Genomic DNA, 57,671 nt, shown 5'->3' on the forward strand with positions numbered 1-57,671 from the left:
GCGGGGCAGCTTGGCTTCTAATTTTTTATGATCGTAGCCATTCGGCAATACCACATAGGTATAATAATTTGAAGAAAGCCAGGAGTCGCTTTTTTGGTCGGGGTCCGTTATCATAGAACCGAATAAGTCGAAATGAAAATGGGAGTTGGCCGGAATTTTATCAAAAACACCGGTCACTGTAAAGGGCGGATTGTTTTTGTCTTTGCCGCGATTGATCAACTTACCCAGCGGATTTTCATTGCCGAAATATTTTTGCGCCATTGCTTTGGAAATGACTATAGAGTAGGGCAGTAGCAAGGCAGTATTAGGATCGCCCTGTATGAGGGGAATGGTGAATACATTAAAAAAATTCGAGTCTACAAAAACCATGGAAGCTTCTGTAAAAAGCTTACCGTTTACCAGTAAACGGGGATTTCCCAGCGTGCGTAATCGGGTCACTTCTTTTACTTCGGGATAATCGTTTTTTAAAGCGCTGGCAACCGGCGGCATTACATTACTCTCATTTATTTTTCCGCCATTAACGTTCGCTTTAAAAACTACCCGGTACATGTTGTTTGCCTTGACATTAAAGCGGTCATAGCTTAATTCATCCCGTACAAACAGCAGGATGATGAAACAAACAGCCATACCGATAGACAATCCCAGGATGTTGATAGCCGAAAATACTTTGTTCTTTAATAAACAACGTATAGCTATCTTAAAGTATGTTGTAAACATTTTCTTCCTCCTTTTACATTTCCATTAGCCCATAAGCACATTGACCCTATACCATTATATTTTCCAATACGGTTTGACCGTCGAGCATGCGAATGATGCGATGGCTGTACCGGGCATCGTGCTCGCTGTGTGTAACCATTATAATAGTGGTCCCCTGTTCATTCAGGTCGGTTAACAGGGTCATTACTTCATTGCCATTGCTTGAGTCGAGGTTACCCGTAGGCTCATCCGCTAATATCAACTTGGGATTGTTTACAACGGCCCTTGCCACCGCTACACGTTGTTGCTGACCACCGCTCAATTGTTGCGGATAGTGGTTGCGGCGGTGCATGATCTGCATTTTGTCCAACACGTCTTCCACGCGCTTTTTGCGATCGCCCGATTTTACGCCGGTATAGATCAGCGGCAATTCTACGTTCTCAAAAACCGTCAGTTCGTCAATCAGGTTAAAACTCTGAAAAACGAATCCAATATTGTGTTTGCGCAATTCAGCCCGTTTGCGCTCATTAAAACGGGCTACTTCAATATTGTTGAACAAAAAGCTGCCGTTATCGGGATCATCCAGCAAACCCAGGATGTTCAACAGAGTAGATTTGCCACAACCCGATGGGCCCATGATGGCTACAAATTCGCCTTCTTTAACATCTATTGATATTTTGTTCAATGCTACTGTTTCAACCTCTTCTGTGCGATAGATTTTTTCGAGATCCCGGATCTTTATCATTTGTTGTATGGTTTGTTAATTTTAAATCGTGAATGGTGAAAGCCATTTAATAAGTTATTAAGTTCATATGTTAGTAAGTTGACACCTGAATTCAATAACTTAATAACTCAATAACTCAATAACTCAATAACTCATGAACTTGTCAGCTTCTTACTCTTTTTTCAATACCAGCTCCTGCATATTGCCATAATTCTCATAGCTCGACGTAACGACCCTGTCGCCGGGTTTTAATCCTTCCAGAACTTCGTAATAATCGGGGTTCTGCCGGCCCAATTGAATATCGACTTTATAAGCTGTCTTTCCATCTTCACTTACCTTAAAGACCCAGTTGCCGCCGCTTGTTTGAAAGAACCCGCCTTTGGCTATCAGCACCGCCTGGGTTTCGTCGCTCAGCGCCAGTAGAACCTGCAACGTCTGGCCACGCCGAATGTTTTGCGGTACTTCGCCTACAAACTCCATGTCAACCTGAAAACGGCCGCTCACCACCTGGGTATAAACCTTTTTGATGCGGAGTTTATATTCTTTATTCACCAGTGTAAACTTAGCGGTTAACCCGGTAAAAACATTTGAAATATAATGTTCATCAATATCGGCCCTGATCTTAAATCCGCTCGTAGCGTCTATTTGTCCAAGCCGGGTACCGGCGCTGATGTTCTGACCGATCTCTGCGTCAAAGGAGGTCAACTGACCGCTGATAGGCGATTTCACCACCAGGTCGCCTACTTTTTTCTTCATCAGGTCAAGCGCTTTTTTCATATTCAGGTACGATTGCTCGTTCTGCTGCAACTGGATCTTGTTGGTAGAAGAATCCTGCCGCATAATATCTTCCGTTAGCTTTTTACGGCGCACCTGGTATTGGTAAGAATTTTCGGCCTGCTGGTATTCCTGCGACCCGATTACCTTTTGTGCGAACAATTTTTTATTCAGGAGATATAAGCGTTCTGCTTCTTTTAATGCGTTGTCAACTTCGGCCATCTGGTTTAACCGGGCTACAGTATTTTGCTGTGCGTTGTTGCGGGCGATCTGCATTTGCGTTAATACGTTGAACACGCTGGTTTCCTGGTTGGCCAGGCTCAGTTCCAGGTCGGGGTTCGATAAGCGAAGGATAGGTTGGCCTTCCTGCATCATGGCGCCGTCTTCAACAAATTTCTGTTCAACCCGTCCGCCTTCCTGTGCATCGAGGTAGATTGATGTTTGGGGTAACACGATCCCGTTAATTGGTATGGTTACCTGGAAGGGGCCTTTCTTCACTTCGCTGATAGTGATTCGTTCGGTATCTACGTTCAGGCGGCTTTTGCCCGATGTGAAGTAATAACTTGCCGATATCAATACGGTGATCGCTGTAATGCCCGCGAGGGTTAAGATCCGTTTAGAGGTCCATTTCTTTTTTGCTATAACTCTATCCACTGTAAAAATTTTTAATGTAATCCGAAAGTTGGAACGGGTGTTTGATCCATCGATCCCCACTTTCCTGTATTTCCTTCCAATAACAATATGCCAGAATATAAGAAGTATGAAAACCAGTGTATTAGACTACAAATAGCTACGAGGCTGTTCACAACTGGTACAACCGGTGTACGGTTTCGATACACTGGGGTAAAAGAGCTGTTCTTTCATAAAAAATTGTTTGCCATACCTTTGTAATTATGGTATAATTGTAGTTGAAGCATAACCATCAAACCATATAGTCATCAAACCATCACAAATTATTATGCTATGTTGTTAAAGAATGCCTCTATACTCGTAATAGATGATGACGTTGATGTGCTGACGGCTGTGCGCCTGCTGTTAAAAACAGAAGCGAAAGAAGTAGTAACAGAGAAGAACCCCGAGAATCTTCGATGGTTATTATCGAAGCAGTCATTTGATGTGATCTTGCTCGACATGAATTTCAACAGTTCTATCAATACAGGCAACGAGGGATTATTCTGGTTGAAGAAAGTGAAAGAGTTTAAATCGGAAGCGGCTGTTATCATGATCACAGCCTATGGTGATATTGATTTGGCGGTTCGTTCACTGAAAGAAGGCGCTGCTGATTTTGTAGTGAAACCCTGGCATAATGAAAAGCTCATCATAACCATAAAAGATGCTTTAAAAAGAAAAGAAAGTAAAACGGCATTACCATCTGTGCGGAGCAGCGATTCCATCATTGGAAAAGAATTGCTGGGCGAATCGGATGTAATGGCGGATATTTTTTATAAGATCGAAAAGATAGCGCCTACCGATGCCAATATTTTAATTCTTGGCGAAAATGGAACCGGTAAAGACCTGATCGCAAAAGCCATTCACCAGCAATCGTTGCGGGAAAAGAAGGCCTATGTAAAAGTAGATGTGGGTGCGCTGACTGAAACATTGTTTGAAAGCGAATTGTTTGGTCATAAGAAGGGCGCTTTTACCGATGCACGGGAAGACAGGGTGGGCAGGTTTGAAGCTGCTAACGGCGGAACACTTTTTCTTGATGAGATTGGCAATATTTCGCTGCATCAGCAAGCCAAATTACTAAGCGTTTTGCAAAACCGGCAGGTTATTCGTTTAGGAACCAATGATCCGGTGCCTGTTGATATTCGTTTAATATGCGCTACCAATGTGCCGTTGGCAGAACTGGCCAATGAAAGCCGTTTCCGTAAAGACCTTATCTATCGTATCAACACGGTTGAGATCATGGTGCCACCCTTACGAAAACGGGGAAACGATATAATTCTGCTGGCAAATTATTTTAGCCGGGTGTACAGCAATAAATACCTGAAACCGGTGATGGAATTTGATGATAAGGCGATTGAGAAATTGCTCACCTATCATTTCCCTGGTAATATCCGGGAATTGCAATATACCATTGAACGCGCGGTGATCATGTCAGACGGGCATGTGTTGCAGGCTACCGATCTTATCTTTTCGCCCATTGAATCGGGCACTACGCGGGAGAAAGAACCCGATGAACTGAACCTGAGTGCCGTGGAAAAGAATACTATCCTGCATGTTATTGAAAAGCACAATGGAAATATCACCCGCGCGGCGAAGGAGTTGGGGTTGACCAGGACGGCGTTGTATCGCAGGCTAAGTAAGTACGATATTTGAGCGTGAAACGGCAAAAATTCACCATTGACCATTGTGGGATAGAAAACAAAACCTAATTTTTAAACTTTCATTTTGTTCTATAAGCGATTTGAATGGCGGATCATTTTCCAGGTGTTATTCCTGTTTATAACACTGGTTATATCATCGTTCCTGCTGGTAAAAGGGTTATATGTTTATATGGTGATCATGGTGCCGCTGATCATTTATGCGGTTTTGGAACTATACCGTTTTCAACGAAAGGCGCATACCGAGCTCAACCAGTTTGTTGAGTCGGTCCATTATCGTGATTTCTCCCGCTATTTTGATGTAAAACATGCCCCGGTGGAGTTGCAGCCCCTGCGGAAAGGGTTCAATGAGATCAATTCTACGTTTAAGGTGATCAGTAAGGAAAAGGAAACGCAATTTCAATACCTGCAAAAAATACTGGAGCTGGTAGATACCGGCATTTTATCGTATCGCGAACATAACGGGGAAGTAGTTTGGATGAATGAATCGCTGAAGCGGATGCTGCAACTGCCTTATTTGAAAACCATTCATTCGCTGGCCCGCCGCGATAATGAATTGTACCGGCAGGTAACCTTGTTAAAGCCGGGCGAAACGATGATCGCTACGGCCCATACAGAAAAAACATCGTTTAAGTTATTGATGTCTGCCACTGCCTTTCAAACCGATGGCAATAAGTTCAAGCTGATCGCATTTCAGAATGTAAGCGAGGCGTTGGATGAAACGGAATCGAAGGCCTGGCAAAAGCTATTGAGTGTAATGACGCATGAGATCATGAATTCCATTGCGCCTATTTCATCCCTGGCTGAAACATTAAAATACCGGTTACAACAGTTTGCGGTACGGCCCGATATTGAATCCGGCTCCATGGACGACCTGGAACTGGGCATCGATACCATCAAAAGAAGGAGTGAGGGCTTGCTGAAATTCGCCGAAACGTATCGTAACCTGAATAAGATCACCACGCTGAACCTGAATAAGATCTATGTGCGTGATCTGTTCGAAAACCTGCATCACCTGATGCAGCCAACGCTGGATCAAAAGAATATTGAACTGGAAATTATATTGAAAGATCCCGATCTGCAACTGGATGCCGATACGAACCTGTTGGAACAGGTGCTGATCAACCTGGTGGTGAATGCCATGGAGGCGGTAAAAGAGCGTGAGGAGCCGCGCATTGTTTTATCGGCTTATTATGCCAGCAACCATAAGACGGTGATTAAAGTAGGCGATAATGGGATCGGCATGCCCGAAGAGGTCCTTGATAAAATATTCATTCCATTCTTCAGCACCAAAAAAAACGGCAGTGGCATTGGCTTAAGCCTTTGCAAACAAATTATGATGCTGCATAAAGGAAATATTCAGGTGCAATCTGTAGAAGGGCAGGGGACCGCGTTTATGATGCAATTTTGATCCTTTTCACCAACCAGCTTTCCTTCACCGGAATTAGCCATTTGTTCTCCAGCTCTTCTTTCGTTTGTACCAGGTTGTTAAAATAAATGGTATCGGGCGTAATAAAATTATTATCGATGGCGTATTGCAATTGGGCCATTGGCAGCATTTGCACTTTATCTTTTAATTTAAAGGCCAACGTGGTGCGATCGAACATATTTACATTGAAAAGCTGTTCAATTTGTTTTATCAATCGCACAGAACTATCGGTGCTGCAACCACTCACGCCGGTAGCCCGCTCATCTGCCATCAATACAATAAACTGACCGAACAACAAATTAGCATACCCTTTCACCGGCGCGCCATGCGACTGCCAGTTGGCGGTAAAATTGTTTAACAGGTCCTCAATGTGCAAGGCTTCGCTCATCATAAACAGCCGGCTGCTCTGATACACCCACACCCTCGAATCAGGCGCAAAATCGGCTGGTAATAATTCCCAGTAGTTATCTATCATATTACTAAGTTAACACAAAACCCGTCAGATGGTTTATACATTAAACCTAAAATGCATCACATCGCCGTCTTTTACAATATATTCCTTGCCTTCTATGCGCAGTTTACCGGCGTCGCGGCAGGCGGCTTCTGAACCTAAAGTAACAAAGTCGTTATAAGCTATTACTTCCGCCTTGATAAACCCTTTTTCAAAATCGGTGTGAATTACACTGGCGGCCTGCGGCGCTTTCCAACCTTCGTGGATCGTCCAGGCGCGAACTTCCTGCACCCCGGCGGTGAAATACGTTTGCAGGTTCAATAATTTATAGGTAGAATGGATCAACCGGTCCAGGGCGGGCTCCGTCATTTTGTATTCTTCCATGAACATCTGCTTGTCGGCCGGGTCTTCCATTTCGCTGATCTGCGCTTCAATAGAATTGTTCATGATGATCACCTGGGCTTTTTCGTTCTTAACGGCTTCCTGTAGAGCGGCCGAGAACTTGTTACCGGTATGCATGCTGGCTTCGTCAACATTGGCTACATACAGCACCGGTTTTTCGGTGAGCAGGAACAGGTCTGCAATGGCCGGGCGTTCTTCTTTTGTGAAGTCGAGTTCTCTAATACTTTTGCCTTTTTCAAGGTGCTCTTTACAACGTACCAGTACTTCGTATTCAACTTTCAGCTTGGGATCGAGCCGGGCCTGTTTTTCTATGCGGCTCAGCTTTTTTTCCACGCTTTCCAGGTCTTTCAATTGCAATTCAATATCAATGATCTCTTTATCGCCAACGGGGTTGATGGCGCCTTCATCGCGTAAAATGTTCTCATCCTCAAAACAACGGATCACGTGAATAATGGCATCCACTTCGCGAATGTTTCCCAGGAATTTATTACCCAACCCTTCTCCTTTGCTGGCGCCGCGCACCAGTCCGGCAATGTCTACAATCTCGATCTGTGTAGGAACAATGCGGTCGGGGTGAACCAGTTCGGCCAGTTTGTTCAGGCGGGCATCGGGCACATCAACCAGTCCAACATTCGGGTCAATGGTACAGAAACGATAATTGCTGGCTTGCGCTTTTGCACTGTTGCTCACTGCGTTAAATAAGGTTGATTTCCCAACGTTCGGTAATCCGACAATTCCTGCTTGTAAGGCCATTTTTTTAGTTTATTGTTTGTGGTTTATGGTTTTTGGTTATTTGCCTTTCGCCCTCGCGATCGGTTTCGTAACCTCCACACCTGTTTCCCTTCCTCCGAGAACTGTTTTCGGCGCGCAAAGATAGGATATTACGGGGTGATAAAATATGCCCGGATTCCTTTATCTTCAGCGCTTAATCTTATTCCCTTATGGCATTAAGTCGTATCTGGAGTGCCTTTATTGTTGTTTCCATTTTAGTTGCTGGTATTCAATTTCTCGCCGGTGGTCAAAAGCAGATCTTCAGCTCCATGGTGGTGGGTAAAAGAGGAGATTCGGTACAGGTGAAGCAAATGCCTGTTTCTGCGGCCGAACCTTCGCTGTTGGCGGCCTTGGATACCGTTGGCCGGGTAAAGCAGGGCGATCTGATCTACCGGAAAGAGGCAGATAAAGTGGTGGCTGTTAAGGTGCAGGCCGCCAACGGCATCATCGATACCTGTTGGGATGCGGTGGAATTATGCCTGAAATTAATTGGAGTAATGGCCCTGTTTATCGGGTTTATGAATATTGCTGAAAGAGCGGGCGGCATCAACCTGTTGTCGCGGATCATTGGACCCTTTTTTACAAAGCTGTTTCCTGAAGTGCCGAAAGGCCACCCGGCCATGGGACATATGATCATGAACTTTTCCGCCAATTTACTGGGGCTCGATAATGCGTCTACGCCGTTTGGTTTAAAAGCCATGCAAAGCCTGCAGGAGCTGAACCCCCAAAAGGAGGTAGCGTCCAATGCACAGATCATGTTCCTCTGTTTGCATGCGGCGGGTTTCAACCTTATTCCGGTAAGCGTTATTGCCATCAGGGCCACGCAACATGCCAGCGATCCTACCGATGTGTTCCTGCCCTGTATGATCGTGACGTTTGTGGGCACCATGACGGCCATGTTCATTGTTTCCTTACGGCAAAAGATAAATCTGCTGCAGCCTGTTATTATTACGTGGATTCTCGGTATTTCCGCTGTGGTTGCCTTGCTGGTATGGTATATTACCACGCTCGATGCCAATGCGGTGCAGTTCTTTTCAAGCGTACTGAGCAATGGGTTGATCCTGCTGGTATTTCTATTGATCGTATTGGGTGGTATTTATAAAAAAATTGACCTTTTCGATGCTTTTATCGATGGCGCCAAAAATGGTTTCGACACCGCCATCCGCATTATTCCTTACCTGGTGGGTATCATGGTTGCGGTAAGCATGCTTCGCATCAGCGGTACATTCGATGTGATCATGGAAGGAATAAGAAGTTTCTTTTCATTCCTGGGCGCCGACACCCGGTTTGTGGAAGGTTTGCCAACGGCCTTGATACGCCCGTTAAGCGGTGGCGCTGCCCGTGGTATGATGGTAAGCACCATGATCGCTAATGGTCCCGATTCATTCGCAAGCCGCCTTTCCGGTATTTTCCAGGGCGCAGCGGATACCACCTTCTATGTGGTGGCTGTGTATTTTGGCTCTGTTTCTATTAAAAATACCCGGTATTCCATTGGCACCATGCTGCTGGCCGACCTGGCGGGCATTATTACGGCGATCATCCTGGCGTATTTATTCTTTGGAGGAAGCGTGTAAGATTAATGTGATAATGCTTTTATGCGAGACTTCTGGTAATATTCCGGCACCCCATAACTGCGGGCAAAGGATTAATTGGGATTCGAACTCGAATTCGATTCTCCGTTTATGGCCGAGAACAAGGCTACGATGCCTTTATCGAGCTCAGCTATTTTATTATGTAATTGAATATGCGAATCGAGAAACTCGGCGCGCACATCATATAGTTTATCGGCCAGGCCGGTCATATCGCAAAAGGCGCCCCTGAAATTATCGAAGTCTTCGTCGAGGCTTGCAGAATCAATTTCCATGCGCGCATAGTCCCTGATAATAATATTGAAGTAATTATCATTGAACTCGTCAAACTGCTTTTCCAGTTTTTCCTGTTGTTGTTCTGTGCCGGCACACTCCGTCTCTGCAGCTCGTAAGCCATCGTAATACGCGTCGTAGGAGTGGTTGAAGTTATGCAACTGTGTCAACAACGGTTGTGTATCGTAACAAACGCGCTCGCTCTCATCAATGGATTCAATTTCATTTTCCGTTAATGGATCACCCTCCTGCAGGTAATGCAACATAGGCGTCAGCAACAGGTATTCGTTTTGCAGGTTGTCGAAAATGGCCTGTAACTGTTGCAAGGTTTTGCCGGTGGTTGAGTAATAGTTCAGCAACTTCGTCAACACCTGGTTGTATGCCTGACAGTTGTTATGCAGATCGATATATTTTTCAAGGGCTTCCTGCTCAAAGGCGCTTAAGGGCGCCTCGCTATTATACTCCAGTTTAATAATACGGAAAGGGTGATCAATGGTTGTTGGTTTCATAAGCACCATTTTGTATAAAGCTACCAATTATTAAGGCAATTTGTAATGCGTGGTTATAAATTGTTGATTTATTCAGGAAATTTATTTTTTAGTTATTGGTTGTGTAAAATTAGCCTCATTTTATTAAACAGATTAGCGCTTATGCCAGCCGTGATGAAAGAAGGGTTGTATGTGTTTTTTATACCAAAAGGCGTCCCGATATATCGGGACGCCTATATTCTCATAATCTTTAGTATCGTTGACCCTCGTACGAAATGACGGCCATCAACATTTTATTGCCAGCCCGGGTTTTGTTTTAGTTCAGCGCCATGATCAGCATATAATTTTATCTGATCGAGCGGTAACGGTGTAAGGTATACTTTGGGATCGTTGAAGATGCGTTGGGTTTCCGCTTTTGGCGCCGGTATAATATAGCCTTCTGCTGCATTGTTCTCAATGGTTACCTTGGCCGCCGGAAAATCAGATTTTTTTATCCAGGCGCCGCGGTTGATGTCGGGTTTTGCCTGTGTATCTACATATTCATATTTTTTCCATCTTCTCAGGTCGTTTGTTCTAAAGCCTTCCATCATTAATTCTATCCGGCGCTCACGGCGTATTTCCCAAATTAATGCAGGAACAGTTGGGTCGCGGTTGAGATCATCATACGCCACTCCGTTCACTGCCGGCAACCCGCCGATCACTTGTAAAGAAGGCATATTAATGCCAGTTCTTTTTCTCAGCTTATTGATGGTTTTATCCAGGTCGGCCTGGGTAAGTGTGCCCAATTCAGCGGCCGCTTCAACGTAATTCATCATCACTTCTCCCAATCGTATTACCGGCGCGTCTGTGGGGTTCTGGTTACTAAGGCCTTCGTTCGTTTCTTTTATTTCATCGTTCAAAAATTTAAGCACTGCATAGCCGCTCGACGAATAATTGGCGTTAATACCATTCAACCGCAATGTACTTACAAAGGTGGCGTACATCCGTGGGTCCCTGTCGGTCATTGTATTGGCGATGGTTTTATCGCCTTTATACAATGGTGAAATGGAAACAGGCAATCCATCTTTACACAGGTAGGCTTTAATGGTATTCTTTGAAACGCCTGTTTGTGCTTCTCTGTTTACATAACTGGCAAGGCTATGTGTAATACCGCCGGTACCACTTTCATATCGGCGGTACATAATGGTTTCGGTATTGGCGCCAAGATCGAGCGAGTTGAAGAGCTTCCTGTAATCCGGGGCCAGGGTATAGCCGCCGTTAGTGATCACTTCATTGGCTGCCCATTTTGCTGCTTCCAGGTATTCATTTGCTTTTTGCGTATTGCCGGCCTGGTATTTCTGCCACGTGCCTTCAAATAAAAATACCCGCGACATAAACGCCAGTACTACCCATTTATTCACCACCAATCCTTTCGGGCCGCTGAAATCGTCTGCAACGCGTACATGCCCGGCTGCATATTTAAAATCAACCAATACACTATCCATCACCAATGTACGTGGGTCGCGGGGTTTGTACAAGGCATCAACATCCTTTTCATCCAGCACGGTGCTGTACCAGGGGAAATCGCCGTAGGTCCTTACTTTGTTAAAAAATTCAAGTGCGCGGAAGAACCGGCCTACGCCTGTCCAGTGGCTGATGGCTTCATCGCTCATGGGCACTGTTGGCACCCTGCTGATGAACAGGTTGGCTTTTCTTACCCAGGTAAAAGACCAGGTAGTGCTTGTGGCAGGAACGTTTTTGGTAAACTGTGCCGGTACATTGGGCGCAAAATCATCATTGAGCGTTTCGCCCGAAAAATAGCCACCCCAACCCGGTTCAAACCCGGCACCATAGCCGGGGAAATAATTGACATAAAAACCCCATGCAAAGGTTTTTACATTGTTCTCGCTTGTCCAGTAACTCTGGTCGGTCATTTGATCGAGCGGGTGTTTGGTTAAGAAGTCATCCGTTTTTTTACACCCACCCAAAAACACAGTTACCAGTAAAACAATATATATGCTTGTTTTCATATAATTAGTGTTTTGAAATTAGAAGGTTACCTGCAATCCGGCAGAGAGGGTTGTGCGATAAGGGTACGACCTGCCGAAGCCAGCCCTGTCTCTGTCTATTTGATTTTGTGTAAAATCAATTTCAGGATCAATGGGGATATCGCCCAGTTTGTCGAAGGTGATGAGGTTTTCGGCACTCACATATACCCGTACCCGTTGAATGCCTGCTTTGGAAATTAATTTCTTTGGCAGGGCATATCCGAGCGACAGGTTTTTCACCCGCAGATAAGACAGGTTCAACAAATACCGGGTTTGCGGCAGGTAATTCCATCTGTCGATGGTTGCTGAATAGTCGGTTGGGCGGGGGTAGAATGCCCCGGTATTGGACGCAGTCCAGTAATCCATCTGGTGCGAATACCAGGCTTCAGAGGCGCGAAAACCGGGAAATACAATGGGACCGCTTGCCCACAGATCGCGTTTGGCTACGCCTTGTAAGTACAGGGCCAGGTCAAAGCCTTTCCAGTCTGCATCAATACGGAAACCATATTGATAGCGGGGAGTTGAGTTACCAATGATCTTTTTATCACCGGCATCACCAACCGTATTGGTGCCATGATAAATAACATTATCGCCATCGAGGTCTTTGTACTTCACATCACCGGGCCCGTAATAGAAGGCACCGCTTTCCAGTTTGGTTTGCGAAGGCACCTCGGCTTTATAGATCCATTTTCCATTGGCATCCTGTCCTGAGAAATCACTTTCCTGGAAAAGCCGGTCTGTTTCATATCCCCAGATCTCGCCAATGGTCATGCCTTCATAATAAGTTAAATTAAGCGCCGTAAGTGATGCGGGTAATGATTTTGTGGTGTTCGCAAACCGCGTGATCTTTTCTACCGCGTCAGACAAAGTTCCGGTAACGGTAAAGTGTAAGCCATTTGACAGGGTGTGTGTAAAGTCAACAGCCAGTTCCCAGCCTTTGCCTTGCAATTCGCCGAAATTTCTTACGGGCGCCGTAGTGCCATAGGAGCTGGGCAGGGTAGAACCGGTGCTTATCATATTGCTGGTGGTTCTCTGGAACCAGTCGAACGTTACCCCTAATTTATTATCAAAGAACCGGGCATCAACACCTACATCCGCAGTCTTCACCGTTTCCCAGGTGAGGTTGGGCGACAATGCACCGGGTGTACTCAATGTAGTGGTATTGCCACCGGGCAATAACCAGTTGGTAAGTGAGGGGTCCATGATAGAACGGAAGCGGTTATTACCTACTGCCTGGTTACCGATAGAACCATAGGATGCCCGCACTTTCAGGAACGATAAGTATGGCCTGACGGCGTTCATGAATGATTCTTCGGTTAACACATAACCGAGCGACATGGAAGGGAAGAAGCCCCATAAATTATTGGCCGGGAAACGGGAAGAACCATCGTACCGGCCATTTAATTCAAGGAGGTATTTATTTTGATAAGCATAGTTTATGCGGCCGAAAAAACCCAGGGTCGACCAATGGCCATTGGCGCCATCTACCAACGGCGTACCGGTGGTTAAAGAAAGTGAACCATAATCGGGGTCAACGAGGTTTGATTTTTCTGATGACTGCGAATTGTTTTTGAATAATTCTATATCGCCACCGGCAATCACTTTCAATGCATGATCGCCTATATTTTTTGAATAGGTGGCAAACACTTTACCGGTATTGATCTCACTCCAGTAAGAATACCATCTTGCTTTATTAAAGCTGGCTTGTTGATAATTGGTATAATTCATTTTACCATTTGAAAGCGCCCAGAAATCCCATGCCATTGTTCCACCCCCGGTCTGGTTCAGGTGCTCATTGGTGCTGGTGTAAGTATAATCAGCATCGATGGTCAATCCTTTGAATGGTTTTATTGTTCCGCCTACCGATATCCGGGCAAGGCCGGTTTTATTCTGGTCCATTTTGGCTTGTTCTACTTCGGTAACAGCACTTCTGAAAGGTTTGCCTTCATATGTACCATAGGGATAAATAGCTGGCCAGCGGTACAGGTAATACCAGGGGCCGTAATAGGCAGGACTGAAAATAAAAGGCGTTTGGTAGCGGGTGTTGGAATAAATGATCTTACCACGCACATCGAGCCAGTTGTTGGCGCTGGTATTTACGCCCAGGGTGAAATTATACCGGCTGAATTTATCGGGATTTACTTTTAATACGCCTTCCTGGCCCATGTAACCGAGGCCCAGGTTATACGTGGTTCTTTCACTGCCGCCCGATATGCCGATGTTATGTCGTTGCTGAAGGGTCCAGTCTTTTATATACATTTTACCAGGATTCCATGGGCGATAAAAAAATATTTTACCGTCCCTTATCTCAAAGTCGCGACCGTATTCCATTTCATTGCTCAATTCCTGGCCGCCATATTGTTCTTCCCAATCCCTGATCTTGGTAATGGCCAGTGAATCGATATACGTAGTTCCCACCATCATTATATCATTTCTATTGGGGTTGAACCGGCGTATTGCCAGTAAGGAAGCTTCGGCATTTGAGGCTGCTGGCGCCAGTTGTACGGTGTTGATGGCTTTTGACCACGCGAAGTTATTGCTATAAGTAACCCTGGCTGCGCTGCCTTTTTTACCAGATTTGGTAGTGATCAATACAACGCCGAAGGCGCCACGCGTACCGTAAATAGAAGCGGATGCTGCGTCTTTCAATACAGAAATGCTTTCAATATCATCAGGGTCTATCATCTGCAAACTGGGTATCTCCACGTTATCGACCAGGATTAAAGGCTTTGCACCGCCCGTTCCGGTGTTTATAGAACCAAAAAGCCCGCGCAGTCTTATTTTAGGATCATTGCCCAGCTCACCGCTGGCAGTGGTGATGGTTAAGCCAGGCACCACACCCTGCAAGCCTCTTGAAATATCAGTGACCGGGCGGGAGCCAAATGTTTTTTTAATATCCACGGAAGAAACAGCGCCGGTGAGATTGGCTTTTTTCTGCGTGCCATAACCTACCACCACTACCTGGTCGAGCGTGGATGCCTGCAGTTCAATTTTGTAAAAGGTAGCGGTTGTGAGAATGATTGTATAAGGTTGGTAGCCGGCATAGGATACTTCAATGGCTTTATCACCTTCGAGCTCGATGGTGAATTTGCCATCGGTGCTGGTGGTTGTACCGCGTCTGCTTTGCATTGTTATAACGGATGCGCCGGGGATGGGCTCCTGGGTTGCTTTGTCGAAGACCCCCCCACTGATCGTTTGCGCATATGCAGCAGAGAAGAAACTGCTACATAGAACAAGCAATGCTAGGAAATAGGTTTTTCTCATAAAGTGTATTATTTAGTTAGTAGGAAAGCGCCATCATGCCTGTTGGTTGCAGGCATGGTTCTTCACTGGGACCGGATCGTATATGTTAATCGGTTAGTTACAATACTTGTATACCGGCATCGATGTAGGGTTTCAAAACAGGCGCGTCGGGTGGCAACTCGGTGATCAGTATGTCGATGTCGGCTATGTTACAAATGTGAATGGGTTGCAGCGTGTTGATCTTTTCGGAAATGGTGCAGCACACTACTTTTTTCGATGAGTCGATCATTATTTTCTTTAACTGCGCTATTTCCCAATCGTTTTCAGTGGTTCCCCGTTTTATATCGATAGCGTTGATGCCCAGGAAGCACAGGTCGGCATTAATATTCCTGATCTTGGCTATGGCTTCGGCGCCGATGGTGATCTTGGCGTTTTTTGAAACGCGGTCGCCAATCATGATCACTTCAATATTGGGGTGTTGCATGTACTCGAGAATGGCGGGTATGCTGCCCGAAATAAAAGTGGCTCTCAGGGAAGGCGGCAGGGCCCGGGCCATTTCAATAATGGTAGTACCGCCACTGGTCAATACAAACATGCCGTTTTGAATAAGCGCGGCTGCTTTTTCTCCGATGATCCTTTTCTGGTCCTGCGAATACACACTTAACCCGGAGTAGGATACATCATTAAAGGAATGCGATAAGGCGCCGCCATGAACCTTTATGAGTTTGCCTTCTTCTGAAAGCTCCTGCAGATCGCGGCGGATGGTGTCTTCCGATACCCTGATCTCATGGCTCAGCAAGGAAGAAAGTACTTTGTTATGCAGGTTCACCTGGTGCAGGATATATGCCTGGCGTTCTTTTTTCAGCATAGTGTTAGTTGGGTTTCATTCAAATATAAAATGAAATGTAGCACAAAAGCGCATAAAATGGATAAAATGTGGATGAATATGGCATAAAATAGCCGGGAAATGACTGATAAATGCGGTTATTTGCAGTTATTTATTTTGTAGAACTTAAAAAATAATGAGAGGCAGAAAGAAGATGCAAGGCAGAATGTGCTAATATGATAATTTGCTAATGGTGAAATACGGCTGCAAGCTTCACGCTGCAAGCTGCAAGCAAAGGCAATAGGGGATCAATGGGCAATTTACAATAGGCAATATGATACTCCCGACTCATCGGGACAAGTTGTGCAATGGAATACAGGAAATACGGCTGCAAGCTTCACGCTGCAAGCTGCAAGCAAAGGCAATAGGGGAATCAATGGCAATTGGCGAATATAGCGAGTAGTGAGTGGCAAGTAGCGAGTGGGAAGGCAAAGGCAAATACAGCGAGTAGCGAAATAAACCCCCACTAGCCACTTACTACTAGCTACTAGCTCAATCGCCAGTTATTTCAATGCAAACCTGATCGTTAACGCAAACGCATCTGGTACAAAATTGATGTCGGGAAGAATGTCCAGTTCGGGTTTCCAGTCGAGCGAAAGATTAACCGGCGCATTGGAGAATTTGTAATCAAGCCCTACAATACCTGTTGGGCCCAGGTACGTATCGCTGTCCTGAAAACCTACATATACACCGCCGCCATAAAACCAGCTTAAACCCGGTGTGTTGAATTTATTATGTATTTCCAGCAAGGCGCCAATGCCGAAGCGGTTGCCCCAGGCCACAATACCTTCAATGGCTGTTTTATCTGTTGCAAAGTATTTGGCCGAAATAGCGCTGCTTAAAGTAGGAGAGGAGGTACTGAGCCGTACACCTGCTGCAAACCGGTAATCCTGGGCGGCAGCACGTTGGCACCAGATCATGCAGAACAATATAACGGGCAGGGTTATGGAGATTCTTTTCATGAAAAGCATTTTTGATTTTCAATGATTAAATAAAATCTCTACATGCAGCTATCGATGGAATGTTTTTTCCCATCCTGCACGGCCTAACCGTTATTAGCTGGTGTATTGATTAATTGGTTGTTTGCTGAAAACGAAAATAATGCCAAAGGTATTGACTAACTGACTGTTAAAGTAGTGCTATGGTTTTTTAACTAATAATTAGTCAGATTCATCCGCTTGCTCCCTGTTTTTAAGAAAGTCTTTAAAGAAGGTGTTTATTTTACCCAAAGAGTAAGTTTCATCCCAATAGATGCCACTGATCTCTTTTGATACCTGAAGAGAAGTGCTGCCTGGTTTATAACCCCCGGCTATGCCCAGGTAACCCTCTGGCCCATCGTCATCGAGTATAACCCGGTACAGGTAAAAGGTATATGGCTTGCCTTTGAAGGTGGCGGTTTTCTTTGCCAGGAAGATCATTTTTTGCACGTCATAATCATCGCTGGCCCATTCATAAATGATAGATTCGGCAAAGTATTGTTGCGTTGCATATTGTTGCGGGAACAGGGCTGTTTTCTTCAGCTCTTTCAACTTCTCGTATAGTAACGGCCGTACAGTTCGGTCGGCTGCCAGTTTAAGCAGAACCGACGCCGGTACGGCCTGTTTGTTCTTTATAAGTTGTACCGTGGCATCCTTTCTCGTAAACTTATCTTTTACGGTTAGGTAGCTTTTTAATACTTCATTGCCTGCTGTTGTGTTAAAACTGCCCACCAGGTTTAAGAGATCGTCAATTGAGTAATAAGCTATATTCCCGGTCTTCACATCGGGTAATAATTTTTTAGCACCCTGAATATAATCATTCTGCGCTACTGCCAGTTGTTCCTGTTTTATAAGGCCACTGTCTCTTAGCGCTATTGCCACGTTGGAAATTACATCGCAATGAACGCTGTTCCTGGCCAGCTTTTGAAGCGTAGGAAAGATCGTCGCTGTTAATTCCAGGCTATCTTTTAAGCAATTCAATATAGTATAGTCGAGGGCTTTCTCCGGCACATCGTATTGGTCAACCAGTTGCGCCAGGGTTGAATAACTTTCTTTGGTAGGCAAATGGGCCAGGGTGCTCAGCGCCGTTCCTTTCAGCCATTCTTTGTCGTTCGTCAACGAAGGGTATTGTTCCTTTATAAAAGAAATGGTGGTGGTATCTGTTAACCGGCCAAGGTATGTAGACAATCGCAAATTAATGTAGTCTTTTTCCTGGCTGCTATAAAGCGGATCGTATTCTTTAAATAATGCCTGGTATAAAAGCGGCAAATCATCCCTGGTAAATGTAATCCGATTGAGGTAGCCATACGCCTCACTCCTGGCTATTGAATCACTACCGGCCAGGTCGTGTAACAGCAGGGCGGTTTTTGGCTGCGTTATAAAGGTCTTGTTTTGCTGCGGGGCGTGTATGCGAAAACTACTCAGGAAGGCGGTAGCATCGGAATGGTATACAAACTCCTTATCACCCGATAACATTACCTGGTATAATATATTATCATGCAGCACCAGGCGCATTCTTTTGTAATTGTAATCTTCTTTGATCAGTAGTTCTTTCGCCAGTAGACCATTGTTTTCAACAGTTGTTTCATTTACCAGGCTATCTCTGCCCGTATACCGTTCTACCGTATTCTTCCAGAACAGGCTGTCGCTCTTATACCACAAGTATTTCGAAAGGGTATCGGGAATAATATAATAGGAACTGGCGCTGGTTGTATCGAATGCGTAGCTAAAGCTGCGTTCTTCATCCTCATATTTTCTGAAAGTACCGGGAATGCGGGCCGATAGCTGCGAATCGGCTGTGGTTTGCACCGTCCAGGGAATGGACGCCGGCGGAATAAAACGCAGGGAACTGAATAGCTTTTTTGCTTCCGGCGTTTGCAGGTGTAAAGAATCGGTGATCACCATCAACACCACGTTCCGGTTGTTTTTTATCAGTGACATCGCTTCCATGTATAATCCCTGCTGCTCTATATGACTGCCTTTTAAATGAAGAACTTTATTTCCCTGTAGGTTGATGGTGTCGATATGCAGACCGGTATACTGCGTTTTTAATCCTTCTATCAGTTTATTTTGAAGAACGGTGTCGCTGCTTAAATAATGGGAGGGGCGCACATCTTTCGAAAATAAGAAGATGTACATGCCATTGGCAAGGTCGGTGCCGGTAAAACCACTTACGTGCCAGCCAGCTTCTTTATCGTTGCTTAATCTCTTGTTGTAGGTAACCTCGGCGGGCGCCATAAAACTAATGCCCATTACCGAATCAACAAACGTATAACTGCGGGCCGATGGGGCCGGTGTTTTGTTAATATTAAATGAACTGAAAAAATTATTGGCGTCTTCTGATCTCAGGGTGGCTTCTTTTATAGCGTAGATAAAAGCAACGTACACTACATTTTCATGCATGAATGCCTGCAGGCGTACGTTCTCTCCCTTGATCACCTGCTGGTATTCCTTTCCTTCAACCCCATTGTTCACTACTTTTTTCCCGGTAACCTTCTTGTCTGTACGAAACATCCTTTGCGCCATCTCATTTAAAATACTGTCTTTATTGATGGTACTTCGTGGATTGATAATGGCCATGGTACAATAATTAGAAAGATTGTACACATCGAACAGGTATTTCATTTCAAGGAGGCCGAACAGTTTCAGGTTAACGGGATTACCGGGCATGCTCACCTTATAAAATCCCTGCGGGTCGCTTGTTTCTGTCCAGGGAATGCGTACCTCTTTAAATGTATAATTTTTAGCATTGATCTTTTTGGAAGAATACACCGGTTCTACTGTAAACCCTTTTTGTTGTAAAAGGTGTATTACACCGCTGTCGCCGGGCAGGTGCGCCGCACCAATGGCAATGAACATGGTGCGCAGGGCGGTGAGGCTATCGATGCGCCGCGTCATTTTTACATTTCGCTTTATCAGCAGGGCGTCTTTGTGTTCGGGCGATTCTGTTGACATCAGGGCTTCAATACCCGCCAGGTCCTGGTTGGTATACAATTCTACCATCTTCTCCATCATGCGGTTGCTGGCTGTCTTAATGTAGGAAGAATCGCCGGCAAGCAGAAAATCAATATCCGATTTATCAACCAGGTCGTCGAGCAGCCCGGCCTGGTCGGTAATGTCTTCCACGCCGCCCACCCATTTACCCTGGCGGCGGGCAATATTATACAGGTAGGCATCCACAAAAGTGGCCATTTCTCCTTTTTCAAAATAATCGTTCAGCCACTTATTCTTTTCCGTTACAATATCATTGGTAGTTATTTCCGAGGCGGGCTTTTTAAATTTCTTCGACAGGGCGTCGCTGTATTTTTTGTAATCCTTGTCGGTTAAGATATCCTGCAGTTTAGACCCTTCTATTTCATCGAACATCTTATTTACATAGTAGGCGCCCATTTCATCGGGGTTCACTTCAATGGCCAGCCCATCGATTTTTTCAATGGCCCGGTATACCGAATCACCAAAGTTGAACAGCCGGTTATCGGTGAGGTGCATGGTGCCATACAGGTAGGAGGGGTGTTTGAGTCCTTTTCCGGAGATGCGCCACAATAAGCTTTTGGGGTAAGATTGCTGGCCATAGGTACAGGTTGATGCAGCGCATACTACCACCAGGGCGCATACGAACGAAAAACGGAACATACGAAAGGGTTTAACAATAATAGTTGGTACAATTTACTGGTGCTGATCCTGACTCTGCCCCTGCTGCTGGCCTTCCTCGTCTTTTATTATTACAGGTTTTGTGTCTTCAAATAATTCAAACTTTGTTTTAGGCCGTTTGTCTTCGAGCCATTTAAAGTTGCGGAGAATTTTGTTTTGTTCCGTGGCCTGCTTTATCGGGTACATGGTTCCTGTTACTTCACTGATGAAGACCACCTTATTTAGTTCCTTGTTTTTGAACCGCATGTCAATAATGTCGCTTGTGGCGTTATTGATACCTACCAGGTAATTCTTGTCGTCTTTTACGTAGTAGACGCTTTCGGCATTGCCCTGCGCCCGCATATATTCAATTTCCCCGTTCTTGAAATACCCGTTCAGGCGGTTCCCTTTTATCTGGTTATACATCTCCTTATCGCTAAGGTTAACGGCAAAACCGTTCTCAAATACATATAACCGCTCGGGATTTTTATTTTTTGTATACAAATAAATAGTATCGCCGGTGATCTGGCTGTTACTGGCCCACATAACAGGGTCGGTGAACAATTTAAAGATAGAATCTTTACCCGAATAAAAAAGACTGTCCGACACTGCCTGCATGGAATCGGAGAAAATACGCACATGGTACCAGGCCTGGAAATAGCGGTCGGTACTGTCGTTCTTATTTTCGGTAGTTGCCTTTGCCGCCTTACTGGTGTCGGTAGTTGTTTTCGCTCCTTTTTTGTTGCCTGGCAGCTTATTGGTTGATGTAAGTTCCGGTGCTATGCGTTTGGTGGTATCGCGTTGCAGGTTGCTGGTGTCTTTATAACCCGGCATTTTGCTTAAGCGGCCCGAGTACAAGGTATCGGCCGTAATGTATATCGAATCTTTGTCCTGCTTTATGATCATAAGCGGGTGCTGCGTAGCCCTGAAAGTACCATCCTCGCGGTTGGCTTCAATGAAATTGGCCAGCACCGATACGCCCTGGGCCGTATCGATGTATACGGCATTGCCCCGGAGTTTGCTGATGCCTGTGCTGTCATCGCTTTCAATGGAGTTGGCGATAATTTTCACCGCACCGTCGTTCAACACCGGGCGTTTTCCAAAAAAGGCTTTTCTATTGCGGGTATCATAGAACCCATCGCTGGTATTGATAACCCGTTTGGCGCTGTCGATGATGGTAGTGGGTGCAATGAAGGTGGCTATCTGGGAAGCCGTATTGTACAACAACGAATCGGTTTTCAACGTGTATTTGGGGTCCTTCAGGTCTACGTCTTTTTTAAAGTATACATCTTTCAGTTCTTCGTAATAGGTGCCCTCTTTACTGGTTAATACCGATTGCTGGTTAACGAGCCTGCCGCCGTTGTGGTATTCGCCGATCTTCAGGTTAAGATCATATTGCAGCTCATTGGTGTACAGGGTGCTTTTGCTATCAGTTAATGATACATTGTTCCTGAGATTGGCCATTTTGGTATCTACAAAATACTGCAGGTACTGCGACCGGATGTTGACCGTATCATTATCGATGATATGCACATTGCCAAATGCTTCGAGGAACCGGGTTTTCTTATTTAATACGGCACTGTCGCAAATGAAGATGGTATTGTCTTGCTTTAGTTTAACATGACCGGCCAGCGTTTGCATGTCGGTCATTGAATCGGGATGGTTATAGCTAAGCCGGTCGGCATTGATAAGCGTAACTACTTTCATAGTATCTGCGCCGGGCCGGGTGGTAATTACCTGGGAATGTACTTTGCCAAAAGATAACAACGCTATCAGCGACAAAAACACATATCGTATCATTTGTTTAGCTTTCCTTGTTATTTCAGTGAATCAAGCGGTGCTTTTAACGGTCCCTTCTTATCTTTTGGGCCAAACAGGGATATATTAATATAGCGTTTAGGATTTAGCCGCAAGTCGTCGAGCAAGATAGTTAAACTGCGATTGGTGCGTCGAACTTCATCGTACAATTGGCGATCATTTAACAGCAGTCCCAGCGACCCTTCTTTGCTATCGATCTTGGCGATGCCAGATTCCAGGCGTGCCATCGTACGCTGTAAACTTTCAACTGCTTCTGCAATTTTAGCTTTCGACAATTTATCGGTAGCTGTTTGCAGGTTGCTGAAAGTGCTGTCGATCTTTGGGCCATTACGTGCAAAATCTGCTGTTATGGTATGCAGGTTATTCATTGACTTGGCCAGCATACCTGTTTCGGTATTGAGCAATTGCTGCAACGAAGCGCTGGAAGCGGCCAGGTTGGAAATGATACCCTGTAAATTATTGCGCGTATTGGGATCGAGTATGGTATTCAGCTTTTGTATTACTTCATCGAGCGAAAGCAATGTTTTGTTAACATTGTTAAGCGCAGGGTCAATTGATTTTTGCAATCTGTCGGTCAATGCCAGTGAACGCTCCGTACGCAGGGTGTCGCCTTCTTTTACAAAGTCGGTGCCATTACCTAAAAATATATTTACAGCAGCATTGCTTAATAATTCAGTGCTGAGGGTAGCTACTGAATTACGGGGAATATTAATGTCTTTGGTTAAACTAAGGGTAACCACAATACCGCTCATGTTTTTATCTTTTTCCTGCAGGTTGGTTACTTTACCTACCTGCAAGCCATTAATAAAAATGGGATTGGAAACCACTAATTTTTCAACATTAGGAAACACGGCATACACTTCCTTGCCCGAGGGACCTTTTCCTTTCAAAAAATTAAAGCCAAGTATGAGCACAGTGATCGCAATAGCGGTTAGCGCGCCTACTTTAGTTTCATTAGAAATTTTCATCTGAATTTGCTATGATGTTTTCAATGGCCAGACAAATCCGTGCATACAATTGTTCACAACACGGTGAAAATCTTGCATGAAGGTTTTATCTGAACGGGTTTTGTTTCAAAAGGTTGCCCTTATAAAACGGCCAATTGGAAGCAAAAGTATAAAAAATTGAAATACAGGGAGGTTGATATGTTGCGGGGGTTAATAAGTTAACAATTTGGCGGGGTTGACAAGGGGAAACCGGTTTCACCATTCACGACTTTCCCCCCTGCAACCCATGTTTCTGCGAAACGGGTTGTGCGGAGCTGGCGGCGCGGTACCTTTTAACCGCTTTGACAATGGCAGACGCCATATCATTCTGTCCTTTCTGGCTGTTCAGGTAGGCTTCATCGGCGCTATGGGTAATGTACCCGGTTTCTACCAAAATACTGGGCATAGCCGTGGCCTGTAACACCCAGATGCCTTTTTCGTTACGCTGCTTAACCCCACGGTTCAACCGGCCGTCTTTGGCTACTTCTTCCTGAACCAGGTTGGCCAGCAACAGGCTTTTGGTGAAATAGCGTTTCGTCCATAGCAGCGATTTGGCCTTAAATTCAGGATCATTGATATCCGGCGCGTATTCGGTAGAATCGTTCACTTCTTCGGCCATGCGTTCCGTTACAAAGCCGCCTTTTTCATCGCTGCGGTCGGCTGCCCAAATGTAGGTTTCAGTGCCGCGGGATGGGTTATCGGTATAATATACTTTGTATTTTTTAACCCGGCGGGTATGCTTTATGCGTTTTTTCCCTTTGCGGGTATAATATACCTGGGTTTTATAGCCTATAAATTTAGAATGTTTGATCTTGGGAGCAGCATTGGCGTGAATGGAAATGAACAGGTCGCCTTTGTGGGAATTGGCAAAATCGGCCCGGGCTTTAATGGCGGGGTAGGTGTCTTTTGTTCGGGTATAGAAGATCTTGATATCCGGAAATTCTTCTTCCAGCTTTTTGCCAAGCTTCAATGCTATGGCCAGGCAAACACTTTTCTCGTTTGAATAATCGCCGTGAGCGCCCGGATCGTGCCCGCCATGGCCGGCATCAATAATAATGGTTTTGATACCCGGCTTAATGGGGTTTGGCATTGCAGGGGCTGTTCTGTAAGCAGTAACAACCATGCAAAAGCCAGTACCTAACAGGCAATAAATGAGTTTTTGCAGCATGTTTCCGGGATTTTAAAATTCAATCGATATCCGGTATAACGCAAAGATAGTGCTGCAATTGGCTTATCAATTCGTTAATATTGAAAACTAATATGATAATCACCGACTAACGTTGGGAAAAGTTGTGCCAGTTGCGTAAAACGTGGAAGAAAAGCTGCAAGCTTCAAGTTATAAGCTGCAAGCAAATACAGCTAAAAGCTGTAAGCCGAAAGCCGAAAGCGGAAAACCGCGGGCTGTATTGCTTTTAGCTTTTGCTTTTAAGCTTTAGACTGAATTTTGCATTTGCTTTAAGCTTTGGGCTTTATGTTTTTCGCCTTCTGCCTTCCCTTTCTCATTTCTTATTTTTCATTCTTCATTTCTCATTTCCTTTCTCCCCCTTCAGGGGCTGGGGACTGGCAACCGGCAACTGGTAACCGGTAACTGGCAACTAAATCTAATTACTTCCCGTGCTGTCGGGGACTGCCGCGGGGGCTGTTGCGGCCGGACTGGCCTGTTGAACGGCCGGCGATGCACCGCCTTCAAGACTGGTTTTATATCGTTTTATGGCATTAACGATCTGGGCAACTATTTCATCCTGTCCTTTTTCGCTGACGAGGTATTCTTCTTCTTCGGTTTGGCTAATGAAACCGGTTTCAACCAGAATACTGGGCATACCGGTGGCCTGTAATACCCATATCCCTTTTTCATTCCGTTGTTTAACGCCGTGACTTAACCGGCCTCCCTTCACAAATTCATCTTCTACAAACGTGGCCAGCAGCAGGCTCTTGCCAAAATATTTCTTTTCGTACAACTGGGCGCGGATCATGGCTTCGGGCGAATTCAGGTCAAGCATATTGGCGCTATCCTCTACATTTTCACCGGTTTCCTGAATGGCTTCTCCTTTAAAACCGGTACGGTCAGCCGCCCAGATATAGGTCTCGGTACCGTGTTGGGTATTTTTTACCCAGTAACTTTCATAGATCGGCTCCCTGATGGTTTTTTTACGTCTTTTCGACCCTTTACCCACATATACGGTGCGATTCTTATGGCCAATCACCCGTTTGGCATACCAACCGCCGGCAGGCCGGCCATTGGCATTACAGTGAATAGCGATGAACAGATCGCCCTTACTCTGGTTGGCCAAATGGGCACGATACTCCAAACCTTCACGAATTGTGTTGGTACCCCCGGGCAGTTCATCGGTAGTACGGGTAAAGATCAGTTTGCTATCGGGTAATTCAGTTTCCAGGGCCTTTCCCAGCTTGAGGGAAATGGAAAGGGCAATGGCTGCTTCGGTCGTTATCTGGCCGCGCGCCCCCTGGTCCTTCCCGCCATGGCCGGGGTCAATAATAATTGTGCTCAGTACGGGTTTCTGTTGCGCCCATGCGCCAACACCTGCAAACAAGAACATTCCTGCAACAAAAAAGCATTTGATCAGGCGATATAGATTTTTTTTATTCATTTATTGTTCAAGAATTTAGCGACTGTAATCTTCACATATTCTTAATGCATTAATACCTATTTTTGCCCCCACCTGCATATGATAAACGGACGCAAAAATAATTTAAAAGATGGTTCGGCCCTGATTTTATCTGTATGGCTTTTGCTATTAACGTCTGATATTTGGGCGAATTATTTTTCTTCACCTGTTTTTATCAATTCATTAACTGGAATTGTACAGGATACAACAAAACCTGTACGTGGTTCAGATACCATTCCCAGGAAAACAGATTCCATTTTCAGGCAAAGAGATACCATTCCATCGAAAGATACCTTAATTAACAAATCTGATACAGTTAATATCCCCGTATCGCAGGATTCGCTGGATGCGCCGGTTTCCTACAAAGCTTCCGACAGCATGGTGCTGATTGTGCCCGAGAAAAAGATCATATTGTTCAGCAAAGGGAATATCAAGTACAAGGATATGGACCTTTCGGCCGACAGTATCGAAATGGACCAGGCCTCCCAGATGGTAATCGCTACCTACCGTAAAGATACGGCAGGTAATATAATTGGCCGACCGGTGATGATACAGGCCGACAGCAAAATGGGGTCTGATATTATTAAGTACAATTTCAAGAACCAGAAGGGGATCACGGAGAATACCATTACCCAACAGGGTGAAATGTATGTGCAGGGGGAGAAGGTGAAAAAGATAAACGAGCGGGACTTTTTTGCCTACAGGTCGCAGTTCACTACCTGTAACCTCGATACACCGCACTTCGCTTTCAGGGCCAATAAAATGAAAATGGTAAGCCAGAAACTGGCGATCTCGGGCCCCATTCACCCCGAGTTTGAAGGGGTGCCGGTACCGGTATATATTCCCTTTGGGTTTTTCCCATTATCGCAGGGCCGCCATTCGGGGATCCTGCCGCCCCAGTTTTCTCAAAGCGAACAATTCGGGTTAGGGTTGGAAGGATTGGGATATTATAAGGTGCTGAGCGAATATTTTGATGTTACCCTGCGATCCAATATTTATTCCTATGGCGGTTATTCCCTGTTCTTAACGCCTACTTACCGCAAACGCTACCGGTACAATGGCACCATGAACCTGGTGTATCAGAATTCCCGCATCTTAAGCAGCGGCACCAAACAGGAATTCGATAATACCAAAACGTACAGTATAAGCTGGAGCCATACGGTTGACAGCCGCGCCCGGCCCGGAACCTCTTTTTCGGCAAATGTGAATATCTCATCCACTAAATTCAATGCGCTTATACCGAATAATCCTACACTCAATTTTTCGAATACGCTCACTTCATCCATAGCCTATTCCAAAACCTGGGGCACGAAATATAACCTGACCGCAACGGCGAACCATAGCCAGAATAACTTAACGCGGGAGATCCAGATGAGCCTGCCCAATTTGTCGTTTACGGTCAATACATTATATCCATTACAACCGAAGGATTATACCGGTATTTCAAAATGGTATCATAAACTGGGTGTGGGCCTGAACAGTACAGTGGCCAACCAGATAAATTTCAGGGAACAGGATTTCAGCTTTAGCCACCTGCTCGATACCATGCAATGGGGCGCCCAGCATTCTGTTCCTATTCAATTATCGTTGCCGCAGTTAGGCCCCATACAAATTGCACCCGGCATCAGCTACCAGGAAAAATGGTATTCGCGCCGCCTGACCCGCCGGTGGGATTCTGCTGCCAATAAGCTCGACACGTCTGTTTCCAAAGGATTGTACCGGGCCAACGATGTATCATTCAGCCTGGGACTTAGCACGGCTCTGTTCGGCATGTTCGATAAGTTTGGTAAGAAAAGCCCGGTGGCAGCCATCCGCCACGTAATTAGACCTACCGTTTCGGTGAGCTATAAACCCGATATGGGCGCCAAACATTATTATACCGAGCAGGTAGACTCCTTTGGCCATACACAGCGGTTCTCTTATTTCGATGGAAGCATTTATGGCCCCCCTTCAGAAGGAACGTTTGGTGGTATTGGGTTCGGTATAGATAATAATATTGAAGCCAAGGTGCGCTCGAAAAAAGATACCGCCAACGGCGGGTTGAAAAAGATAAGGTTGATCGATGGTTTTGGCTTTACCAGCAGTTATAATTTTATTGCCGACTCATTCAAGCTGGCGCCGTTCAGTTTATATGTGCGTAGCACCTTGTTCGAAAAGATCAATATCACAGCCGGCGCTACCATGGACCCCTACCAGGTAGATACGTTTGGTTATCGCATAGATAAATACATGTGGGAGGGGAACAAGTTCTCCCTGAAAAATCTGGGCCGTATCACCAACGGTAACATCGCCATTTCCACTTCTTTCCAAAGCACGAAAGTAAAAGACAAAAAAGCAGCGCAGCAAAAAGAAGAAGCATTGCGGGAAGAAGGGATCTTAACGCCCGAAGAACAACAGGCGCAATTGGCGTATACCCGGCAGAACCCGGCCGAGTTTGCCGACTTTAATGTTCCCTGGTCGCTGAGCTTATCGTACTCAATGAGCTTTAGCCGTGGTTTTAAACCCGATTATTCAGGGTGGGAAACAATTACCTATTCGAACCTGAGCTGGAACGGAGATTTTAACCTTACACCCAAATGGAAGTTTGGGATGAACGGGTACTATGACATCAAGACCTCTTCCATACAAACCTTTACCATGTATATTTCGCGTGAAATGCATTGCTGGCAGTTGAGCATCAATGTAACGCCGGTAGGGTTGTACCGTACGTTTAATTTCACCATCAGTCCCAAGTCGGGGATATTACGTGACTTAAGGATCAATAGGACGAGATATTTTTATCAATAAGCCCCCGCCCCTAAAGGGGAGGAACCGCATATGATTAGGCGCTTGCGCGCGAAAAGCATAGGGCATCACACATTAACGGGTGCCCTATGTTCATTTAGCTATTAGTCAACAACTCGAAAGTGCGCGAGACTAAGCCCCCTTCAGGGGGTTTGGGGGTGTATTTTTAGTGTAATAATCATACATAATTTCAAACACTCTTTCTTTAAGCGCCTGCGTGGTATCGCCGGGTTGAACGTGAACGGGAGGCAGAAAATGCATTTCCATTTTATGTGGCATCAGGAAAAAAGGTTTGCTGGCCGGTAATACTTTTTTCGTATTGAATATTAAACTGGGAACAATGGCCTTACCGCTATCCATTGCCAGGCGAAAGGCGCCGTCGTGAAAAGATTTTAGCGGTTGATCGGTAAGGTTACGCGTGCCTTCCGCATAGAGGCACATATTCAAACCCATATCCAGTACCCTGCGCATTTGCAGGTAACTCTCTTTACGGCTGACGTCACTTTTTCTATCTACCAGTACAGAACCGGTTTTATAGATCATTCCAAAGAGGGGAATTTTGGCCATTTCAATTTTGGCAATTGTTTTATTGCCGCCGGGAATGGCCGGGTAGGAGATAGGCACATCCATGAACGAATTGTGGTTGCAAACAACGATGTATGTTTCACCGGGCGCAAAGTTCTTTCTGCCCCGCACTATTAACGGACAACCGATCAGCGGCAGATAAATGCCCATCCATACGCGGGCAATGGCCGCAAACCGTTTTGTTTTTTTAGGGTCGCTCACCGGGTAGCTGAATAGCAGGAACGGGATCAGAATAATGAGCAGGGTTGCAACAAATAACAGGGCAGCCCAGAGGGCGCATATTCTACCTATGATTTCCTTAATAAACTTCATGGGTTGCAAGATACAGGTTTCTGTTTTCAACTTACTGCTGCAAGCTATAAGCTGCAAGCTGAAAACTAATGGCTTTTGTATTTGCTTATGGCTTAAAGCTTATGGCTTAAAGCTTATGGCCTAAGGCTTATGGTTTAAAGCTGCTTTTCATTATCATATTAGTACATTATGCTAAAGTGCCCAATTGATAGGATCAATACCATTTTTAACCAAATACTCATTCGCTTTTGAAAAATGACGGCAGCCGAAGAAACCGGCATAGGCAGATAATGGCGAAGGATGCGCCGCTTTAAGCACCAGGTGTTTGGTAGCATCTATCAATACCTGCTTTTCCTGCGCAAATTTTCCCCACAGCATAAACACCACATGTTCTTTTTGTTCAGAGATCCTTTTAATAACGTTATTGGTGAACTCGGCCCAGCCGATCTGTGAATGGCTCATTGGCTCGGCAGCCCGAACGGTTAAAGAGGCATTGAGCAACAATACGCCCTGTTCGGCCCATTTGGTGAGATTACCGTGATCGGGGATTGTAACGCCCGTATCGCTCTGCAATTCTTTAAAAATATTTACCAGCGAAGGCGGCGGCACCACGCCATTTGAAACAGAAAAACACAATCCGTGCGCCTGTCCGGCACCGTGATACGGGTCCTGGCCCAGGATCACCACTTTTACATTGTCGAACGGCGTAGTATTAAACGCATTAAAGATCAATGAGCCGGGCGGATAGATGGTTTTTCCGGCCATTTTTTCGGTCTTTAAAAACGTAACGATATTTTGAAAGTAGGATTTGGCAAATTCCGGTTTTAATGCTGTCTTCCAGCTTTCCTCAATTTGTACGTCCATGGTGCGTATTAATATTTGCGATAAAAATAAGGAAAGGGAATTTATTTGATATAGTTAATTTCCCTTTTATGTAAGTGATACGATTACTATGTGCTAATATTTTTTTTGCATCGAATTATACGGAAGCCTTAATATTGCACGGATGCTTAACGCGGAATGCGAAATGCAGAATGCAAAACGCTGAAGGCGGAAAGCCAATACCGGATGCGCTGTTTTTGCCATTAGCGTTAAGCCTTATGCGTTAAGCATTCAGCGTTTCTTAACCTATTCCTTACTGCTGATGTTGAAAAATGACACACAGTTGGAAGCCCAGTGGCTGCAACGATTGCAACAGAACGACGAGCAGGCCCTGGCTGCCATCATGAGAAAATATTATACCGCCTTATACAACTACGGGGCCCGGTTCACCAATGACGACGCCCTGGTCAAAGATTGTGTTCAGGAGGTGTTCATTAGTTTGTGGCAAAGAAGAGAAAATGCCGCGGCTATTTTATCTCCCCGTTATTATTTACTGCGCGCCGTAAAGAACAAGGTGTTGAAATCACTTCACCAGCATAATAGCAAGACCAGCTTCATGGAAGCGGAAGACGCCTATGATTTTTTACAGGAGTTTTCTGTGGAGAAATTGATCATTGACAAGCAGATGTCGGAAGAGCAGGCTACCATCCTTCGGAAAACATTGTCGCAATTGTCGAAACGACAACACGAGCTCATCTACCTCAAATTTTACCAACACCTCGATCATGCACAAATAGCCGGACTGATGAACCTCAGCCGCCAATCGGTGTATAATCTGCTGCACGAAACCATTCAGAAGCTACGCAATTTATGGCAGGCGGAGATTTTCCCCCCGGCCCCCTGAAGGGGGAGTAAGCAAATGAGAAATGAAGAATGAAAAATAAGAAATGAGAAAGGGAAGGCTGTATTTGTATTTGCTTGCGGCTTACAGCTTACAGCTTGAAGCTACAAGCGTGCAGCCTTCTTCTGATACTTTTCCGCTCCTTTCTTATATTTTTTTAACAATTTCTCCATTTTCACCAGTAGATTTCCCCGGTAACGGGAACTTACTGGTATAACCGAGAAGTATGAAGGATTTCCGGCTTTATGATATTTCCGATTTTGTTATCGATGAAGACTTTATCCGCTGGGTGCATGAACAGCGTGAGGAAGATAACCAGTTCTGGAACACCTGGCTGCAACAGCATCCCGACAAGCACCTGGTGATTGCAGCGGCGCGGCGCATCGTTGAATCGATACAATTTGAGCAATCAAATATTGATGAACAGGCAGTAGAGCAGGAGGTGAGCCGGCTATTGCATACCATTTCTTCACAAAAACAGGAACTGCAGGCAGCGCCTCGTAAAGGCCTGGTTATTTCCTATAAATGGTGGTATGCGGCAGCGGTATTGCTGTTATGCACAACCGGGGCCTGGTATTTTTTTGTGAGAAATAATAGTGCGAAGCCCTTCGCCTATAATTCCATGGTGGCGGCTAAACACCTGATAGAACATACCAATACATCGAACAAACCGCTGGAGCTTACTTTACCCGATGGAAGCCGGCTAACCCTCGCCGCCAAAAGCCGCGTTAGCTACGCACACACTTTCGGGTTGAGCGATACAGCAAAGGCCGGCGTCACCCGCGACGTTTATTTGCTGGGAGAAGCTTTTTTTGAAGTGACCAAAGACCCGCACCGGCCGTTCCGCGTGTTTGCCAATGAAATAGTGACCAAAGTACTGGGCACGAGTTTTACTGTACGTTCATTTGAAAAAGATACGACCATACAGGTTATAGTACGAACCGGTAAAGTAAGTGTGTATGCACAGGCCGAAGCTACGGCTTCTGCCAAAATGAGCGAGATCATTTTAACGCCCAACCAGCAACTGGTATATGAAAGAACGGGCCAGAAATTCCAAAAGGTATTGTCAAGCAACCCCGCGATGATCGCACCACCCACCATTGAGAGATCGATGGTTTACGACGAAGCCCCATTGGATAAAGTATTCAGCGATCTCAGTAGCGCCTTCGGGATCAATATTGTTTTTGATAGCGAATTGTTGAAGAAATGCACCGTAACCGCTGACCTCACCAATGAACCATTTTATCGCAAGCTCGACCTGATCTGCGGCGCTATTGACGCAGAGTATGAACTGATAGACGGGCAGGTGGTGATTGAATCGGCGGGATGTAAGTAGTGAATGGTGAGTGGTGAGTGGGAACCGCCCATCGCTATGCTCAGGGCGGTTAATGGGATATGAAATTTTAATTATTGATAAACTATATATTATGATCACGTTACCACCATAAAACAGGGCAAAAAAGAACCCCGGCATTGTTCGCACCAATATCGGGGTTACTAAAAAATCATCCTGCAGCCTAAAAGTAGCAGGACAAATAGTGATTAAAACGGATTGCTTTAACCAACTAATAGTACAAAACTATGAAAAAAGTACTCGTTAACCAGTTAATCTACCGGTTTATGAGAATAGGATTGCTGCCATTACTATTGATCACCGGTTTTGCCGGTGTAATGTACGCCCGGCCAGTGCACGGGCAGGAAGTTCTGAACCAACGTATTAACCTGGTTGCAGACAATAAAGAAGTAAAAACAGTGCTTAGTGAGATCAGTCGATTGGCTGATATCAAATTTGTTTACAGTGCTCAACGCATCCCGGTGCGGCAAAAAACTTCTATCGTAGCCCGCAACCAGCGTTTGGGCGAAGTGCTGGAAATATTATTATCACCATTGAACGTATTGTATTTCGTATCGGGCAACCAGATCGTGCTGATGCGAAAAGGCGAGGCGTATAACCTCGGGGTCTTTGTAAACGATGATCCACGCAAAAGTTTATTCGAGGAAGAAATACCCGCCAGGCCTATCACCGGTAAAATAACCAACGAGAACGGGGAACCGTTGAGCGGGGTGTCGGTATTGGTGCGCGGTACATCACGAGGTACCAGCACCAATGAAAAAGGTGTATTCGTTATCTCTGCCGAAGTGGGAGAAACGCTGGAGTTTTCCATGGTGGGGTACAAACCACATGCAGTAAAGGTGGGCGATGAAAATGATATCACGATCCGGTTGCAGGCCGAACAAACCAACATGAACGAAGTGATCATTGTGGGGTATGGTACGCAACGCAGGAGCTCGCTTACCGGCGCCATTGCTTCGGTAAGTAATAAAACCATTACCTCATTGCCAGTGCCAAGCGTTGAGCAGGCCTTACAGGGACGCGTAGCTGGTTTAACGGTCACCAATAATGGAGAGCCGGGTACATCGCCCATTGTGCGCATCAGGGGGGTGAGCTCTATTAATTTTGCATCGGACCCCTTGTATGTGATCGATGGATTTCCTACCGGCAACCTCATGCACTTCGATAGCCGCGATATTGAATCGGTGGAAGTATTGAAAGACGCCAGTGCGGCAGCCATTTACGGTTCCCGTGCCACCAACGGCGTTGTTCTCATAACTACTAAAAAAGGAAAAAGGAACGGCAAGCTGCAGGTGAACCTCGATTCCTATGTAGGTACGCAAAAGGCATGGAATACCATCGACCTGCTGAATACCCAGCAGTACCTGCAATACGAACGGATGCTCAATGGAAATGCCGGAATTAACCCGCCACCACGGCTCGAATCGGCCAATTTCAACCAGCCCATTTATGCAGGCGCAACACAAACATATGCGCAAACCAATACTGACTGGCAGGATGCTTATTTTAAAAGTGGTGTGCTTACCCAGCATAACCTGTCGGTGGGCGGCGGTAATGATATCTCGCGCTTTTATTCATCAGCCGGTTATTTCAAACAGGATGGTATTGCGCAGGGCGTTTATTATGAAAGAGGTAATTTCAGGATAAACTCCGAGCACCGGATCAGTAAGTTATTTTCATTCGGACAGAACCTGTTTGTTAGTTATTCCAAGAACCGGTACGACAATACATCGGGTAACCGTACGCGGTTGGTGAACGTGATCAGGCAAGTGCCTTACATACCCGTGTACGATCCCACTACCAACGGCGGTTTCAGGGATGCGGAGAACAGCGTAGACGGCGCAGATCCCACCAACCCGGTGATGGACGCCCTGCTGTTGGGCGACGCCCACCGCAGAACGCTGAAGCTGCTGGGTACAGCCTATGTAGAAGTGAATTTAACCAATTCGCTGAAGTTCCGCTCCACGTTCGGGGTAGACCATGTGGGTCTGTCGCAGCATCAGTTCAGGCCTATCTTCAATAGTAAGGGCAGGGGAGAAACCCAGGCGAAGATCGATGATGTTCGCACCAATATGACCACCTTGTTGTTCACAGAACAACTTACTTACGATAAAACCTTCGGCGACCATCACCTGGCATTAACTGCAGTTTATGAGCAGCAGGGAACCCGGGCTTATGGCGAGCAAATGATCGGTTACCAAAGCAGTAATAATTTTCAAACGATGTTCGGCGCCACCAATGTGAACGCCTTTAGCACCCAAAGCGAAAACCTGCTCCTATCATATGCAGGCCGGGTGAATTATGAGTTTGCCGGCAAGTACCTCGTCAGCGCCACTATTCGGCGTGATGGATTGAGCGTATGGGCGCCCGGAAACAAATTTGCCAATTTCCCTTCCGCCTCCATAGGCTGGCGTCTCGACCAGGAATCATTCATGCGCGATGTAAAACAGGTGTCGGAATTAAAGCTTCGCGTAGGGTATGGCGTAACCGGTTTGAATGGAATAGGCATTTTCGGCAAGCTGCCCAATTCACAATTGGCGAATGATTATCCATGGCAGGCTGTGGTATCGCAAAACGGCGCTATTTATCCGTTTAATAATACCATGCCTTCCGGCGGTAACGCTTCTTTCTACAACGCTATATCGAACCCTGACCTGGAATGGGAAAAGACCAAACAAATGAACATCGGCCTTGACCTGGGTTTGCTCAATAATCGTATTACATTGTCGGCCGATTACTATCGCCGCAAAACAGATAACCTGATGTTGAATGTGCCCACACCCGGATCTTTTGGATTCAACAACAGCGGTGTGCTGGCCAATGTAGGATCGATGGAGAACAACGGCATGGATATTCAGGTGGCATATAACAAGAAACGAGGTGAATTTCAATGGGACGTTACCGGTTTGATCAGCTTTATCGACAACCAGGTGCTGAAGTTGAATACGCCCAATGCCACCATTGACCAGGGTGGCGACCAGGATTTTGGCGGCGGGGCCAACATGACGCGCACCGTGGCCGGCCAACCCATTCAGTCGTTTTACGGCTATGTGATCGAAGGCATTTTCCAAACCCAGGCCGAGATCAGCAGCAGTCCGTTTCAATCAGACAAAACCGCGCCCGGCGACCTGAAGTTCAGGGATATCAGCGGGCCCAATGGCAAACCCGATGGCCAGATCACTGCCGATGACCGCACATTCCTTGGTAATTACCTGCCCGATTTTTCGTATTCGCTTAACTTCAATGCGCGGTACAAGAATTTCGACGCCGCCGTATTTTTCCAGGGCGTACAGGGTAATAAGATCTTCAATGCCTCCCGCATTATCAGTGAAGGAATGGCTCGTTTGTTCGGCTCCGGTACCGCCGTGCTGAACGCCTGGACGCCTGCCAACACCAATACCAATATGCCCCGCGCTTATGCAGGCGATCCTAATACCAATGTGCGGCCTTCTGCACGCTGGATAGAGAACGGATCGTACCTGCGCCTGAAGAACATCACTGTAGGTTACACCATACCCGATAACGTGTTGAAATCGATCACCAAAGGAGCCGTGAGCAGCTTTCGCCTGTATGTTGGGTCGCAAAACCTGCTTACGTTCACCAATTACAAGGGCTGGGACCCTGAGATCGGATCTAAAAACACCACGCTTACCAACGGTATCGACTATGGGCAGTACCCTGCCGCCCGTTCGTTCCTGGTGGGTTTGCAGGTAGGTTTCTAAACACATGTCCCTTCATGGATTAACAAACGAATATTATGAAACGACACTTTATAAATCGATTCACTATAATGGCCGCCTTATTGACGGTGGCTGCGATCATTGCCTGTGAAAAGCAGTTGAACAAATCCAACCCGAGTTATCCCACGCTGGAAAACTATTTTCAAAACAGTGAAGAATTGCAGAAAGGCACTAATGCCATTTATTCCATCTTCCATTCCGCGCAGCTCATTGCGCGGGAATGGTTCTTCCTGCACGACCTGCGCAGCGACGACGTAGCATCGGGCGGCAGTCAACTGGAATTACCACGCAGGCAGATGCTGAATGGCAATACCACGCCCGACAACACCGTGATGAACGATATGTGGAAAGGGTTATATACCGTTATTCACCGGGCTAATACTGTTATATTTTATGCAGACAAGGTATCGGATAATCAGGCCCTGCGCGACCGGTGTGTAGGGGAAGCCAAGTTCTTCAGGGGATGGGCTTATTTTGAGCTCGTATCGTTATGGGGTCCCGTACCTGTTTATTTACAGCCGATCACCAAAGGTTCGCAGTTTCAGCCCAGGGAAGTGGAAGATAAAGTGTATACCCAGATCGTAAAAGATCTTACCGAAGCCGCTGCCGCTTTGCCACCTGCGTACCCGGCCGCCGACCGCGGCCGTGCTACCCGCGGCGCCGCTTATGCCATGCTGGGCAGGGCGCAAATGCAGAAAGGCGATTATGGCGCCGCCCGTACCGCCTTGCTGGAAGTGAAGAATTTGAATTTGTACTCGCTTGTGTCCAACTACGAAGATAATTTCCGGGAAGAGACCGAGTTCAACGCCGAATCCATTTTTGAAGCCGTGTTCTTCGAAACAACGCCCAACCAGTTTAACTGGGGCTACACAGGCGATGATCCCAGTGCGCCGCAAGGCACGGTGCGCAACCAGGAATATTCGCCTATAGCCTGGCGTAACCTTATTCCATCTGACCGGTATTTAAATGAGTTTGAAAATACGGCAACCGGCGCCGCCAAAACCGATCCCCGGTTTGCCATGTCGGTTTATCAAAGCGGCGACACATACAACAATGGCGCGTCGGTGCTCACCGATCCTGACCAGAATGGTAATTTTTCTCTCGTGAACAACGTTAAAAAATTTATAAGCTGGCGCAAGTTCATGATGATATATAAACATGGCAAAGGTGGTGACCGCGCAGGCGGTGGTATTAACCAACGGATCATCCGGTATGCGGAAGTGTTATTGATGCTGGCGGAATGTGAAAACGAGTTAAACAATTCCGTTGCTGCCGTAAATTACCTGAATGAAGTACGCGACCGGCCGGGAGTGATGATGCCGCATTATCCCACATCACTATTCCCCACTGCCAATAAAGACCAGATCACCAAAGCGATCATGCATGAAAAAACAGTGGAACTGGGCGGTGAAGAGATCCGCAACCGCGACATTTTGCGTTGGCGGAAGAAAAAATATTTCACTACCGATCCGTTGTCTTATTTCAAGGCCAACCGTGATGAATTGCTGCCCATTCCGCAACAGGAAATAGATAACAATCCGCAATTAGGAGCCGGAGGAATCAATAAACAAAATAGTGGGTATTAATTAAAGGCCCTGAGCATTGCTGATTTTGAGATTTAGGGATTTTGAGATTTCAACTGTTTTTGGCTTTCAGACAAATCTCAAAATCTTTAAATTCCGAAATCCATAAATTTCTTAATCTATGTTCTCATCGCTTGCGTGCTGTTATCTCCGTTTACTGGTATTCACCGGACTCATTCATTTGGTAGCTTGTACTACTGAAAAAAAAGAAACATTATTCAGGTCATTGCCCTCAACTGCTACCAATATACATTTCAATAATATCGTAAACGAGACCGACAGCACGCATTCCTTTATCAATGAATTTGGTTACATGGGCGGTGGCGTTGGTATTGGCGATTTCAACAACGACGGATTAAAAGATCTTTACTTTACAGGTAACCAGGTAAGCTCGGCATTGTACATTAACAAAGGCGATAACCGGTTTGAAGATGTTACGGCAAAAGCGGGTTGCGGCACCAATGGGTGGGCCACCGGCGTAAGCGTGGCAGATATCAATAACGATGGCTACGATGATATTTATGTATGTGTGTTTGGAAAGAATTTGCTGCAACGCGCTCCCAATTTATTATTTATAAATCAACACGACCTCACGTTTAAAGAATCGGCCGCGGAATATGGATTGGCCGATACCGGTTATAGTACCCAGGCGGTGTTTACAGATTACGACAAAGACGGCGACCTGGATATGTACCTTGCCAATTATTTGCTCAGCAGTGCAAATGCCAATACTATTTATCCGCGCGACCACACCGGTCGTTCATTAGCCAATGATAAACTGTATCGCAACGATGGTTTTTCCACCTCCACCACCGGAGCCCGCCATCCGGTGTTTACCGATGTAACGCTGGCTGCGAACATCAAAGAAGACGGATATGGGTTAGGGGTGGTAGTGAGTGATTTTAATAATGATAGCTGGCCGGATATTTATGTGGCCAATGATTTTTTAACGAATGATGTGCTGTGGCTGAATAACCACAATGGCACCTTTACCAATTGCATTGCGCGGGCTATGCAGCACCAGAGTTATTCAAGCATGGGGGCAGATGCCGCGGATGTAAACAACGATGGCTGGCCCGATGTGGTAACGCTCGATATGATGCCCGAGCACAACGAGCGCCGCAAGTTAACGTGGTCGGTCATGAATTATGAACGGTACCAGGCAGAACGTTCCTATGGTTATGAGCCGGAGTATATGCGGAATATGTTACAATTGAATAACGGCATCCTTCGGTCAAACGCCCCCTCCACCGGAGGGGGGCGGGGGGAGGCCGCCATTCCTTTTTTCAGTGAGATCGGCCAGATGGCCGGCATTTCCAATACCGATTGGAGCTGGAGCGTGCTGATGGCCGATTTTGATAATGATGGCTGGAAGGACATGCACATCACGAACGGGATAGGGCGCGATTTTATCAATGCCGATTTCCTTGAGTTCAGTTCCACCGTAATGGGCCGGGTAAGTGATATCAGGCAGCAACGGAAACTGATCAATGAAAAGCTGGCCTCACTAAACCATGTGGAGCTGGGCAATTATTTATACCGCAACAATGGCAATTACACGTTCACCGATGTGTCGCAACAGGCAGGGGTGAACGAGGCGGCCATGTCGAACGGCGCGGCCTGGGCCGACCTGGATAATGACGGCGACCTGGACATTGTTGTGAACAATATCAATAAAGAAGCATTTGTCTTGATCAACCGCACCAATGAAAAAGAGCAACCGGTTGATCATCATTATATAAGTATCCAATTAAAAGGGAATGGCGCCAACCGGAATGGTTTCGGCGGAAAGGTAAAGGTATATACCGGCGGGCAGGTACAGGTGCAGGAGCAGAACCCGGTGCGCGGCTATTTCTCCTCGGTAGATACGAAATTGTTGTTTGGGTTGGGAACCCATACCGTGATCGATTCCATAGTGACCATTTGGCCCGACAATACCTGTCAGGTAATAAAGCAGTTGGCAGTAGATTCGTTATTGGTTATACAGCAACAGCCGGCAGAAGCGTGGGCGGTGAAGGATCTGCATGACCTGCAGACTGTTTTTTCAGATGTAACTGCCGCCACCCGCATGGCTTACCGGCATGTAGAAAGTAATTACAACGACTTTGCGGAACAACGCTTGTTGCCGCAGAAATTTTCGCAGTTGGGTCCATATATAGCCACCGCCGACATTAATAACGATGGGCTCACTGATCTCTTCGTCGGCGGTGCTTTTAATTTCTCCGGACGCATCTTCACCCAACAAAAAAACGGACAGTTTACCAGCGAAGCTCTCACTGACAGTATAAAAATGGAAGAAGACCAGGATTGTATTTTCCTGGATGCCGATGGCGACGGCGACCAGGATTTACTCGTTACCGGCGGTAATGTACAGTTGGAAGAGAACTCAGCGTATAATACGCCGCGATTGTACAGTAACGACGGAAAGGGACATTTCCGGTTGCAGCCGAAAGCCATTCCGGCCAACATTCGCATTATTGCCGGTTGCGTACAAGCCGGCGATTATGATGGCGATGGGCAGAAAGACCTGTTTATCGGCAGCCGCGTTACCAAACGCTATCCATTACCCGGACGCAGCTACATCCTCCATAACGACAAAGGCGTCTTTACCGACGTAACCGCTACGGTTTGCAAAGCGCTGCAACAACCCGGTATGGTTACCTCCGCCGTTTGGACGGATCTTGATGGCGACCATCAAACCGACCTGGTGATAGCAGGAGAGTGGATGCCGGTGCGTTTCTTTAAGAATGAACAGGCACGGTTGAAGGAAGTAACGCAGTCCACCGGTGTTGCCGGTATCACCGGCATGTGGCGGAGCCTGGCAGCAGCCGATATCGACCGCGATGGCGATATGGACCTGGTTGCCGGCAACCTGGGCATGAATTGCGATTACCAGGTTACAGATTCCACGCCTATGGAGTTGTATGCCGCCGACCTGGATGGCAATGGAAGTATTGACCCGATACCTTTTTATTATATCAAAGATCATACAGGAGTTAAGCGGTTATACCCCGGCATCAACCGGCGGCAGTTTGCCGACCAGGTGCCGGCCATCAAAAAGCAGTTCCTGCACCATGCGCAATATGCGAAGGCCACGTTTGATGAGATCTTCAAAGACAAACCCAAGGATAGCCTGCAGCGGTTCACCTGTACCGAAACACGCAGCTGCTGGCTCGAAAACCTCGGCGGCGGGCAGTTCCGCCGGCACGTGTTGCCACCCGAGGCGCAATTTGCACCGGTGAATGCCATCATTTGCGATGATATTGACGGCGACGGGTTTACCGACTTGTTGCTGGCTGGTAACGAGTACCAGAGTGATGTAATGACTGGCCGCTACGATGCCTCTTATGGTTGTTTTTTGAAGGGGATAGCCCATAAAAACTTCCTGGCGATACCGCCTGCCCGCAGCGGATTTGTGGTTTCCGGCGATGTAAAAGACCTGGCGTTGATAAAGACCGCCCGCGGCGAAAAAAGGGTAGTGGTGGCGATTAATAATGATTCCCTGAAGGTTATGGGAATCAATTCATTGAAATAGTTTACTTCGGACAAGGAAATTTCTCGATAAAAAGCTATTTTTGCGCTCCCTAAGGACGCCCTGAGCGGAGTCGAAGGGGCGTAGTATCAGTTCTGGTACGCAGCACCCTGAGCGAAGTCGAAGGGTGAAGTACCAAAAGAAAGGGTCCGGTAGCTCAGTTGGATAGAGCAACTGCCTTCTAAGCAGTAGGTCATTGGTTCGAATCCAATCCGGATCACATCAGAAAGGCAAGTCAAAGCGACTTGCCTTTCTTTTTACCCCTTCAATAATAGAATATGAAATCTTTTATCCTGATCGCATTGTTTTGTACCCTGGTCATGTACGCCTGCTCAGATAAGCCTGAACAAAAGGATTCAAATACAAATAGCACAGCAGATTCACCCTCTGTGAGCAAGAAAATTTTCATTAAAGGCGATCCGGCAAATTACAACGATACACTTCCTAATAAAAGATTTAAAAGGTCAGAGATCGTTAGTTGCAGTTTCAAAAAAGAGGCATTATTTGGCACCTGGACTACATCATATGAAAATCCGGCCTGCGATTTTAAAATTGATGAGAAAGAATATTTCTTATGTGATTATGATGGAGATGGTTCCAGGCTTTACAAAATAGTAAAGGATACTTTATTCCTTGATAATCCGTATCTAATATTCAAAGGTTTAATTTTAAAAGCTACCGGCGACACATTAGTAATACATTGGCAGGAAAACGAGGAACCTGAAAAGTTATTACGTTGGAAGGATAACCCAGATGATCAAAAGTCTGATACCAGTGAATCGAAATAAGCAGCAGGTCATTGGTTCGAATCCAATCCGGTTCACATTAAGCTCGTCAAAAGACGGGCTTTTTTTATTAAAATACATGTCCCGCCTGCATTTGCTCCACTATTCCGCATCAAAGCAATACAAACGGATACAAATCTAATGGTGACCAATTCGGTGTCCATTTCAGTGACCTATCTTTATTGGTGTATAAAGATGCGTATGAATGTCACCGATAACTCATACCGGTATTTCACCACTGACAATAAACTTGCTTTTTTTTGGTCTCCTTTAATTATTTTCATGAATTCCCGGCTGTTTATGTTTAAGAGCATACTCGCTTGTTTCTTGCTTTCTATTAATTGCGCCGCTTTTGCTCAGCAACCGGCGAATCGAAGCATTCGCATCACCATTGTCGATGCAAAGAAAAATATTATCCCCGGTTCCTCTGTTTATTTGCTTAATCAGGACTCTGCAGTTATCCGTTCCGAAATTATCCCCGCTTTGGGATTCCTGGAATGGCTACAGCTTAGCGCTGGTAAATATCGTATACGTGTAACTGCAATTGGCTATGAGGAAGTCTCTTCTCCATGGATTGATCTTGTTTCCAAAAGCTCTTTTTCCGATACCATTTTTCTTAAAACCAAAAACCAGGTTTTGGAAAATGTACTTGTCGTTTCCAAAAAACGGGCTATTCAGTTCCTGCCGGATAAAACGGTTATTAATCCCGAAGCAAGTATCACCAATGCAGGGGCAAATGCAATGGATGTGCTGGAAAAATCTCCCGGCATCACGGTGTCAAAAGACGGCTCCATTATCATGAAGGGAAAACCCTCTGTTATGGTATTGATCGATGGTAAGCAGACCCAGCTAAGTGGCGCGGACCTTCAGGCATATCTTACAGGGATAAGCGCATCCCAGGTGGATGAAATTGAACTGATCGAGAACCCGGGGGCCAAATACGATGCAGCAGGTAATGCTGGTATCATCAATATAAAAATGAAATCCAATCGGCAGAAAGGTTTCAATGGTTCGTTGAACGGGAGCGTTGGTCAGGGCGTTTATTTTAAAACGGGAAATTCACTCAATCTGAATTACAGGAATGGAAAAACGAACTGGTTTCTGAACTATGGTAATCGTGCCGGATACGAAAATCAAAACATGTACACGTTGCGAAAATATTTCGACAGAAACCAACGGGATTCAGCTTTTTTGGAACAACCCAATTTCAGCAAGAGTAACATACTGGCAAATAATCTTAAGGTTGGGGTCGACTTTTTTGCCAGTAAAAAAACTACCCTTGGCCTGGTATTTACTGGTGGTTTGTTTGATCGCGAAGCAAATAGTTTCGCTGCCATCAAATGGATGGATCCCGGTTTTCACGTAGACTCCATCATCAATACCGTTGGCGAAAACAACCAGCATTTCAAAAGGGGAGGCATCAATTTAAATGGCAAACATAAGATCAATGAACGCAGTGAAATAAATGTTGACCTGGATTACGTACGCTTCAGGATCAATGGTGATCAGAACTACGAAACCCAATTGGAGACAACGGGGAGTAGCGAGATTCAGGCTACTAAAGGAAGTACCCGGTCAAAACTAGAGATACTTACCGCTAAAGCAGATTACCAACATCAGTTTAAGTCATTCTTATTGGAAGCCGGATTGAAAACAGCCATCAATAAAACCAACAATCTCGCCCAATACTATTATGGGAAAGATAATGACTGGCAACCAGATCTTAGTCGCAGTAATAACTTTTTATACGATGAAAAGATCAGCGCTGCCTACGCAAGTGTAGATGCCGAGAAGGGTAAATGGCATTGGCAGACGGGCCTCCGCTATGAATTCACTTCCTACAAAGCGCATCAACTCGGAAATGCGGTGGTAAAAGATTCAGCTTTCAAAAAAGAGTACGGCAGCCTGTTCCCAACCGGCTTTATTTCTTATCAGGTAGACAGCGCTAATACGATCACCTTCCGCTTAGGTAGAAGAATTGACCGGCCGCCGTTCCAGAACCTCAACCCGTTCCTGATCACCCTGAATAAATACACCTTTGAAACAGGTAATCCGTATATTAAACCGCAGTACACCTGGAACTTTGCACTGATCCATACCTATAAGCAACTATTTACAACGGAATTTTCTTATAGCTATCTCCGCGATTATTTTTCGCAGATATTTATTATTGATTCCAACAGCAGTAATACCAACAAAAATGTGATCATATATACACGAGGAAATGTTGGTTCGTTTCAGAATTTTGGTATTACAGAAACTTTTCAACGTCCGATCAAACCATGGTGGAACCTGACCGCTGTGACCGTACTCAATCACAAAATAATAAAAGGTGTGGTGTGGGCGCCTTTTGAGGCAAGGGTAACTCAATTAAATGTAAGCCTCAACAACCAGTTCCAACTCAAAAAAGGATGGGGCTTCGAAATTAGCGGATATTACCAAACAAAAAGCCAGATAGACCTGCAGGAATGGCTTAAACCGCAGGGTGAACTAGACCTTGGGGTTTCTAAACAAATTATGAAAAATAAAGGAACATTAAGACTTAGTGTTCGTGATCTTACATTGTTCCAGAATTATTCAGGCTTTTCTACTTTTCAGAATGCATATGAACCATTCCGTGTCACCTGGGATTCGCGGGTCGTAAGGCTAAGCTTTAACTGGCGGTTTGGAAAGGCGATGAAGCCGGTGAACCGATCTCAAGGTGGCGCTTCCGAGGAGATAGACCGGGTTGGTACCGGAAATTAGCATTTACGGATGCGGGAGGAGGAATCGCCGGCCTGTAACAGCAATTGGTGACCGATCTACCGGATCACCAGCTTTTCAGTCGCCTGATCTGTAGCGGGCAGGGCAGCCCGACGATGGCAGTCCAGGAAACGATGAATATAAGGGCCGGTGACACTGGCTTTACGGTTTCACCAACAGCAGTAGGAAGAGGGCTAGGCAGGAACACAATCATCTTTTAGATGAGGTATATTTATGTGTAACTGCAAATAATCCAAAGGAAATTCGGGGTTGTCTATTGCGCTTAAGGGTGCATCCTGTTAAAAAATCAGCGGCTTAAGTTTGTGTAAATCTCTTAATTCCTCCCTTAATTGGTTTGAAGCGAATCCAATCCGGTTCACATTATTACGTTTTTAACTCAGACCCGCTTCCATAGCGGGTTTTGTTTTCCCGGAATATTATCTCCATTTAATCTATTCTGTGTAAACCAGGTTGGTTTCAATGTTTTTGCGGTTTGATTCCAATCCGGTAGCCAGATTGGAATCAAACCATTTTGTAGCTTTCTCCACAGGAAAGAGTTCCATAGGTGCCGTGCAAAAGCCATTGACGAAGCCTAATACACCAATTACATACGCAATTGTTTTGCTCAATGTGAATTATACCTCATCAATTACAGAAAATTAAAAACGGATTTCGTTTTATCGACTATTCTATATAGATCATCAATAACCAACTATGGGGCATCAGTTCGCTATTATTGTACATAGGTTTTTAACTTGTGCGCGTAAGTACAGAACTTTACCTGATAATTAAGTTACTCATGCTCCATAGTTATGAACTTATTAGTAAATGTTGTAAAGGCTTTTCCATATTTAATTATAATTGTTCCAAAGATTAGTGAGAGTGGTGCAAAGTTTAGTCAGGTTGGTCCAAATTTAGCTACCGATGAGTCATAGTAAGTTACTAATGCGGCAAAGTTAGAAACATATATTCAGAATTGTTAAAGATGTTACTTAATTGACAACATTGCGCGGAAGCTTTTAGACCCGTCCTGAAAAAATTTGAAATTTTTGATCGATTAGTAAAACTTTGCCTGTAATGTTTGTTGTGTATTTATAAATGTTAGCGTGGAACGAACGGTGTTTTATGCTTCGTTTGATAAGGAAGAATTAATTCCACGCGAACCCCGGCTTCACCAGTTGTTGCTTTTTTATCAATGATCTTCAATTGCGCAAGTGTCCTGGTTTGCCGGCTTAAAATTTCCAAACGCTCCTTATTAATAATGGTAGATAAAGACCGCTTCTGAGATTGATTGCCGGCAACCTGAAAGCCCCGGCCATTATCTTCTATAATGCAATGCAGCGCTTTATGATTCTTTTGAATACTGATGTTGATCTGCCCTTTTTCTTGTTGGCCGGTAAAACCGTGCATGATCGCGTTTTCGGTAAAAGGCTGCAACAGCATAGGCGGAATCAGAATGATTTCCTGGTCAGCTATACCTTCTACTTCAATACGGTATTCAAATTGATTAGCGAATAACGATTGCTGCAGCATTAAATAACTGGCAAGGGCATCGAGTTCATTTTTGAGCGGTACAAATGGTTGCCGGGCATTTTCAAGGCTCAGCCTGAAGAGCTGCACTAATCGCTCTGCAAATTCAACGGAAACTTCGGTAGTTCCCTTCCGGATCAACTTCTGTAACTCAAACACGGAATTGTATAAAAAGTGAGAGTCGATCTGGCCTCTTAATAATTGTTGTCGCAGGCTTTCTTCCCTGATATTCATTTTTAATTGTTTCCGCCTCCACATCCAAAAAACAAATATGCCAAGGATGGCTACGCCGCTGCTTATTCGAATAATGGCTCTCATTTGCCGTTCCCTGGTCATTTCGCTTTCCTGGTTGCTTAGGGCCAGCGATATGATCTCGTTGTCTTTTTCCAAAAGGCTGTATTTGGCTTCCAACTCCCTGGCCCGGCCAATCGCCGAGGAATCGACTTCTCTTTTAAAATATCTAAAAGCGGAAGCCATGGCGGCGTTGGCCAGCGAATATTTTTTTTGAAGCGCCCAATTGTCCGCTTTGGCCCTCCAGATCTTACTTGTAAGCGCCCAGTTTTTTTCATGAGAAACATAGCTCAGAGCCGTGTCCAACAAATTTTCATCCTTTTTATATTGCCCAAGCTTTCGGTAGGTGGCTGCTATATTGAAATAAGATTCGGCATTCACTTCGCCCAACCCGCGGCTGATCTGCATGCCCTTCAACTGATAGCCAAGGCCCTCTTTACAATTACCTTTTTTCGAAAGAAGTGTTCCCAGGGTTTCATACCGTACGGCGTCATAATAAGGATTGCTGAAACTACTGTCCTTCATCAACGCCTGAAAAAAAATAAGCGCAGAATCTATTTGGTCAACCCGCTCATACCAGGCTGCAATATTAGCGGCAAAAACTGTTTTATGCTTGGGGCTCGTGCTGCGTTTGAATCCTTCGAACAAATATTTTTTTTGCATCTCCAGGTCGCCGATCTTTTCATAAATATCATACAGCTTCAGGCAAATGAACGGAAGACCGGGCGTATCGATCCTTTCAGCCATAGAATAGGCTTCCCGGGCATAACCCAAGGCGCTGTCGAGTAATCTGATGTCAGTAAGTACAGCAGCCTTTTGAATTTTACCAGCCAGGATCTGTCTTTCGGTTGTATCTTTTTCTATGGCCAATTTTAAAGCCTTATTTGCATACTGCCGGGCTAAAGCGGGCTTGCTTTCGATTTGGTACACTACGGCCATACAGCGAAGCCAGGAACACATTTCTACATAGTTATCCCTTTGTTCAATGAGGGGCAGAATGCTGTCTAATTTTCTTTTGGCGGCTTTGGCTTCCCGGTTTTGTAATAAGGGATTGATGTTGTTTTTTAAAAAGGCCATAAAATGACCCGAGGCAGGTTGCTGCTTCTTCTTACCATTGGTATTACAGGCCATACAAATGATGGCCAGAAGGAAGATCCGGTACATAGCGGCTATAGCTTTTTTAAATATTGATCAACAATTTCTTTTTTCCGTTCCGACACTGGAATTTGTGTTCCATCTTTTAAGTAGATTATACCCCCTTTCGGGTGGTAACGATCAATATAAAATTCATTCAGCAGGTAAGACTGGTGGGTACGCAGAAAGAATGTTTCGGATAATAGTTCGTCATATTCCTTAAGGGGTTTGCTGGTAACCACTTTGTTTCCGGCATTTAAGAAAACAGTAGTATACTTATTATCAGCTTCAAAGTAAGTGATCTCTTTTAACTTCACGATCTTCACAAAATCCTGGGACCGCAGTGCAATGTGATCCTGCACCTTTTTTTTCCTGAAACTGTGCAGGGTGATGGCAATTTGCTCCCGTAGCAGCGGTTGAGCGTTGATTACTCTTTGTAACGCCTCCATTAATTCCAGCTCGTTGAAAGGCTTTAGTAAGTAATCGATGGCGCCGTACCGAAAGGCCTGGATAGCATACTGCGAGTGGGCCGTCAGGAATATGACCTTAACCTTTTCGGTTATCTGTTCGAGTATGTCAAAACCGGTCCCATCCGGAAGTCCGATATCGAGTAACAAAAGGTCTGGTTTTGTGTTATGGATCAGTGCAATGGCATCACTAACGGTACTGCAGGCACCAACAATGATAAAGTCTGGTTGCTGCTGGAAAAACTCTTCTAAATCCTGACGGATGGAAATCATGTCTTCAACTATAATCACTCTCAGGGGAGCGGTCAGGGGAGTAGTCAGGTTCATGGGTTGGTTTAGGTTAATTTAGGGTTATTAAATTTAATATTATTTAAAGTTATTGTTTGCGTAAATGGGTAACGGCGCTTACTTATTGATTTTAATCAATGCTTTTTGTGACGTGTACTAAAAACGAAAAGCATGCCTCATGTAATTATTTTTTTGCGAATTCTCTCTAAAATCATACGAATACTACAAACCCACCAGCGAATTCTCCAACGCTCACTTTTTGTTTGCATCCTCATTTATTTTTGACTTACAACAACGGCAGCAATAAACTCCGTTGTAATTATTGGCCAATACAATGGGTTTCAGGTTCTGATCTTAGAGCGGGTATTTTATTTTTTAACATTAAAATCTTAGCAAATGCAAAACGTAATATTAAGTACGTACAAGATCCTGCGCGATAGCGACACCATAACTCAGGGTTATCGTGTAGTGGAAAAAATGGAAAACAATCCAATCTTTTCTGATCCGCCTCCAGCTCTTGCTGAAACCAAAAAGCTGTTACCGGAATTGCAATCCGCAGTAGGCAATGCCAAAGGCCGAGACGTTGAAGCAGTTGCGCTTAAAAACAAATTGAAAGCGGAAGTGATCGCCTTACTAACCGTGTTGGCAGAATATGTAACCGTTATGTGTAAAGGCGACCGGCTGAATTTGTTAAGCAGCGGTTTTCCTATCTCAGGTGCAAGCAGCACGCAGATTGATCAGATAATTTCACCACTGGAAGTTGAAATAGGAGCTCCCGGTGTGGCTTCCACAAGCTTAAAGCGGTTGCGCGGGGCAAGAGTATATATGCACCAGTACACTGCCGAGCCTCCTGCTTTAGAAACAGTTTGGCATAGTGAAGTAAGCAAGTTTTCCGTACACACTTTTAACGGGCTTACTTCCATGGCAAAATACTGGTTTCGGGTTGTAGCCATAAGTGCTGCAGGTGAAAAGCTCACTACTCAGGTAGTTGAACGGGTTATTCAATAACCCGGTAGTGGTTTTGCGGCAACCATGAAGGGCTTACTTCCTGTAAGGGAACGCCCCGACAAGCCGGGGCCACTAAACCGAAGCTGCATTCATCCGTTGCCAAACCACCTTATCCTATGCGCTTGTTTGCTCAAGGCAGGTATGTATATACCAGGAAGCTTCCATGCCGCCCCGCGGCAAACCTTATTGGCCCAGGCCCTGTGCGCAGGGGCCACGGCCCATAAGTTGCGAAATAGGGTTATAGTCTGGTTAGTAGAAGGACCATTATTTGTTAACCAGTCAATTTTTCAATATGAACACTATCATCAACCGGATGCAGGATTCCACCCCGAAGTTTTTCAAAATACTTCGAACCATCGGTGTGTCGCTGGTAGCAGTAAGCGCTGCCGTCTTTGCCTCTCCTGCGCATTTGCCAAATATCGTTACCGACATTGCAGGATACCTCGCTGTGGCCGGTAGCGTAATGGGCGCTGTAAGCCAAACAGCGGTGCTCAATGAAGAGGAATAGTGCGTGCGGTTAGTAAAGTAAAGAGTCCTGACGGTACTGTCAGGGCTCTTTTTAAAATCTTTTATTAATACTGCAGGTAAACATAAAACGACAAAAACAATGGGAATAGATACAGGTAAATTACTAACCAATGCTCAAATCAATGATTTGGCTGTTAACAACGGTTATGAATACCGGGTTTTGAAATCAATTATCCAGGTTGAAAGCGGTCAGCATGGATTCCACCCGGTTACCGGAAAAATTATTATACAGTTTGAACCGTCATGGTTTAAGCGGCTTTATAAAGGCTGGGCGGGAGAAACCAGGCATATAACCTGGCAAAGCAATAAAGTAGGCAACCAGAATGCCGAGTGGAAAGCCTTTAACAGTGCGTTTGCAGTAAATGCTGATGCCGCTATGAAAAGTACATCGATCGGCATGATGCAGCTAATGGGCTTTCACTACGCCGAAACAGGATTTAAAAAGGTGGGCGATATGTGGGATTTCGCAAAAGAAAGTGAATATAATCAGGTATTACTTGCCATTAAATGGATCAAAACAGTGCGCTCTCTCGACTTAGCCATCAAAAACAAAGACTGGCAGAAAATAGCATATTACTATAACGGAGCAAATTACCGGTCTTTTCGTTACGACACCCGGCTGTTTTCGGCCTACAGGCTTACAGGAGATTATTAATGGAGCAGGTTGGGTTGTGAGCAGATCCAGGGCTTGCCAAAACATTCTGGTAAATCAGATGGCTTCAAAATGCAATTTATTTCAGGGACAAGGGCCGGTGCTCATTTTGCTGGACGGACATAAGCAAACTAGTAAATCTTGACGCAAAATATAATTTTGATCATATTGTTCCTCTTGATTTGTTCGGAGTTAATGATCCAACGAATATCCAATTAGTGTGTAAAGATTGCAACTTAAAGAAATTAAACAGGAACACGGACGTCGGGAAAAAATATCAAGAGTGGTTTATATAATCGAGTATAGCATCCAGAGATTCGTTCAATGAAATCGTTTCAAAGAAACCATATTAAATATAATCGACTATTTGCAACTATTTATACCCCATTTTACGGATTATCAACGGCTTAATCTTTAGTAAAGTTTTTAATTCTTCCCGCAACTGGTTTGAATAAACTCCAATCCGGATCACAAAGAAGCTTCACAGAAACGTGGAGCTTTTTTTTGCCCGTAGCTCAATTGAATAGAGCATCCCGACTCGCGGAGTCGGGATGGTTTCAGGTTTGAATCCTGACGGATGGGAAAGTAATCACCGGTCTGCATGACTATAAGTTGCAGTTGCCGGTAATATCTTTCCAATGCTGCTTCTTCCTGCGTGTACTGGCATAAAATGCGCAAGACTCCCGTTATCTTTAGCTATCTCCAAAATTGTCTTTTGTGCTACTTTACCCCGATCAATGCCAATACCTCCGTTATAGTAGAAAATATCCCTTCACCGGCATGCATTTAAAATCCAACGGTTATCTATACAGTACCATTTGTTAACCTGGGTTAGCCAACTGTTAACTTATACCAATAACCGTAAAATGCTTTCCTAAATTGCTTCCAATCTAAATATAAAACTATGCTCCAAAGTACCGATGAGGTAATCCTTAGAATGGCCTGGAAGCGATTGTGGACGCCTGATACCCTGTATTACCTGCCCAATGTAATGGCCAATGGCGTGCAAAGCGGTAGTTTCACAATTCCTCCACTCGAAGGTTCGCCAATAGACAAGCTTGGCCCTATTCAGCTTTTTAAAAATGATGTACTGGGTTATATCTCCCTAATCATGGAAAATAGCAGGATCAACGGCTTACCCTCTATTGCTGACCGTGGTTTAACATATGATGATTCAACACACACTTTAACCCTTTCTGTTGCATTTGACCAACTTTTATACAGGGGAAATTATGAAGTAGATTCAGGTGGTGTAACAGGGTGTGCCATAGCAGCTGCCAATAATATTTTAAATATGTTCAACAGCGTCAATTTTGGCAACAACGATGATAATATTGACCTGGCTTACCAGTACCGCGATACCTTATCAAAACCTGATAATCCGAATGGCAATGTTCTGGTTGATATATTCTATAACCAGAACAATACTTTGAACACGATTGTGATGGCAGAAAATGCAGAAATTAACGGACAGCCAAATCCTGCCAATGGTTTTTTTCAGGATCGATGGCTACACGAGAAAACCGGTGATAAGGATACCTCCTTTTTTATGAAACAAACCTCCGAAGCTGCCAACAACCCTGATAATCAGGGTACCGGTTTCAACGATGATGATTATAATGGCCATGGCTTTTATATGACATATGCACTTACCGTCGAAGCATTGGAACTGATAAAGCTGGGCGATCCGAGAGGCCAGGAACTTTATGATGCTTTATATAATAGTCCGTCAGCGGATGTAAAAAGCAAGGCGGGTTCCGATAGTTCCATTATGGACGAAGCAGAAGCTTATTATGGCGATAGTATTAATAATTTCATGGAATACGTACAAAAGGGTGGATCTGTGAGTCTTTCCGGTGAAGAAAGAGATGCTTCGATTAAACATAAAGCCGGCTTGCGTGAACAGGCTAAAGCAAAAGTAGAAAGAGACTACCAGGATTGGATTGCCAATAACCGGTACGAAGAATATAATAAAAAATCAACCCAATTTGCTTCAGTAAACGACGTCGTTCAGGTAACAGGATATTTCTCAGATACGTTTGATTCTCCCGCTGTTACTATAACAGCTACAGTAAAAACCGTGGATGGTAACCTGGTGGTGACCATAAACGAAATTGATGCAGACATACCTCAATTGCATGTTATTCTGTATCCGGATATCGCCTCGGATCTTAATACAGAAGTACAAAATATGGTGGCGAATGCTTCCTTTTTAATCAATCTTTTAAAAAACAATATTGAGGGTGGCTTGAATAGCGATGATGTTAAAAATTATCTGAGCGACCGGTTTAATCAGGCCATTGAGGAGATATTCGGTTAAATCCATCTCACCGGCTTTTAAAATTATTCAATATGAGTTTTGATATCGCAGTTGGCGTAAACCAACGCCAGTTGAATCAATGCAGCCAGGACCTTGTTGCATCTGTTCCCGGATTATTTTCCGGTTCTGGGTCCGACCCCTCATACCCGGGCATCAGCATGACCTGGAATACTATTGAGGCGCCTGTATTTAATTTATCGCCGGCTGGTTTCACCATCGGGCCTAAACAGGAAATTGTAAAAACCGGAATGCAGTTTTTTACTGACCAGCTTGCGCCCTTTGATGTTAATTTTTCCAACCTTCAGATCATTTTGGAACAAAAAGATGGTGATAAAATACAGTTAAATATAAACGTTACACTTAGTTGCTTCCTGTATGTCCTGGATAATAAATTAAACCTGGGAATTGATCATGCCAGTTATGAACACCTGCCCGATCCCATGGAAAACATTTTTGTAAGCAAGTATGTAATGCCGCAATTGCTTGATGTTGCGGCAGAAACGCTTGCAGGATTAAGCATTCCATCGCCTGATTTAGCAGGAATAACACTTTCTCCGATCGTGGCCACAATAGAAGGCGGGTCTATCATTGCCATAACAAACCTTTGGAGTAATGGTCCCGCTGCTATCCCTGAAGCTTTTCCATGGCCTGAAGATGACTTTTTTGCTTTACTAAGTAATAAGGCTTTACAGGCAGTAACGAATATAGAAGTTGGTACAAAAAATATTTCTGGCAGTGGTAGTGTGGGTACCGATGTGGGAGGTGCAAGTTATAGTTATTCTATTAATATCCTAAATCCGGTTGTTAATATAAACGGTAATGCTGTTGATATGAATTTCGGAGTTAACGGAAATGTATCGGCATCAGTTACTGTATTTTTTCTACCTATTGGAGTGAACTATGATGTGGAGGGCGGACCCGCTCCCGGGGCCACTGCGCAACTGGAACCTGTGGGAAACAGCTCTATGAATATAATAGTGCGAAGCATCAACCCATTTACTTTTCTGTTAAAGCCAACCGGTAGTATCTGGCAAAAAATATTATCGGCCATTACATGGCCTATTACCCAGTCTATTGCAGCGGTGGCTACACCAATAGCAACAACCTTTATACAGAATATCAACTTCGAAACATACCAGTTGCCTGGTTATGGGGTTAGCATCAACAATGTATCGATACAGTTCACGCCTCAAATAAACAAGGTAGATAACCGGATGGGGATGCTGTGTATTGTGGGCGCATTAAAAACAAGTTAAAAGCAATATTCATGTCATTATTTTTTATTCGCTTACGCTTTGAGTTTAAACGCAAAATTGTATTTCTTTTTCTTTTCACAGTAACCCTGGGCATTCATGCCCAAACTGTTACTGCGCTTAGTAATGGTGCACTCACTGGTCCTGAGATGAGTGTTTACTTTCTGGATGTTGGACAAGGCAATTGCCAGCTTATTAAATTGCCAAACGGCAAATTTATGCTATATGATTGCGGAACCACTTCCTCAAGTGTTGATCCCAAGGTAATAGCCGCAAAGATTACGGCAATAACCGGCGGAAATGATATTGGGACCATATTTCTTTCACATCCCGATGCCGATCACATCAGCATGATACCGGATATTAAAGAAGCAAAAAATCCGTTGTACGTTCATATAAGCGGCAATCAATCTGATTATTCCGGGATTTTGGGCACGTGGTTTAGTGGGCTGCCCTCTACTACAAATGTGGTTACCTATACTTCAAATTACTTCAACTCAAAGCCTATAACGAAAGTTGATGGCGACTCCACCGTGAATATTTATATGATTGCAGCGAACGTAGCCGGTGATGCAAACACTAAAAGTCTTGTCATTTCCATTGATTTTAATAGCTCGAATGTTATGCTTAGCGGCGATGCAACAGCCACTACTGAAAGATGGATCCTGAAAAAATGGGACTATACTTCATTGCAATCAACAATCCTTGCTTTCGGCCATCATGGTTCCAATCATTCCTCGAGCAAAAATTTTCTGCTGGCAGTAAAACCCAATATTGGAATATTTTCTGCCAGTGCCCAGCATACAGGTTACGGGCATCCCCGGTGTTCAATAGTTGATGTGGTTGAAAAATTGGTGGATTCAAATGGGAAAAGTGGTTGTACCATTCCCATGCATCAAATAGATTGCTATGTAGACAAGACGACAGGCTATGTATTTGAAGAAAATGACCTGGGTATATTCGTTACTTATGATCAGGGTAACATTCTTTTTCGTACGGATGGCCTCGACTACACAGTACTGGTTGATAAATTGAAATAAATCTCATCTCTGAAAACTGAATTATGAACCTGGATACTTTATTTGATCTCATTACCGATCCCAAATGGTATAACGGAACTTCGTTACAACTTCCATGCGATGCAATTGATGGCAATGGAAGTATATATTCACTGATCAATACCTGGTGTGGTAACACATTGAGCATAACCGGCATCATTCAGCAACCAAAAAAGGTCAATAATACGGTGCCTCTTTCAGGGGTTATGAGTTTGTTAAATGTAAACAACCAGGTCGTAAACAATATAGTATTTTCCATTATAGATAAAAACGGGCAGCCTGCCAAAGAAGGTGACCCCGCCTTATTTATAGAGTTTCCACTTCCTGGAAACTGGACTTTCGCTTTATCTTTTCCCCTTCTTGCAGAAACATTTTTTTCAAATCTCAACTTTCAATCATCCGCTTTCCTGCTTAGTTCCTATGAACAGAAAGCCGGGCCTGTATATCCTGCGTTGAAACCAGGTCTTAACTTTTCATCTGCATCATTATTTACAAACGATGGAATACTTGGCAAAGTAACTTCCTTACTGGGTACAGGGCAACTCATATCTATAAGCGGCGCCATCGGTATATTGGCAGGGAATATATATAACCTGAATAGTCTGCAACCTGGTATAGATATTTCATCGCCGGTACAAAATATCCCACTGGCCAGCTTTCTAACGCTGCCGGTATCATTAGCCTGTAAGACGTTTATAATAGAGCCATCAAAAGAATTTTCGGCTGAGTTATTGCTGATTAGCCAGATAACTATTGGCACCGAACCACCTATTCAGGTTTCTGTTGATATAAGTAATTTAGGCAAAGTATTGGTTTTTGATGCAGGAACTGCAGATTTTGCACAGCATACCCTCGAACAACTGGCTGACTTTTTAAATAATGCGCCTGTTGGCGAAGAACTCAAAAAGTATGTAAAAGATCTAAGTAAGTATGTTACCCTTAAAGGAATCCGCATTTACCTCACAACATCCTTGATCAACAAAAATTTATCCCAGGCCTTCAGTGCGGTGGCAGTTGATATTGGTACAATCAGTGAATGGGATGTGCTTCCCGGTTATTTCAACCTGGAAAAATTCGATGCGACCTTTATGGTCAATAACATCGTAACAAACCCGCAGATTACCACAATTGTAAATGGTGACGTAAAGCTGGTCGATGGTATTGAATTATTGCTCAGCGCCAGTTTTCCGGATCCTTCCTTTGATGTGCAACTTGAGCCGGATAGCACTATACAGCTTTCGCAATTGCTTAAAAAATTTTTCCCGGAAGCCTCCGGTTTCCCGGATCTGGTATGTAATGAGTTGGATGTAAGCGGTACACCCGGAGAAAACATCTATGCACTTTCGGCCGGTTTTACAGGCGACTGGAAGATCAACTCAGGGATTCGCGAAATAAAATTAGTACAGGCTGTACTTACACTTAATTACGATGAAAGCAACAGCCCCTCTACCAGCGGTTCAATTGATGCAAGGGCTCAATTTATAACCGACAGCAAAAGTGAAAGTATTAACGAGTTTGATGTAACCTGGGCTATACCAGGCAATTTTCAGCTCCAGGGCAATTTTCCTGATATAGATCTTACAAAACTGGCAGTGGAAATTGTTAATGAAGCTGATCTTTCATTACCGGCTGATTTTCCGCAACTGAATCTCAAAAATTGCCAGGTTACATTTGCAGTACTAAATCCGCAGGGAGGCAATCAACCCCAGGGAACTGAATATGATTTTTCATTAACCGCTGAAGTTGATATTGATAATACATCGTTGGGACTTGTTTTTGAAATTCAGAAGAATGATTTAGGATGGGGATGCATAACCGGTATCTGGACCTCGAACTGGCAATGGTCTCCGGCACAACAATGGCCTTCTGTTTTTGGAGATATCCTCGAAGGCATAGCATTTTCTA

Annotated in this window: 38 protein-coding genes and 1 tRNA gene (2 of these 39 running past the window's edge); 20 read left to right on the plus strand and 19 right to left on the minus strand. The window is 44.9% G+C overall.

Features of this window, described 5'->3' with window-relative positions; all coding sequences use genetic code 11:
• From FAM09_RS22910 to FAM09_RS22920, 3 genes are all read right to left on the minus strand, one after another.
• A protein-coding gene (locus FAM09_RS22910; protein WP_136579492.1) for an ABC transporter permease crosses the window boundary here: on the minus strand, positions 1-717 show its 5' portion. Its footprint begins 1,704 nt before the window's first position; the window shows 717 of its 2,421 coding nt (coding positions 1-717); its start codon is at positions 715-717; the stop codon falls past the left edge of the window.
• Between the two features lie 46 nt (positions 718-763).
• Entirely contained in the window at positions 764-1,441 is a 678-nt protein-coding gene (locus FAM09_RS22915) for an ABC transporter ATP-binding protein (RefSeq protein ID WP_136579493.1), read from the minus strand.
• A gap of 150 nt (positions 1,442-1,591) precedes the next feature.
• Positions 1,592-2,848 (minus strand): efflux RND transporter periplasmic adaptor subunit, encoded by a 1,257-nt coding sequence (locus tag FAM09_RS22920; protein WP_136579494.1) that lies wholly within the window; start codon positions 2,846-2,848, stop codon positions 1,592-1,594.
• A 309-nt stretch (positions 2,849-3,157) separates the two neighbouring features.
• On the opposite strand from FAM09_RS22920, the gene FAM09_RS22925 reads away from it, so the two are divergent.
• Positions 3,158-4,516: a sigma-54-dependent transcriptional regulator gene (locus tag FAM09_RS22925; protein ID WP_136579495.1), complete on the plus strand. Its 1,359-nt coding sequence runs from the start codon at positions 3,158-3,160 to the stop codon at positions 4,514-4,516.
• A gap of 72 nt (positions 4,517-4,588) precedes the next feature.
• Positions 4,589-5,932 carry a sensor histidine kinase gene (locus FAM09_RS22930; protein ID WP_136579496.1) on the plus strand — a complete coding sequence of 448 codons (1,344 nt, stop codon included), beginning with the start codon at positions 4,589-4,591 and terminating at the stop codon, positions 5,930-5,932.
• On the opposite strand, the gene FAM09_RS22935 is transcribed toward FAM09_RS22930, so the two are convergent.
• Positions 5,916-6,425 (minus strand): hypothetical protein, encoded by a 510-nt coding sequence (locus FAM09_RS22935; RefSeq protein ID WP_136579497.1) that lies wholly within the window; start codon positions 6,423-6,425, stop codon positions 5,916-5,918. The two genes, FAM09_RS22930 and FAM09_RS22935, sit on opposite strands and share 17 nt — an antisense overlap.
• Positions 6,426-6,458: 33 nt before the next feature.
• Positions 6,459-7,556, minus strand: a complete 1,098-nt coding sequence (gene ychF / locus FAM09_RS22940) for a redox-regulated ATPase YchF (protein WP_136579498.1) — start codon at positions 7,554-7,556, stop codon at positions 6,459-6,461.
• A 188-nt stretch (positions 7,557-7,744) separates the two neighbouring features.
• On the opposite strand from ychF, the gene FAM09_RS22945 reads away from it, so the two are divergent.
• Positions 7,745-9,148 (plus strand): nucleoside recognition domain-containing protein, encoded by a 1,404-nt coding sequence (locus FAM09_RS22945; protein WP_166437250.1) that lies wholly within the window; start codon positions 7,745-7,747, stop codon positions 9,146-9,148.
• A gap of 71 nt (positions 9,149-9,219) precedes the next feature.
• On the opposite strand, the gene FAM09_RS22950 is transcribed toward FAM09_RS22945, so the two are convergent.
• From FAM09_RS22950 to FAM09_RS22995, 10 genes are all read right to left on the minus strand, one after another.
• The gene (locus FAM09_RS22950) at positions 9,220-9,945 is read right to left on the minus strand and encodes a hypothetical protein (protein WP_136579499.1); all 726 of its coding nucleotides are present in this window, start codon (positions 9,943-9,945) and stop codon (positions 9,220-9,222) included.
• Between the two features lie 272 nt (positions 9,946-10,217).
• The gene (locus FAM09_RS22955; protein ID WP_136579500.1) at positions 10,218-11,933 is read right to left on the minus strand and encodes a RagB/SusD family nutrient uptake outer membrane protein; all 1,716 of its coding nucleotides are present in this window, start codon (positions 11,931-11,933) and stop codon (positions 10,218-10,220) included.
• Positions 11,934-11,951: 18 nt separating this feature from the next.
• Complete coding sequence (locus tag FAM09_RS22960) at positions 11,952-15,215, minus strand: SusC/RagA family TonB-linked outer membrane protein (protein ID WP_136579501.1); 3,264 nt, start codon at positions 15,213-15,215, stop codon at positions 11,952-11,954.
• A gap of 97 nt (positions 15,216-15,312) precedes the next feature.
• The gene (locus FAM09_RS22965; protein ID WP_136579502.1) at positions 15,313-16,062 is read right to left on the minus strand and encodes a DeoR/GlpR family DNA-binding transcription regulator; all 750 of its coding nucleotides are present in this window, start codon (positions 16,060-16,062) and stop codon (positions 15,313-15,315) included.
• Between the two features lie 521 nt (positions 16,063-16,583).
• On the minus strand, positions 16,584-17,042 hold the full coding sequence (locus tag FAM09_RS22970; RefSeq protein ID WP_136579503.1) for a hypothetical protein: 459 nt from the start codon (positions 17,040-17,042) through the stop codon (positions 16,584-16,586).
• A 198-nt stretch (positions 17,043-17,240) separates the two neighbouring features.
• A complete protein-coding gene (locus tag FAM09_RS22975; protein WP_136579504.1) occupies positions 17,241-20,690 on the minus strand; it encodes a TraB/GumN family protein in 3,450 nt (1,149 codons plus the stop codon).
• Positions 20,691-20,723: 33 nt separating this feature from the next.
• Positions 20,724-22,487, minus strand: a complete 1,764-nt coding sequence (locus FAM09_RS22980) for an OstA-like protein (protein WP_136579505.1) — start codon at positions 22,485-22,487, stop codon at positions 20,724-20,726.
• Positions 22,488-22,504: 17 nt separating this feature from the next.
• Positions 22,505-23,473, minus strand: a complete 969-nt coding sequence (locus FAM09_RS22985) for an MlaD family protein (protein WP_136579506.1) — start codon at positions 23,471-23,473, stop codon at positions 22,505-22,507.
• 241 nt (positions 23,474-23,714) lie between these two features.
• Positions 23,715-24,659 (minus strand): N-acetylmuramoyl-L-alanine amidase family protein, encoded by a 945-nt coding sequence (locus FAM09_RS22990; protein ID WP_136579507.1) that lies wholly within the window; start codon positions 24,657-24,659, stop codon positions 23,715-23,717.
• A 433-nt stretch (positions 24,660-25,092) separates the two neighbouring features.
• Entirely contained in the window at positions 25,093-26,100 is a 1,008-nt protein-coding gene (locus FAM09_RS22995) for an N-acetylmuramoyl-L-alanine amidase family protein (RefSeq protein ID WP_136579508.1), read from the minus strand.
• A gap of 78 nt (positions 26,101-26,178) precedes the next feature.
• Between FAM09_RS22995 and FAM09_RS23000 the strand changes: the two genes are divergently transcribed.
• Positions 26,179-28,905 carry a putative LPS assembly protein LptD gene (locus FAM09_RS23000; protein ID WP_136579509.1) on the plus strand — a complete coding sequence of 909 codons (2,727 nt, stop codon included), beginning with the start codon at positions 26,179-26,181 and terminating at the stop codon, positions 28,903-28,905.
• A gap of 129 nt (positions 28,906-29,034) precedes the next feature.
• Here FAM09_RS23000 and FAM09_RS23005 read toward each other — a convergent pair whose 3' ends face one another.
• Positions 29,035-29,799, minus strand: coding sequence for a lysophospholipid acyltransferase family protein (locus FAM09_RS23005; RefSeq protein ID WP_136579510.1), 765 nt, complete (start codon positions 29,797-29,799; stop codon positions 29,035-29,037).
• A gap of 171 nt (positions 29,800-29,970) precedes the next feature.
• A complete protein-coding gene (gene ung, locus FAM09_RS23010; RefSeq protein ID WP_136579511.1) occupies positions 29,971-30,642 on the minus strand; it encodes a uracil-DNA glycosylase in 672 nt (223 codons plus the stop codon).
• A gap of 280 nt (positions 30,643-30,922) precedes the next feature.
• On the opposite strand from ung, the gene FAM09_RS23015 reads away from it, so the two are divergent.
• The 8 genes from FAM09_RS23015 to FAM09_RS23050 all read left to right on the plus strand — a co-directional run bounded on the left by FAM09_RS23015 (position 30,923) and on the right by FAM09_RS23050 (position 45,240).
• The gene (locus FAM09_RS23015) at positions 30,923-31,504 is read left to right on the plus strand and encodes an RNA polymerase sigma factor (protein ID WP_136579512.1); all 582 of its coding nucleotides are present in this window, start codon (positions 30,923-30,925) and stop codon (positions 31,502-31,504) included.
• A 223-nt stretch (positions 31,505-31,727) separates the two neighbouring features.
• Positions 31,728-32,837: a FecR family protein gene (locus tag FAM09_RS23020; protein WP_136579513.1), complete on the plus strand. Its 1,110-nt coding sequence runs from the start codon at positions 31,728-31,730 to the stop codon at positions 32,835-32,837.
• 245 nt (positions 32,838-33,082) lie between these two features.
• Positions 33,083-36,577 (plus strand): TonB-dependent receptor, encoded by a 3,495-nt coding sequence (locus FAM09_RS23025; protein ID WP_136579514.1) that lies wholly within the window; start codon positions 33,083-33,085, stop codon positions 36,575-36,577.
• A gap of 35 nt (positions 36,578-36,612) precedes the next feature.
• Positions 36,613-38,181 carry a RagB/SusD family nutrient uptake outer membrane protein gene (locus tag FAM09_RS23030; RefSeq protein WP_136579515.1) on the plus strand — a complete coding sequence of 523 codons (1,569 nt, stop codon included), beginning with the start codon at positions 36,613-36,615 and terminating at the stop codon, positions 38,179-38,181.
• A 118-nt stretch (positions 38,182-38,299) separates the two neighbouring features.
• Entirely contained in the window at positions 38,300-41,713 is a 3,414-nt protein-coding gene (locus tag FAM09_RS23035) for a VCBS repeat-containing protein (RefSeq protein WP_136579516.1), read from the plus strand.
• 143 nt (positions 41,714-41,856) lie between these two features.
• Positions 41,857-41,930: transfer RNA gene (locus FAM09_RS23040), tRNA-Arg, on the plus strand.
• A 58-nt stretch (positions 41,931-41,988) separates the two neighbouring features.
• Entirely contained in the window at positions 41,989-42,498 is a 510-nt protein-coding gene (locus FAM09_RS23045; RefSeq protein ID WP_136579517.1) for a hypothetical protein, read from the plus strand.
• Between the two features lie 297 nt (positions 42,499-42,795).
• The gene (locus FAM09_RS23050; protein WP_166437251.1) at positions 42,796-45,240 is read left to right on the plus strand and encodes an outer membrane beta-barrel protein; all 2,445 of its coding nucleotides are present in this window, start codon (positions 42,796-42,798) and stop codon (positions 45,238-45,240) included.
• Positions 45,241-46,338: 1,098 nt separating this feature from the next.
• Here the strand turns inward: FAM09_RS23050 and FAM09_RS23055 are convergent.
• Together FAM09_RS23055 and FAM09_RS23060 are read right to left on the minus strand one after the other, a co-directional pair.
• Positions 46,339-48,222 carry a histidine kinase gene (locus FAM09_RS23055; protein WP_136579519.1) on the minus strand — a complete coding sequence of 628 codons (1,884 nt, stop codon included), beginning with the start codon at positions 48,220-48,222 and terminating at the stop codon, positions 46,339-46,341.
• A gap of 5 nt (positions 48,223-48,227) precedes the next feature.
• Positions 48,228-48,986, minus strand: coding sequence for a LytR/AlgR family response regulator transcription factor (locus FAM09_RS23060; protein WP_136579520.1), 759 nt, complete (start codon positions 48,984-48,986; stop codon positions 48,228-48,230).
• Between the two features lie 357 nt (positions 48,987-49,343).
• Between FAM09_RS23060 and FAM09_RS23065 the strand changes: the two genes are divergently transcribed.
• The 8 genes from FAM09_RS23065 to FAM09_RS23100 all read left to right on the plus strand — a co-directional run.
• Positions 49,344-49,955, plus strand: a complete 612-nt coding sequence (locus tag FAM09_RS23065; protein WP_136579521.1) for a hypothetical protein — start codon at positions 49,344-49,346, stop codon at positions 49,953-49,955.
• Between the two features lie 292 nt (positions 49,956-50,247).
• The gene (locus FAM09_RS23070; RefSeq protein WP_136579522.1) at positions 50,248-50,463 is read left to right on the plus strand and encodes a hypothetical protein; all 216 of its coding nucleotides are present in this window, start codon (positions 50,248-50,250) and stop codon (positions 50,461-50,463) included.
• A gap of 99 nt (positions 50,464-50,562) precedes the next feature.
• A complete protein-coding gene (locus tag FAM09_RS23075; RefSeq protein WP_136579523.1) occupies positions 50,563-51,138 on the plus strand; it encodes an N-acetylmuramidase family protein in 576 nt (191 codons plus the stop codon).
• A gap of 119 nt (positions 51,139-51,257) precedes the next feature.
• Entirely contained in the window at positions 51,258-51,431 is a 174-nt protein-coding gene (locus tag FAM09_RS31605) for an HNH endonuclease (protein WP_394347828.1), read from the plus strand.
• Between the two features lie 608 nt (positions 51,432-52,039).
• Entirely contained in the window at positions 52,040-53,455 is a 1,416-nt protein-coding gene (locus FAM09_RS23085; RefSeq protein ID WP_136579524.1) for a hypothetical protein, read from the plus strand.
• A gap of 32 nt (positions 53,456-53,487) precedes the next feature.
• Positions 53,488-54,711: a hypothetical protein gene (locus FAM09_RS23090; protein ID WP_136579525.1), complete on the plus strand. Its 1,224-nt coding sequence runs from the start codon at positions 53,488-53,490 to the stop codon at positions 54,709-54,711.
• Positions 54,712-54,722: 11 nt separating this feature from the next.
• Positions 54,723-55,748, plus strand: coding sequence for a ComEC/Rec2 family competence protein (locus tag FAM09_RS23095; RefSeq protein WP_136579526.1), 1,026 nt, complete (start codon positions 54,723-54,725; stop codon positions 55,746-55,748).
• 23 nt (positions 55,749-55,771) lie between these two features.
• Positions 55,772-57,671 carry the start of a hypothetical protein gene (locus tag FAM09_RS23100; protein WP_136579527.1) on the plus strand. It continues 2,216 nt past the right edge of the window, so only the first 1,900 of its 4,116 coding nucleotides appear in the window; its start codon is at positions 55,772-55,774; its stop codon lies off the right edge, out of view.

This window comes from Niastella caeni (assembly GCF_004834005.1).
In the GTDB taxonomy this organism is placed as follows: domain Bacteria; phylum Bacteroidota; class Bacteroidia; order Chitinophagales; family Chitinophagaceae; genus Niastella; species Niastella caeni.

Excerpts from the sequence above, each read along its gene's own strand:
- FAM09_RS23065 (WP_136579521.1), top strand. The coding sequence starts at position 49,344 with ATGCAAAACGTAATATTAAGTACGTACAAGATCCTGCGCGATAGCGAC.
- FAM09_RS23030 (WP_136579515.1), top strand. The coding sequence starts at position 36,613 with ATGAAACGACACTTTATAAATCGATTCACTATAATGGCCGCCTTATTG.
- FAM09_RS22995 (WP_136579508.1), bottom strand. The coding sequence starts at position 26,100 with ATGAATAAAAAAAATCTATATCGCCTGATCAAATGCTTTTTTGTTGCA.
- FAM09_RS23045 (WP_136579517.1), top strand. The coding sequence starts at position 41,989 with ATGAAATCTTTTATCCTGATCGCATTGTTTTGTACCCTGGTCATGTAC.
- FAM09_RS22955 (WP_136579500.1), bottom strand. The coding sequence starts at position 11,933 with ATGAAAACAAGCATATATATTGTTTTACTGGTAACTGTGTTTTTGGGT.
- FAM09_RS22965 (WP_136579502.1), bottom strand. The coding sequence starts at position 16,062 with ATGCTGAAAAAAGAACGCCAGGCATATATCCTGCACCAGGTGAACCTG.
- FAM09_RS22935 (WP_136579497.1), bottom strand. The coding sequence starts at position 6,425 with ATGATAGATAACTACTGGGAATTATTACCAGCCGATTTTGCGCCTGAT.
- ung (WP_136579511.1), bottom strand. The coding sequence starts at position 30,642 with ATGGACGTACAAATTGAGGAAAGCTGGAAGACAGCATTAAAACCGGAA.
- FAM09_RS22975 (WP_136579504.1), bottom strand. The coding sequence starts at position 20,690 with ATGTTCCGTTTTTCGTTCGTATGCGCCCTGGTGGTAGTATGCGCTGCA.
- FAM09_RS23015 (WP_136579512.1), top strand. The coding sequence starts at position 30,923 with ATGTTGAAAAATGACACACAGTTGGAAGCCCAGTGGCTGCAACGATTG.
- FAM09_RS23060 (WP_136579520.1), bottom strand. The coding sequence starts at position 48,986 with ATGAACCTGACTACTCCCCTGACCGCTCCCCTGAGAGTGATTATAGTT.
- FAM09_RS23000 (WP_136579509.1), top strand. The coding sequence starts at position 26,179 with ATGATAAACGGACGCAAAAATAATTTAAAAGATGGTTCGGCCCTGATT.
- FAM09_RS23075 (WP_136579523.1), top strand. The coding sequence starts at position 50,563 with ATGGGAATAGATACAGGTAAATTACTAACCAATGCTCAAATCAATGAT.
- FAM09_RS22990 (WP_136579507.1), bottom strand. The coding sequence starts at position 24,659 with ATGCTGCAAAAACTCATTTATTGCCTGTTAGGTACTGGCTTTTGCATG.
- FAM09_RS23085 (WP_136579524.1), top strand. The coding sequence starts at position 52,040 with ATGCTCCAAAGTACCGATGAGGTAATCCTTAGAATGGCCTGGAAGCGA.
- FAM09_RS22985 (WP_136579506.1), bottom strand. The coding sequence starts at position 23,473 with ATGAAAATTTCTAATGAAACTAAAGTAGGCGCGCTAACCGCTATTGCG.
- FAM09_RS22925 (WP_136579495.1), top strand. The coding sequence starts at position 3,158 with ATGTTGTTAAAGAATGCCTCTATACTCGTAATAGATGATGACGTTGAT.
- FAM09_RS23035 (WP_136579516.1), top strand. The coding sequence starts at position 38,300 with ATGTTCTCATCGCTTGCGTGCTGTTATCTCCGTTTACTGGTATTCACC.
- FAM09_RS23020 (WP_136579513.1), top strand. The coding sequence starts at position 31,728 with ATGAAGGATTTCCGGCTTTATGATATTTCCGATTTTGTTATCGATGAA.
- FAM09_RS23050 (WP_166437251.1), top strand. The coding sequence starts at position 42,796 with ATGTTTAAGAGCATACTCGCTTGTTTCTTGCTTTCTATTAATTGCGCC.
- FAM09_RS23090 (WP_136579525.1), top strand. The coding sequence starts at position 53,488 with ATGAGTTTTGATATCGCAGTTGGCGTAAACCAACGCCAGTTGAATCAA.
- FAM09_RS22970 (WP_136579503.1), bottom strand. The coding sequence starts at position 17,042 with ATGAAAAGAATCTCCATAACCCTGCCCGTTATATTGTTCTGCATGATC.
- FAM09_RS22960 (WP_136579501.1), bottom strand. The coding sequence starts at position 15,215 with ATGAGAAAAACCTATTTCCTAGCATTGCTTGTTCTATGTAGCAGTTTC.
- ychF (WP_136579498.1), bottom strand. The coding sequence starts at position 7,556 with ATGGCCTTACAAGCAGGAATTGTCGGATTACCGAACGTTGGGAAATCA.
- FAM09_RS22915 (WP_136579493.1), bottom strand. The coding sequence starts at position 1,441 with ATGATAAAGATCCGGGATCTCGAAAAAATCTATCGCACAGAAGAGGTT.
- FAM09_RS22980 (WP_136579505.1), bottom strand. The coding sequence starts at position 22,487 with ATGATACGATATGTGTTTTTGTCGCTGATAGCGTTGTTATCTTTTGGC.
- FAM09_RS23005 (WP_136579510.1), bottom strand. The coding sequence starts at position 29,799 with ATGAAGTTTATTAAGGAAATCATAGGTAGAATATGCGCCCTCTGGGCT.
- FAM09_RS22945 (WP_166437250.1), top strand. The coding sequence starts at position 7,745 with ATGGCATTAAGTCGTATCTGGAGTGCCTTTATTGTTGTTTCCATTTTA.
- FAM09_RS23025 (WP_136579514.1), top strand. The coding sequence starts at position 33,083 with ATGAAAAAAGTACTCGTTAACCAGTTAATCTACCGGTTTATGAGAATA.
- FAM09_RS22950 (WP_136579499.1), bottom strand. The coding sequence starts at position 9,945 with ATGAAACCAACAACCATTGATCACCCTTTCCGTATTATTAAACTGGAG.
- FAM09_RS23055 (WP_136579519.1), bottom strand. The coding sequence starts at position 48,222 with ATGTACCGGATCTTCCTTCTGGCCATCATTTGTATGGCCTGTAATACC.
- FAM09_RS23070 (WP_136579522.1), top strand. The coding sequence starts at position 50,248 with ATGAACACTATCATCAACCGGATGCAGGATTCCACCCCGAAGTTTTTC.
- FAM09_RS23095 (WP_136579526.1), top strand. The coding sequence starts at position 54,723 with ATGTCATTATTTTTTATTCGCTTACGCTTTGAGTTTAAACGCAAAATT.